A 42,500-nucleotide genomic window follows, 5' to 3' on the forward strand; every position below is an offset into this window, starting at 1 on the left:
CCGCCTCGAACCGCACGGCCAAGGCACCGCCCGCCAGCGGCCCGGCGCGCAGCGCCAACCGACTGCCGTCGCGGCGCGCCAGAACGGCCGTCACATCCCTGCATCCGGCCCTGCGTGCAGCCACATCATGGATCTGCTCCCAGCAGTCGGACGGCAGGCAGTCGGCCTGCCAGTGCCGCACCGCATCGGCCAAAGTCGCGGTCGGCCCCTCCGCCACCTCCGCCTCGGGCCAGAGCAGGTGATAGCCCTGATTGACCAGCATCCGCCGCCCCTCCCCCGAAAACACCGCCGTGGCTTCGGGCAGGGCGTCGATCACCGCCTTGTGCAGGTCCAGATCGCCGCGGAACTGCCGGGTCAGCGTCACCTCCGCGGTGATGTCCTCGAACATGAAGGCCACCGCACCATCGGGATGCGGGCGGCCAATCACCCGCAGGCTTTGACCGCAGGGCAGGGCCCAGACATCCTCGTAGGTGCCCTGCTCGGCCCGCTCCTCCAACCGGGCGATGGCATCGCGCCAGCCGCGGTAATCCTTGGGCTCCGGCATCCGCTGGCGGTCCCGCAACGCGTCCAGAAAGGCCACCAGCCGAGGCCGCCCCGACAGAAAGGCGGGCGGCAGCGTCGACAGCGTGACCAGCGCGGGATTGAACAACACCAATTCACGTTGCCGGTCGAAAATGGCCAGCCCGATGGGCAGATGGGCAAAGGTCTTGGACAGGGTCTGCACGAAATTGCGCAGCGCGGTTTCGGCGGCCACCAGCCGGTCGATGGGCGTCGCGCAAAACACGGCCCCCTCGCCCTGCGGCACCGCCGCCACCTCGAACCAGAGCGGCGCAGCCTCGGTTTCACCCGCCTCCCGCGTCGGGGTCAGACTGCACCGGCGCGGGCTTCCCGGTTCGGGCAAAGGCTCCAACAGCCCCCCGAACAGCGCAGGCACCGGCCAGATCCCCGTCGACGCCGCCCGCCCCGACACAAGATCGACCAACGACAAGTAACCCGCATTGGCCCAGATCACGCGCCCCGCCCCATCCTCGGTCCAGATCGCGGCCCCGCCAAGGTCCAGCGCGCGGCGCAAATCCTCGGTCTCGGACTGCATCGCCTTGAGCACAGGCACATCGACGACCTCGCGCCCGGCTCCCGCGTCCGGCGGCCCGACCGTCACCACGATCCGGCCCTCGACGGCACAACCCGCAACCGACAGCGCATCGCCCCCGAACCGCCCCGTCAGCACAAAGGCCTCGCCACCTCGCGCCAGCGCGGCAAGCCGCCCGGGCAAATCGGGATGCAACCCGCCCAAGGCCCGCGACAGATCGCGAAAGGCCGCGCTGCGGTCCGCGTCGGGCGGCAGGAAGGCATCGTTGGGATCGACCCCCGACACAAGGTATCCCTCGTGGAATTCGTAGCGGCGCAAGGCATCGACCAGCATCGGCGCGCGCCCGGGATAGGTCCGCATCACGCCCCGCCCCGACATCGTCCCCAAAAGGATCAGCGCAAACAGCGCGCTGAGCAGGCTGATCCCCCCGAAAAGAGCCATGTCGAAAAGATCGGCCTGCATATGGCCACCCCACCGGAACATCTACCGGGAAAGCTTTGCTCCCAAAGGATTAACAGGGCGTTAAGCCTTGGGCGGCAAATCGAAATCCGCAAAACCCGTTGGGCCGACCCGGCGGTCCGATGCGCGACGGGCCCCGGCTGGTCACGGAGCGAAGGGGCGGTTTTCCCCCAAGGGTCCGGTCGCCTCGGTCAGCGGCACGCCGATCGCCGCCTGTGGCCAGACGACTTCCACGATGGCACCGCTGCGCTCGGCCTTGTCTTCGGCCGACAGGAACGGGTCGGAGGCGTTAAGGAACATGACCCGCGCGCCTGACCGCTCCAAAAGGGTCTTGGCGATGAACAGGCCCAGACCCATCCCCTCGTAACCGGGGCGTGCGGGGCTTTGGGCGCGGGCGCGGCGGCTCAGGAACGGATCGCCCAGACGGCCCAGCAAATCCTGCGGATAGCCCGGCCCGTCATCGGTGATCCTCAGCCGGATCTCGCCACCGCCCCAGCTGGCATCGACCCAGATCTGGGTCGCGGCGAAATCGACCGCGTTCTGCACAAGGTTGCGCAAGCCGTGAATAACCTCTGGCTTGCGACGGATGATGGGCTGCCCCTCGGGCGCGCCGGGATCGGCAAGGAAATCGTACAGGATGGCGATGCCCCGCCCGGCATGGGGCTCGGCCGCTTCGCGCACCACCGCGCCCAGCGGCGCGGAGCGCATGTGCAGATCGTCCTTTCCGGCCCGGCCCATGGACCGCAGGATATCGCGGCAGCGGTCGGCTTGATCGCGGATCAGGCGCGCATCCTCGGCCAGGTCGGGCTGGCCCTCCAACTCCTCGGCCAGTTCCGTCGACACCAGCTTGATCGTGGCCAGCGGCGTCCCCAACTCATGCGCCGCCGCCGCCACCACGCCCCCCAGATCGGTCAGCTTCTGCTCGCGGGCCAGCGCCATCTGCGTCGCCAGCAAGGCTTGGCTCATCGAATGGGTTTCCGAGGTGATCCGCCGCGCATAGGCCGACAGAAAGACAATCCCGATCACGATGGAAATCCAGAAGCCCAGGATGAACAGATCCGGCAGGCGCAAGATCTCGCCGCTTTCGGTGGCCAAGGGCACATGGAACATCCCCAGAAGCGAGATCATCACGATCGCCAAAAGCCCCAGGATCGTCGTCGATCGCACCGTCAGCGCCGTGGCCGAGATCGTGACCGGCGCAAGGATCAAGAGCGCGAACGGGTTGTTCAACCCGCCCGTCAGGAACAACAGGAAACTCAGCTGCGACAGGTCGAACAAAAGCGTCAGCATCGCATCGCGATCCGACAGGCGCTGGTTCTCGGGAAAGATCGTCATCGCGATCAGGTTCGAGATGACCGAGGCCCCGATGGCGAGGAAACACAACCCCAGCTCGATCCTCAGCCCCAGATGCAGGGAGGCGATCACCACCGTCACCGTCTGCCCAAGGATCGCGAGCCAACGCAGCACCAGAAGCGTGCGCAGCCGCACCCAATCACTGCGGGCATCCTGGCTGACCAGGTCCAGCGCCGGATCGGGCGTAGCATTCACCATGGGGGAGGGCTTTCTGTCACAGGCGCGGCATCGTGAATTGATAGGGCGCGCGGCATAGGTAATCAACTCTGACCGACAGGGCCGGCGCGCACCGCACGGTGCCGAAAACCCGCCAAACCGACAATCCGCGAGGACATGCCATGACCCGCACCTATGCTCTTGCCTCGGCCGCGCTGATCGGGGTGCTCGTGATCGGGGCCGCCGTCGCCGTCTATCTCGGCCAGGTGCGCCAGACCGCCTCGACCGATCCTTTCGGCCAATGCCGCGCCAGCGTCGTGGCGGGCGGCGCGGGCGCGATCGGCGGGCCCTTCACGCTCGTCACCGAAACCGGCGAGACCGTGACCGACGCCGATGTCATCACGCAGCCGACGCTGCTTTATTTCGGCTATACCTTCTGCCCCGATGTCTGCCCGCTCGACGCCGTGCGCAACGCCGAGGCCGTCGATATCCTCGAAGCCGATGGCTATGACGTCCTGCCCGCGATGATCTCGGTCGATCCCGACCGCGACACGCCCGAGGTCATGGCCGCCTTCACCGACAACGTGCATCCCCGCATGTTGGGCCTGACCGGGACACCGGAACAGACCGACGCGGCGGCGCGCGCCTATCGCGTCTTCTACCGCCTGAACCGCGAAGGCGATGACCCCTATTACCTCGTGGATCACTCGGCCTTCACCTATCTCGTGCTGCCCGGACATGGCTTCGTCGAGTTCTTCAACCGCGAAGCCACCCCGCAAGAGATGGCCACGCGCACGGAATGTTTCGTGGATGCAAGCGGTTGAGACTGTCACGATCACTTGCGCGCGCTAAATTGACCGGTCAAGACGATTGCCTGTAAGAAGGTTCAACCGCTGAACGACCGGAAGGAGACGCCGCATGTCGCAGGAGCGCACCCAAAGGGATATCGGACCCGACAAATCCCTGCTGCTCGTCGACGATGACGAACCGTTCCTGCGCCGTCTGGAACGCGCCATGGAAAAGCGTGGCTTCGAGGTGGAGGCGGCGCTTTCCGTCGCCGCCGGCAAGGCCATCGCCACCGCCCGCCCGCCCGCTTTCGCCGTGGTCGACCTGCGGCTTGAGGATGGCAACGGCCTCGACGTCGTGGAAACCCTGCGCGCCAAGCGTCCCGATTGCCGGATCGTCGTCCTGACGGGCTATGGCGCCATCGCCACCGCCGTGGCGGCGGTCAAGATCGGCGCGACCGACTACCTGTCGAAACCGGCGGATGCCAACGACATCACCTCGGCCCTTCTGGCCGACGATGAAGAGATGCCGCCGCCGCCCGAAAACCCGATGTCGGCGGACCGCGTGCGCTGGGAACACATCCAGCGCGTCTACGAGCTGTGCGACCGCAACGTCAGCGAAACGGCGCGGCGGCTCAACATGCACCGCCGAACGCTGCAACGTATTCTCGCCAAGCGCAGCCCGCGCTAAGAGAGCGCCGAACGCGCCCGACCCCGAGTCGCGCCCCGCCTGCCCGGAGACCGAACGATGCACCTGCGTGCCCTGATGATCCTTGCCACCACGCTTGCGCTTGGCGCCTGCGTCACCACGTCCCGCGAACCGGCCCCGCCGGTCCTGACGCTGGACGCGCAGGGCATCCAGCCAACCGTCAGCCAGCTCCGGATCGATTTCGGCCGCGCGCAGCCCGGTGTGATCGACACCGTCACCCGTCTCCTGGGCGATGGGCCCGAGGCGGTGACGCTGAATGCGGACTGCGGCGCGGGCCCGGTGACATCCGCCACATGGGAAGACGGCCTGACCCTGAACTTCCAGGACAATGCCTTTGTCGGCTGGGTCAACGCCGACCCCGATCTGGCCGTGGCGGGCGGGTTCCGCGCCGGGCAACCCCGGATCGAGATGCCGCAGACCTCGTTCCAGATCACCACGCTCGGCACCGAATTCTCGCGCAGCAACATCAGCGGCATCCTGACCGAAGGCGACGCCGCGATCCGCCTGCTCTGGGCCGGAACCACCTGTTTCTTCCGCTGAGCTTCAACGCAGGTCGTAGCGTTTCAGGATCTTGTCCACGACCTGCCCGTCGGCCATCCGGTAACCGGTGATCCGGCCATAATCCTCGAACCCGCGGGATTGGTAATAGATCAACCCGCCGCCATTGTCGGCACGGATGTTGGCGTTGATCCACCCGTAGCCCAGCGCGCGGGCGGCGCGGGCCGTGGCCTCGAACAGCTTGGACCCGATCCCCAATCCCTGCCGCCCCGGCTTGGCGAAAGTCGCGATTTCCGCCGCCTCGGGCGGCAGGTATTCCGCCCCCGGCGCGATCCACTGGAACCCCACGATCTCGCCCCGCTCGGTTTCAGCCACATGCCAGGCCGAGGACCCGGGCGCCCGCCGCATCCAGTCGCGGATATCTTCGGGCGTGATGCGGCCCGTGATCGCCGTTGTGCCACCGATGGCGATCACCTCCGACAGGATCGCCGCCATGTCGCGGGCATCGAGGTCATGGGCGGGCCGGACCGTGACCCTCATAGCGCCGCCATCAAGTCCGCATGGCGCGCGGTATAGGCGTCGCGCACCGCGACCGGCGGGCGCAACACCAGCTGCAGGCCCGCCGTCAGCGCCGCATCCGGACGGCCAAAGAACCGGTCGGCTTCGGCCTCCGAAAACCCGGCCAACTGCACCGCCTCCAACCATGCCGAAACCCGATCCGCCTGCTTGATCAGGGTCTTGACCGGCTTGGGCAGCACGGCAGGCAAGCCGAAGCGCAGGTGGATCGCCGCGGTCAGCCGTTCATCGAGCGCCCCGTAGCCGGGGCCCACCGCCGCCTTCACCGGGCTGATCATGTCGCCGATCACGTATTCCGGCGCATCATGCAGCAAGGCCGCCAATTGCCATTTCGCCCCCCAACCGGGCGCAAGCCGGCCGCAGATCTGTTCCACCAGCAGCGAATGTTCGGCCACCGAATAGGCGAAATCGCCCCGCGTCTGCCCGTTCCAGCGCGCGACAAAGGCAAGACCATGGGCGATATCCTCGATCTCGATATCGACGGGCGTCGGGTCGAGCAGGTCGAGACGGCGGCCCGACAGCATCCTCTGCCAGGCGCGGGGGGGCGGTTTGGGCATGGCGACCTCCGGCGTTGGCGCTTGATAGCATCTGCCGGATTGGGGGCCAGCCCCCAAACCCCCGGAGTATTTGGAAAGCAAAGACGGCAAAGACTGGCGATGAGCTTGTCACATGTTGGCGGATCGGCACGCATCGCCGCGGCCGGACCACCTGCCATTGCCGCACCCCACCCTTGGTGCTAAGTGCGCCGCAACGGAATTCCGATCATCGAAGGACAGTCGACGTGACCGATTACATCGTCAAGGATATCGCATTGGCCGATTACGGCCGCAAGGAACTGGACATCGCCGAAACCGAAATGCCGGGCCTGATGGCGCTGCGCGAGGAATACGGCGAGAAAAAGCCGCTCAAGGGCGCGCGGATCGTCGGCTCGCTCCACATGACGATCCAGACCGCGGTCCTGATCGAGACGCTGGCGCATCTGGGCGCCGATGTCCGCTGGGCCTCGTGCAACATCTTCTCGACGCAAGACCATGCCGCAGCCGCGATCGCCAAGGCCGGCATCCCGGTCTTCGCCATCAAGGGCCAGACGCTGGAAGAGCATTGGGATTACCTCGACAAATCCTTCATGTTCCCCGAAGGCCCGAACATGATCCTCGACGATGGCGGGGATGCGACGCTCTACATCCTTCTGGGCGCACGCGCCGAAGCGGGCGAGGAGATCATCCCCGTTCCGCAATCCGAGGAAGAAGAGGTCATCAAGGCCCAGATCAAGAAGCGGATGGCGGCAAGCCCCGGCTGGTTCACCAAGATGAAGAACCAGATCAAGGGCGTGTCCGAGGAAACCACCACCGGCGTTCACCGTCTTTATGAATTGCAGAAGAACGGCGGCCTGCCCTTCCCCGCGATCAACGTGAATGATTCAGTCACCAAGTCGAAATTCGACAACAAGTACGGCTGCAAGGAATCGCTGGTCGACGGCATCCGCCGCGCCACAGACACGATGATGGCAGGCAAGGTCGCCGTCGTCTGCGGCTATGGCGACGTGGGCAAGGGCTCGGCCGCATCCCTGCGCGGCGCGGGCGCCCGCGTGAAGGTGACCGAGGCCGATCCGATCTGCGCGCTTCAGGCGGCGATGGACGGCTACGAGGTCGTGCTGCTCGAGGACGTGATCGACAGCGCCGACATCTTCATCACCACCACCGGCAACAAGGACGTGATCCGCATCGAGCACATGCGCGAGATGAAGGACATGGCCATCGTCGGCAACATCGGCCACTTCGACAACGAGATCCAGGTGGCGGCGCTCAAGAACCACAAGTGGACGAACATCAAGGACCAAGTGGACATGATCGAGATGCCCTCGGGCAACCGCATCATCCTCCTGTCCGAGGGACGTCTGTTGAACCTCGGCAACGCCACGGGCCATCCGTCCTTCGTGATGTCGGCCAGCTTCACCAACCAGGTTCTGGCGCAGATCGAGCTTTGGACCCGTGGCGAGGCCTATGAAAACAAGGTCTATGTCCTGCCCAAGGTTCTGGATGAAAAGGTCGCGCGCCTGCATCTGGCCAAGATCGGCGTGAAACTGACCCCGCTGAGCAAAGACCAGGCCGATTACATCGGCGTGGCCCCCGAAGGTCCGTTCAAGCCCGAGCATTACCGCTACTGATCCGGTTTCCGGAATGGTTGGGGGCCGTCCGTTCGGGCGGCCCCTTCGCGTTTCAGGCCATCGCAATCGACCGATGTGCAGTTTTCCTTTTGGACAGGGCGCAGGGTCGCGTTAACGTCGCACCGGGCTTGGCCATGTGGGGGCAAGCCGTGTCTTGTGATTACGGGAGTGACTGCGCTTATGGGCAAAAGGGACGAACTGATCGCCAAATACGCGGACGATCTGAAAAACAAATGCGGAATGACGCCGGACATGGACCTTTTGGCCAAGGTGACCATCGGCTGCGGCCCCGCGATCTATGACGCCGACGCCTCGACCGTCGCGGGCAGCCAGCCGGGCGAGTTGGAAACGGTGAAGAAGAACTTTCTGGTCAAGAAGCTGGGCCTGAAGGACAGCCCCGACCTGGATGCCGCCATCGCCTCGGTGATCGAGACCTATGGCAAATCGGAGCGCAACAAGTATCGCGCCGTGATCTACTACATGCTGACCAAGCATTTCGGAAAAGAAGCCGTCTACGGCTGACGCCGGACGCGCCGCGTTTCAATGGCAACGGCCCGCCCCGGCGGGTCGTTTGCATTTTCGGCGAATGCGTCTCGAATGCGGCCGGCAATTCCTTTGCGCAGGCAAGGCTGGCCCTGTATCCCGATCTTGCGCCTGACCAGGACGGACGGGCCCGACATATCAACACGCGGAGCGAGTGAGCGTGTGGGTGGTGGAGGGTCCCGAGGGGTCGGGACCCTCCGTTTTTCACAAATCTTGACGGATCCTTGCGGGCTTCGGGTAAGGTTCACCCTTTGTCAGGGATCGGCCCGAAAAATTCACGCTTCGGTAATCTTCCCTACCAAATGCAGGGATGGCCTACAGCCCACCCATCTCGCAGATGATCGCCCATTCCTCGGGGGTCACGGGTTGAACCGACAACCGCGAATTCCGGACCAGAACCATCTCGGCCAGATCGTCCCTTGCCTTGATCTCCTCCAGCGTTACCGGGCGCGGCATCGCTTCTACCGCCTTCACATCCACGCAGTCCCAGCGCGGATTATCGCTGGTGCTGTCGGGATGGGCGGGCGCGATGACCTCGACGATGCCGACCACCGCCTTGTCGGTCTGGCTGTGGTAGAAGAACCCCCGGTCACCCGGCTCCATCTCGCGCATGAAGTTGCGCGCCTGGTAGTTCCGCACGCCCGACCATTCCTCGCCCGTGTCGCCTTTGGCCACCTGCTGATCCCACGACCAGGCATCGGGTTCCGATTTGAAAAGCCAGTAACGCATGGGTTTCACTCCGATTTCAGGGGCCTGTTCAAAAGCCTGTCGGCGATTTCCGCAACGCTCGCCCGACCATCGGCAAGGGCGGCGACGGCCTGCGCGATGGGCGTCTCCGCCCCCGGACGCGCCGCGATCTGGCGGGCGGTGTGCAGCCCCTCGACCGTCAGCTCCGGGTCGAGTGCGACACCCTGCGCCAGAGCCATGCCATAGCGGAAATTGCGCGATTTCTCGGACCCGCAGGTCAGGATCAGATCGCCCAGCCCCGACAGGCCCGACAGCGTCGCCTCTTGCCCCCCGGCGGCCACGGCGATCCGCGTCATTTCCGCCAGCCCGCGCGCCATCAGAGCCGCCCGCGCGCTGTCGCCCAATCCCGCCCCGATCACCGCCCCGGCCGCGATGGCGACCACGTTCTTGAGCGCCCCGCCCAGCTCCGCGCCGATCACATCCGTCGTTCGGTAAAGCCGCAAAGCAGGCAGGGACAGGCGTTCCTGCAAGCCACGGCCAACCGCATCATCGGCACAGGCCAAGGTCAGCGCGGTGGGCAAACCCGCCGCAATATCGACCGCGAAACTGGGACCGGTCAGTTGCGCCACGGTCGCGCCGGAGTGCCGCGCGATCAGCGCGGATGGGCCCAGACCGGTAGTCCGGTCGATCCCCTTGGCGCAAGAGACCAGCACACCCGCGCGCAAATCGCTGGCCGCCAGAAACCCGCCAAGGGTTTGCGTGGGCAGGGCCAAAAGCGCATAATCCCCTTTCAGATCAGATAGATCATCGGTCACACGTAGACCATCAGGCAGGCGGTGACCGGGCAGTCGGCGGGCGTTTTCGCGCGTCCGGCGCATCTCCTCCGCACCGTCGCGCGCCCAAAGGGTCACGTCATGGCCCGCCCGCGCATAGGCAATCGCCAAAGCCGTGCCAAAAGCCCCCGCACCCAGGATGTCGAGCCGGGCGTTCACGCCTTGGCCCCCTTTTTCCCCGAGCCGATCAGTGGTGCGGCGGCCGTGTCCAACGGCCAGCGCGGTCGGGCCGAGAGGGTCAGATCATCACGCTGCCCCACCTCGTGCAGCAAGAGCCCGGCAAAAGCGATCATCGCCGCATTGTCGGTGCACAGCGCCAAGGGCGGCGCGACAAAGGGCAGGCCCGCCGCCGCCGCGACAGCATCTAGCCGCGCGCGAAACGTGGCATTGGCGGCGACGCCCCCCGCCACGGCAAAGCCCGTCAGCGCCCCTTGCCCCTCCAGCGCGCGGGCGGATTTCCCGGCCAGCACATCGGCGACAGCCGCCTGAAACCCGGCGCAAAGATCGGCGCGATCCTGTTCGCTCAACCCGCCCTGTGCCGCGACCAGATCGTCGCGGGCGCGCAGAACGGCGGTTTTCAGGCCGGAAAAGCTCAGGTCGCAGCCGGGGCGGTCCATCAGCGGGCGCGGCAGGTCGAACCGGGCGGGATCGCCCGATTTGGCCGCGCGTTCGACCTCGGGGCCACCAGGCTGCGGCAGGCCCAAAAGCCGCGCGACCTTGTCGAAGGCCTCGCCCGGTGCGTCGTCGATGGTGCCGCCAAGCCGCCGGAATTCTTGCGGGCCATCGACGCGCAAGAATTGGCAATGCCCGCCCGAGACCAGCAGCATCAGGTAGGGAAACCGCATCCCATCGGTCAGAACCGGTGTCAGCGCGTGACCGGCCAGATGGTTCACCCCCAGCAGCGGCTTGCCCAGACCCATGGCCAGCCCCTTGGCCGCCATCACGCCCGACAGGACCCCACCGATCAGGCCGGGACCCGCCGTCACCGCAACGGCGTCGATTTCGGGAAGCGTCACGCCAGCCTCGGCCAGCGCCTGTTCCACCATGATATCAAGCTTTTCAGCATGGGCGCGCGCCGCGATCTCGGGCACCACGCCGCCAAAGGCCGCGTGCAGATCGGTCTGGCTGGCCACGACATTCGAGAGGATCACGGCCCTATCCCCGTCGCGGCGCAGCACGGCCGCGCCCGTGTCGTCGCAGCTCGATTCCAGGCCGAGGATCGTGAGGGGGAGGGGCATCGGGGCCTCGTTGCAGGCTTGCGCTTTGGCAGGTAACACTCGGGCTCATGTCTGACAATGCCGCGCCCCTCGTGATCCTGACCCGCCCGCGCGCGGCGTCGGAACGTTTTGTCGAGGCGTTGCGCGCCGATGTCGGACCGGTGGCGGTCACGATCCTGCCGCTGATGGACATGGCACCGCTTGTCGACAGCCTCGATCTCGACGGGGTGGCGGCGTTGATCTTCACCTCGGCCGCCGGGGTCGAGACCTTTGCCGGCCTGACCGATGACCGCAGCCTGAACGCGTGGTGCGTCGGCGATCGCACAGCAGAAGCCGCCCGCGACATCGGGCTCAAGGCGACCTCCGCCGGGGGCGATGCCGAAGCGCTGATCGCGCTGATGGCCGAGGCGCGGCCCGAGGGGCGGCTTTTGCACCTGCATGGCGCGCATGTCAGTGTCGATGTGGCCGACCGGCTTGCGCAGCACGGCCTGCGGGCCGAGGGACTGGCGATCTACGATCAGGTCAGCGTTCCGCCCGGCGATGCGATGGCGGCCGCGCTGGCGCATGACGGGCCTATCCTCGTGCCGCTGTTTTCGCCCCGCAGTGCACGGCTGTTCGTCGAAGCTGCGGGTCAGGCCGCGGATCGGATCCAGCCCGTCGTGATCAGTATCGCCACCCGGGACGCCCTGCCCGACGCGCTGGCCCAGCGCGCGACGGTCGCCGACACGCCAGACGCGCCTGCGATGATCCGCGCCTTGTCTTCGCTGATTTCTTCCTAGCCTCTGCTTGAGGGGCGGGGCACGCTGGTCTAGGCTTCCTTGGGCATCGGCGTAAGGTGTTCTGGACAGTTTCGAAACTTACAGCTGAAGGACGATTGTGGTGGCACGTGGAAGCTCGAAAAGTGCAGGCAGCACAAGCAATCGGCGCAAAACGTCGGACACGTCCTCGGCGATGGATGAAACGCTCAACCCCGGATCGACCGATGCTGGCGATTCGTCGCTTTCCCCCGCCGACAGCGTGACGGCAGCAGACGCGGACAGCATCGTCGCATCGGATACCCCCATCACAGCGGATACCGCTCAGACCGTTTCCGCATCCGACGAGACCGCCAGCGATACGGCCGGGTCCGCCGGCGACGACAGCGTGGCCGGCTCCGGCGATGGCGTGGAAGAGGCCGAGATTGTGGCCCCCTCGACCGGCGGCGACGAGACCGTCACGCTGATGACCGAGGATGCCGCGAGCGTCACGCCGCCACCGCCCCGCGCACCCGCCCCGCAACCCGCACCCCAGCGCGGCGGGCTTGTGCCCCTCGTCCTTGGCGGCGTGGTAGCGGCGGGCATCGGGTACGGCGCGGCCTACATGGGCCTTTTGCCGACCACCGGCCCGGCCTCCGACACATCGCAGACGACCGCCATAGCCGAGGCGCTGGCAACGCAGGCCGAAACGCTCGCAGCGCTTCAGGCACAGGTGGCCGAGTTGGCCGCTACCCCCGCCTCAGGGGCGGCAGCATCCGAAATCGACCTGACGCCGGTCACAGACCAGATCGGCGCGCTGGCCGGTCAGATCGAAAGCGCGACGGCAACTCTGGGCAGTCTGGCCGACAGGGTCGCCGTGCTGGAGGATCGGCCAGTATTCAGCGGCGACATCACCGCCGACAGCGCCGCGGCGCTTGAGGCTGCGACCGCGTTGGAGGCCGAGCTTGAGGCGCAACGTGCCGCCGCCGAGGAACAGGCCGCGACGCTTCAGGCCGCCGCAGAAGCCGCCGCAACAGCCGCCGCCGAAGCGGAAGCGCAGGCTGCCGCCGCGGTCGCAGAGGCCGAGGCGCAAGCCGCAGCCGCGCTGGCGCGGGCCGAAGCCGATGCGGCGCTGGTTCAGTTGCAAGTCGCGCTCGAGACAGGCGCACCCTTTGCCGACGCGCTGGCTGCACTTGGCGAGGTGACCGAGGTTCCACCCGGTCTTGGCGATCTGGCCGCGTCCGGTGTGCCGACCTTGGGCGCGCTGCAGGCCGATTTCCCCGCGCTTGCCCGTGCCGCGCTGCCCCGCGCCTTGCAGGAGGCGGCGGGCGACAGCATGGGCGACCGGCTTGGGGCTTTCGTCATGGGCCAGATCGGCGGACGGTCGGTCGCGCCGCGCGAAGGCGACGATCCGGATGCCGTGCTTAGCCGGATCGGGGCCGCGATCGAGGCGGGCGAACTGGACACCGTGCTGACCGAACTTGCCGCGCTACCCGAAGGCGCGCAGGCCGAACTGGCCCCGTGGGCGGCAGGCGTGCAGGCGCGCGCCACGGCGGTCGACGGTTTGGCCATCCTGTCCGACGCGCTTGCGTCCAGCGGTAACTGAAGGGACACCATGATGCTTTGGTCCTTGCTCAAAGTCGTGATCTTCATCGCGCTGGTCGCCGGTCTCACCTGGGGGGTGGGGCTGCTTATGGAAATGGGGGAACTGGCCACCCTGACCGTGGTGGGGCGCGAATTCGTCCTGACCCCGCTTCTGGCGGTTCTGGGCGCGCTGGTGCTGTTGCTGGCGGTTTGGCTCTTGTTCAAAGCCGTCGGCCTTCTGGTCGCCACCTTGCGGTTCCTGAACGGCGACGAGACAGCGATCAGCCGCTATTTCAACCGCCGCGCCGAGCGCAAGGGATACGAGGCTTTGGCCGATGGGATGATGGCGCTTGCCGCTGGCGAAGGCCGTTTGGCCATCCGCAAGGCGGAACGGGCCGAGAAATACCTCGGGCGGCCCGAGTTGACAAAACTTGTGGTCGCACAAGGCGCCGAGATGGTGGGCGATGCGGCCCTCGCCACCGAAACCTTCAAGGCTTTGGTCGCCGATGATCGCACGCGCTTTGTCGGTGTGCGCGGATTGATGAAGCAGAAACTGGCCTCGGGCGATACGGAAACGGCCATGAAACTGGCCGAGAAGGCGCTCGCGATCCGCCCCAAGAACGAAGAGGTGCAGACCACGCTGCTGCAGCTTCAGGCGCGGCACGAGGATTGGGCCGGCGCGCGTGCGACCCTGGCCGCAGCGCTGAAATCCGGCAACCTTCCCCGCGACGTGCACAAGCGGCGCGATGCGGTTCTGGCACTGGCCCATGCCCGCGACGCGATGGCCGAGGGCAAGATCGCGGATGCCGTCCGCGACGCCGAGGCGGCACAGGCCATGGCGCCGGGCCTTGTTCCCGCCGCCGTGATGGCGGGCCGTCTTGCCATCGCCGATGGCAAGACCAAGCATGCGACCAAGATCCTGAAATCCGCCTGGGACATGAACCCCCACCCCGATATCGCGGCAGCCTTTGCCGAGATCGCGCCCGATGAAACCCCGGCAGAACGGTTGAAGCGGTTCAAGCCCCTGATCGCGAAACATGCCGGCACGCCCGAGGCGCGGCTCTTGGAGGCCGAGTTGCAGATCGCGGCCGAGGATTTCCCGGCCGCCCGTCGTGCCCTTGGCGATCTCCCGCAAACCAATCCGACGGCAAGGTCGCTGACCATCATGGCGGCGATCGAACGCGGCGCAGGGGCCGAGGACCGCGTCGTGCGCGCCTGGCTTGCCAAGGCGGTCACCGCTCCGCGCGGCATGCAATGGGTCTGCGACGCCTGTGGTCATATCCATGCGGAATGGCGTCCGGTCTGTTCGCATTGCGGCAGTTTCGACCGGCTGAGCTGGCAGGAAGTGGCGCAAAGCGACGCTGCCCTCATGGGTCCGGCGCAGATGCTGCCGCTGATCGTGGGATCGCTGGAGGATCGGCGGAGCGCGACCGCGACGGAGGCGGAAGAGGCCGAAGTCGTCCCCTCCGACACCGAAGCGGCCAAAGCCGAAAATTAGGGGCTAGGAAACCCCCGGCGGGCTTGCTAATAGCCCGCCACATGCCAAGCGCATGACGGATCGGGATCAGATTTTCCCCTGTCCGTACGAGAAGAATGCCGCTGTAGCTCAGCTGGTAGAGCACGTCATTCGTAATGATGGGGTCGGGGGTTCGAGTCCCTTCAGCGGCACCATTCTTCTCTTCTAAATTCCTTGCATCTTCTCTGTATACCGTGCGTGGCCCGCAGAAGATCTCAGCTTGTCCAGCGTCGGTGGCGGGCCCGCGTGATTGGCTTGGCTTGCGGGTGTGGCGACACCCACGCTAAATGGCGGGACGGTCACCGGGCGCGCCTCGGGCGACGGGGCAATCGCGGGGGAGCAGACACAAATGGCTGAGGATGAGACTCTGGACACTTTGGGCCTGCTATGTCCGCTGCCGGTTCTCAAGGCGCGCAAACGGCTGAGGGCGATGCAGCCCGGGCAGGTTCTGCGGCTTTTGGCCAGCGATCCAGCGGCGGTGGTGGATGTGCCGCATTTCTGCGCCGAAAGCGGTCACGAGCTTCTGGGTGTCGAGGATGCGGGCGACGGCGCGCAGGCCTATCTCATCCGGCGGGCCTGATCCCGAAGGACGCGTAAGGCAGATAGCGCACCGGATCTCCGGGCGCGACGGTGCAGGCCCCGTCCGGCAATTCCACCAGACCCGTAGCCCAGCTCAAACCCGAAATCCGCCCCGACCCTTCGGAGGCAAAAACCTCGGCCGCGCCGGTGTCGGTCAGGCGCGCGCGCAGATATTCGCGTCGCCCAGCCTTCTTTCGCTTGGAAAAGGCGGCGGGCACGGTGAAGCCCTGCGGTGCGGACCAGCCTGCCCCCGACAAGAGCGACAGTGCAGGACGGGCAAAGACCAGCGCGCAGGTCATGGCGGCAACCGGGTTTCCCGGCAGGCCGAACACAGGCACACCATCCCAGAGCGCCAAGGCCAGCGGGCGGCCCGGCTTGACCGCGATCCGCCAGCTCGACAGCGTCCCGCGGTCGCGCAGGAGCCGAGAGACATGATCCTCATCGCCAGCCGAGGCCCCACCCGAGGTCAGGATGGCATCGGCATCGTGCGCGCCCCGATCCAGACGCGCCGCGATTTCGACCGCATCGTCGGGCGCGTGGCCCAGATCGATCGTTTCGAACCCCCACTCCGCCAGCAGCGCCAGCAGCATCGGGCGGTTGGCGTCGAAGATCTGGTGGGGCTGGGCGGGCGCGGCGGGGTCGGGCAGCAATTCGTCGCCCGTCGACAGGACCGCCACGCGCAACCGTCGATGCACCGCGACATGCGCCACACCCACCGCCGAGAGGAGCGCCAGATCGGCGGGCGTCAGCAGGTGGCCTGCAGGCAGGATCATCGCGCCTTCGGGCACATCCTCACCGGCTTGCCGCGTGTTGATGCCGCGCTTGACCGGCCCGTCGAAGGCGACGGCCTGACCATCGGTGGCGCAATCCTCCTCCAGCACCACGGTATCCACGCCATCCGGCAGGATCGCGCCGGTCAGGATGCGAATGGCGCGACCGGGCGGGACGGTATCGGCGAAAGGCTGACCCGCCGCCGCACGCCCCGGCACAAGCGGGAGGCGCTGCACGCCCTCACTGGTCGCGGCATGGGCAAAGCCGTAGCCATCGACAGCGGAATTGGGGCGCGGCGGGTTGGACCTGCGCGCCGTCGCGGGTGCTGCAAGGATCCGACCGTGGGCCGCAGCGGTGGTCAGGTCCTCGGTCCCGGTCACGGCATGAAGCCGCGTCCGCAAAAGCGCCAGCGCCTCGTCGACCGGCACCCATTCGACGCCTTGCGGCATGGCAAAGCAATCATTGCGCAGACGCGGGGGGATCAAGCCATCGGTCATAATCCCACCTCGGCACGGATGAAGGCCGCGATGCCCGCGACATCGTTCAGATCGAAGCAGGGTAAAGCCGTTTTCAGCGGCCCGTCGCTGGCGATAGCCCGGATCGTGGCGTTCTGTGGCGCGAGCAGATCGCGGCCAGTCGCCTTCCGCCAGGTTTCGATCTTGGGATGGGGGGCGGATTTGTAACCCTCGATCAAGACGAGGTCGCAGGGGTCGAGATGGGCGAGAAGATCGGCCAGTGGCGGCTCTTCTGCGCCGCGCAATTCTGTCATCAGGGCCCAGCGGACGGGCGAAGCGACGATCACCTGTGCCGCACCGGCCATCCGGTGGCGGTGGCTGTCGCGGCCCGGATGGTCGATCTCGGTCGCGTGGTGGGCATGCTTGACCGTCGAGATGCGCAAACCCTGCCCCACCAACTCGGCTACCAGCCGTTCGGTCAGCGTGGTCTTGCCGGTGTTTTTCCACCCGGTGACGCCGTAAACCCTCATGCCGCCCCCATCAGCGCCTCGGCCGTGGCGATATCCTCGGGCGTGTTGACGTTGAAGAACGGATCGAAGGGTGCGGCATCGAACACAGCCTGCCCGGCGGCATGGCCGTCGGTCCAGATCACGATCTTTCGCAAACCTCCGCTCAGGGCCGTGCGCAGGTCGTGGCGCAGGGCAACGGGCCAAAGGCCGAAGGTCGGCTGGCGCTGCACTCGTCCCGTGTCGTCGGGGCTGGCGGCCAGACACAGTCCGGATGGACCTGCATGTTCCATCAGCCGCGCCACCAGATCCCCGGGGAAAAAGGGCGTGTCGGCGGCGGCGGTCACGATGGCATCGGCACCCTGCGCCGCTGCCCAATCAAGGCCCGCCAGCACACCGGCCAGTGGGCCCGGATGGTCAGGCAGAGTGTCGGGCAGGATCGGCAGGCCGAACTCCTCCAGCCGCGCGGGATCGCCGTTGGCATTGATCGCCATCGCGGCGCATTGCGGGCCGAGCCGGTCGATGACGTGATCGATCAGGCGTCTGCCGCCCACCATGCGCAGCCCCTTGTCGCCGCCGCCCATGCGCGTTGCACGCCCACCGGCCAGAATGACGCCAAGCGGTCTGGTCATGCGTCATCCTCCGCACTCTTGCGGCGGTGGCGGCGGTCTTCTTCGGGGATGGATGCGAGATCTGCATCACGGATCAGGCGGCTTTCGCCGGACAGGCAGACGAAGCGCTGCCCGCGCATCCGGCCAATCAGCGTCAGGCCCAGTTGCTGGGCGATTTCCACGCCCCAAGCGGTAAATCCCGACCGCGAGGCAAGGATGGGAATCCCCATCATCGCGGTCTTGATCACCATTTCCGATGTCAGACGGCCCGTGGTGTAAAGGATCTTGTCGGCGGCGGGCACATCATGGTGGCGCATGAAACCCGCGATCTTGTCGACGGCGTTATGACGGCCGACATCCTCCATGTAGACAAGCACCTTGTCCTCCTGACACAGAACCGTGCCATGGATCGCGCCCGCGCTGAGGTAAAGCGACGGCAGCGTGTTGATCTGACGCGACAGGGCATAAAGCCAGCTGGTGCGCAGGGAAGCGGAGGGGAGCGTCACACCCTCCAGCCCCTCCATCATGTCGCCGAAGACGGTGCCGACCGCACAACCCGAGGTGCGGGTTTTTTTCTTCAGCTTGTCCTCGTAGCTGGTCTGGCGATCGGTTCGCACAACGACCGTCTCGATATCCTCGTCGTAGTCTATGCCGGTCACCGTATCGTCGTCGCGCAACATGCCTTGATTGCGCAAGAATCCCAGCGCGAGGTATTCCGGGTAATCCCCGATGGTCATCGCCGTGACGATTTCCTGACTGTTGAGGTAGATGGTCAGCGGCCTTTCCTCGACAACGGGCAGTTCCACCTCGGCACCGGTGTGGTCATGGCCACGCACCGCGCGCGTCAGGCGAGCAGCCGAGGGATCGGGCAAAAGGGGCAGGTTGGGCAGCATGGATGCTCCGGCGGTTCGGGACGGATCAGGTATATCGCAGCGATGGGTCGGGGCCAGCCCCGATCACCGGCTGGCGCGGTCGAGAAATTCGACCAGGGCCTGCCGGTCGGCGGGGTCGGCCACCCGTTGATCGGGCATGCGTGATCCCGGGGTGTAGATGTCCGGGCCAACCTCGAACAATTCCGCCACGGTTTGCGGTGTCCAGATGATGTCGAGCTCTCGCAGAGCGGGAGAAAAGGCATATCCCGCGACCGAGGCGATGGGCCGGTCGAAAATGCCATGGAGGCTTGGGCCCGCGCGGGAATGGTCGCCGGGTTCCAGCGAGTGGCAAATGGCACAGGCGCGATAGACAGCGGCGCCGCGGCTGCCGTCATCATGGTCGGCAAGGGCCGTGGCCTGCGCCCCGCCAAGGCGCGCGCCGGTGCTTGTGTCGTGGCGGCGGATCGCGCCCGATGCGCCACCGGCAAACAAAGTGTCCCCTGCCAGTGCCAAGGCCCAGACCGGCCCGCCTTCACCCGGAATTTCCGCGCGCACCTGGAGAGTGTCATCCGCCAGAAGCCACACCGCTCCATCGACCGCGGCGGCGGCGACCGTCCCCGCCGTTGCGGCAACCGCCACAAGCGGGCGCTCGCTCAGGAAGCGTTCGGGCAGGACGAGTCCATCGGCGGAGAACAGGCGCAGCGCACCTTCGGCAAAGATCACGGCGATCCTGTCCCCGACACGGGCAAGCCCATTGGGCAGATCGGGCAACCCGGTACTGGCCTGCGGCGACAGATCGGCATCCCAGCGGGTGAAGCGCAGATCGCCACCGACGGTGACCAGATCGCCATTGCCGAGAAAGGCGAGCCCCGACAACCGACCGTCATGGGCCTGCACGCTTTGCAGGGTCCGTCCCGCAGTATCCATCACGACAAGGCGTCCATCCCAGAACCCCGCCGCGATCAGGGTTTCATCCGGCGACACCGCCAAGGCGGCAAGCGGCGAGACACCGTGGGCCGTGGCAAAGACCGGTGCGCTGCCTTCGACCGCCGCATCCCAGAGCGCGACGCGCCCATCCTGGCCGCCAGTCAGGTATCGTCCGCCCGACATAAGCGCCACGGCCGTGACATTGCCGTCGTGGAACCGCACGACATGGCGGGCGCGTGACAGGTCTGGCGCCCACAGGATCGCCCGTCCGTCGAAGCCGCCCGAGGCGAGCCGGTCGCCATCAGCCGCCAACGCACTGACCGGTCCGGCATGGCCGAAGGGGGATTGCGCCATGGCCGGGCTGGCCAGCGCAAGCATCAGGACACAGAAAAGGCGCAACACCTTGGGTGCGGCCTCGGGGATCAGTTGGTGAGCAAGTTCGAGCCGGGATCGCCGACGCGGGCACCTTCGGTGGCGAAGGCCGAGGACGCCGGGGTCTGGTAGCTGTCATTCAGAACAAAGGATGCGCCGGCTGCGATAGCGACGGCAAAGATCACGGAGGCAAGGAACGCTTTCATTATGTGGTCTCCTGTCAGGTGCGGATCGGCTGTGCCGCCCGCTTTCCGGGTTCCAGCCCGGCCAGGACGGCACGGGCGATCTGTTGATAAAGTCGGCCCAGCGGACCATCGGGGTCGCGGGCGGTGATGGGCTGGCCCGCGTCTGATGCGGCGCGCAGGTCCATGGTCAGGGGGATGGCCCCGAGGAAGGGCACGGAAAGCCGCGCCGCCTCGGCCTCGGCGCCGCCTTGGCCAAAGATGGCATGGGAGCCGCCGCAATCGGGGCAGATGAAATGGGCCATGTTCTCGACGATGCCGAGGATCGGCACATCCACCTTGCGGAACATCGAGATGCCCCGCCGTGCGTCGATCAACGACAGGTCCTGCGGGGTCGAGACGATCACGGCCCCGGACAGGCGGGTGCCCTGTGCCAGCGCCAGTTGCGCGTCGCCGGTTCCGGGCGGCATGTCGACCAGAAGGATATCAAGGGGCCCCCAATCCACATCCGCCATCATCTGCGTGATGGCCGACATGACCATGGGTCCGCGCCAGACCATCGCGGCCTCGGCCTCGACGAGCAGGCCCATCGACATCGCCTTGAGGCCATAGGCCTGCATCGGCTTGAGTTTGCGACCCGCGGCCTGCGGTTTGCCATGCAGGCCCAGCAGTGTGGGAAGCGACGGGCCGTAAATATCGGCGTCAAGGATGCCGACAGACAAGCCCTGCGCCCTTAGGGCGAGCGCGAGGTTCACCGTGGTGGTGGATTTGCCGACGCCGCCCTTGCCGGAAGCGACCGCGATGACATGGCCGACGGCGGCCAGTGGATCGGGCTTTTCGGCCTTCGATGTGGTCAGGGACGGGGGCGCGGGTCTCGCAGCCTGTGTTTCGCTGGTCAGAACGACGAAGGCGCTGGTCACGCCGGGCAGGCGGCGCAATCGGGCCTCTGCCTCATCGCGCAGCGCAGCAAGCGACGCGGCCTCGGCGGGACTGGTGCGGATCGAAAGGTTGACGCGATGGCCGTCCACCATGGCACCGGACAGACGGTCCGAGGCGGCAAGCGGGGTGCCATCGGGCAGCGTCAGGCCCTGCAGCGCCTCGATCACCTGGTTGTCGTTCGTGTCCGACACGGGTTCCGTCCATCGGGTTTGAGGCGCATTCGGCCCCATGCGTCCTTCGCACGGGGCCGAACAGCGGTTTCGTCAGGGCGCTATCACTCGGCCGGGTGCGGGCGCGCCTTCGATCCGGTTTCGCCCTTCACTTCTTCGACCCAGAGCGAGTGATGCTCTTTCGCCCAGTTCTCATCGACCTCGCCCGAACCCATGGCATCGAACGCGCCCTCCATCCCGACGGAGCCGATGTAGATGTGCGCGATGATGATGGCAGACAGCGCGGCGGCCGTCAGGGCGTGGATCGTCTGGTAGAACTGCCAATCGGCAAAGGTCGCGACCTCGTTGGGGAACAGCAGCATCACGCCGGTAAAGGACAGCGCCGCACCACCAAGGACCACCGACCAGAAGATGATCTTCTGCCCGGCGTTGAACTTCTTGGCCGGGGGGTGAACACCCTTCTTCAGAAGGCCGCCGCCCTGCTTCATCCATTCCAGATCGACCTTGTTGGGGATGTTGTGGATCACCCAAAGAACCACGATCATGACCAGTGCGACCATGAACGGCCAGGCCAGGAAGTTGTGCGCGATCTTGCCCCAAGCGCTGAGCGTGCCGAAGGCGCCCTCGCCGATCATGGGCAGCAGCACGGTGCGGCCGATGATGATGTTGAGCCCCGACAGCGCGAGGATGATGAAGGTCGAGGCAAGCGTCCAATGCGCGAAACGCTCGATCGCGTTGAAGCGCAGGATCTTGCGCCCCGACATCCCGCCGTCGATCCGGATCTTGCCCCTGACGAGGTAGAACAGCGTCAGAAGGGCGATCATGCCGATCACGGCCCAGATCGAGATCGTGTGGAGCGTATCGCCCTGCATCGCGGCCCAGACGCGGTTTTCCGGTGCGATCAACTGGCCCGCATGTGCATCGGGAATGCTGATGCGGCCCGTGACATTGCCGCCCGAGCCCAGCGCGTCGAACAAGGCTTCCTCGGTCACGGATTCAGCGGTCGGGTTGACCTGCGCCATGGCCTGAGGTGCGAACAGGCCCAGCGTCAGGGCAAGCCCCAACGCAACGACCAGACGGTGGATTTGATGTGCCATCTTCTTTCCCTTCAGACCGTCACGGTTTCGCCATAGGCCGTGCGCCAGCCCCAGGCGCCCGAGCCATAGCCGCGCGTCACGACACGCTCGCGGTAGATTTCCGCGATGATGTCGCCGTCTCCGGCCAGAAGCGATTTGGTGGAGCACATTTCCGCGCAAAGCGGCAGCTTTCCTTCCGCCAGGCGGTTGGAGCCATACTTGATGTATTCCACCTCGCTCATGTCCGGCTCCGGGCCGCCCGAGCAGTACGTGCATTTGTCCATCTTGCCGCGGGTGCCGAAGTTCGCGGTCTGCGGATACTGCGGCGCACCGAAGGGGCAAGCATAGGAGCAATAGCCACAGCCGATGCAGGTGTCCTTGTTGTGCAGGACCACGGCATCGTCGGTCGTGTAGAAGCAATCGACCGGGCACACCGAGGCGCAGGGCGCATCGGTGCAGTGCATGCAGGCCATGGAGACCGAGCGTTCGCCCGGCAGACCATCGTTGATGGTGACCACGCGGCGCCGGTTGATGCCCCACGGAACCTCATGCTCGTTCTTGCAGGCGGTGACGCAGGCGTTGCATTCGATGCAGCGGTCGGCGTCGCACAGGAACTTGAGACGTGCCATTTGCTATATGCTCCTTCAGGCCGCGGCGATTTGGCAAAGGGTGACTTTGCCTTCGTGCATCCCGGTGACGGGATCGTAGCCGTAGGTGGTGATGACGTTGACGGATTCGCCAAGGACGATGGGGTCGGTCCCCTCGGGGTAGTTGCCCCGCTGGTCTTCGCCCTGGAACCAACCGGCGAAGTGGAAGGGCATGAAGGCCACGCCCTGCCCGACGCGTTCGGTCACAAGCGCCTTGACGCGCGCCCGCGATCCGCCCTCGGGGCCGGTCACCCAGACCCAACCGCCATCGACGATCCCGCGAGAGGATGCGTCGGCGGGGTTGATCTCGACGAACATGTCCTGCTGCAATTCCGCAAGCCACGGGTTCGACCGGGTTTCCTCGCCACCGCCCTCGTATTCGACCAGACGGCCCGAGGTCAGGATGATCGGGAATTGCTCGGCCACCCGGTTCTCGAGGTTGGCGGTCTGCAGCGTCAGACCGATGTTCGGCATACGCTGCTGGCGGCCATCTTCGCGGGTCGGGTATTCAGCGACCAGATCGGTGCGCGGCGAATAGATCGGCTCGCGGTGAACCGGGATCGGATCGGGCAGGTTCCACGCCACCGCGCGGGCCTTGCCGTTGCCGAAGGGCACGCAGCCGTGCATCAGCGCGACGCGCTGGATGCCGCCGGACAGGTCGAGCGACCAAGACACCGCCGCCATGGCTTCGGGGTCGTTGTTGCCGATGCGACGGATGGTGGCCAGTTCCTGCGGCGTCAGGTCCGCATCCCAGCCAAGCTCCTGCAGGACACCGTAGGTGAACTGGGGATAACCATCCTCGATCTCCGAACCCGCCGGCCAGCTGCCTTCGGCAAGGAGCGTTTCGCCGTCGCGGTCCAGACCGAAGCGCGGACGGAAGGCACCGCCGCCCTCCATCGGGGGCAGGTTCGTGTTGTAGAGGATATGCGTCCCGGGGTGCCGCAATTCGGGCGTACCCCAGCACGGCCACGGCAGGCCGTAGAAATCGCCGCGGATTTCCTCGGGTGCGTCCGGCAGGGCGCGCAGCGTGATCAGGTCGAAGTGTTCCTGGTTCGCCATATGCGCCTTGAGCCGCTCGGGGCTCTGGCCGGTGTAGCCGGTCGACCAGCCACCCCGGTTGATCTCGCGCAGCACGGATTCCGGCGTGGGCTCCATGCCGAACTTGCCCTGCACCATCTCGTAGTTCTTGAACATCTCATCCGCGAAACCGAGACGCTGTGCGAGACCGTAGATCACCGCGTAATCGTTGTCGGATTCGAAGATCGGGTCGACCACCTTCTCGCCCCACTGCACCGAGCGGTTCGACGCCGTGCGCGAGCCCGAGCATTCGAACTGCGTGCAGATCGGCAGCAGGTAGGTGTTGTCCGTCCGCGAATGCAGCGCCGCGAAGGTCGTCGGGTGCGGGTCGGCCACGACCAGCAGGTCAAGCGCGTCCATGCCGCGCTGTGCGTCCTGCATCCGGGGCACAGTGTTGCCGCCGTGACCGAAGACGAGCATCGCCTTGATGTTGTCCACCTGGTCGATGTCTTCGGCGTCGATCGTCACCGCGTCGAACCAGCGGGTCGAGGTGATGCCCGCCACTTCCATGTTCTGTTCCGGGGTACGGGCGTCACGCCCACCCTTGGCCGGAACGGCGTCGAAGCGGCTCACGAAATATTCGTAGGGCACTTCCCAGACGCGCGACCAATGCTTCCATGCGCCCGCGCCGAGGCCGTAGTAGCAAGGCAGGTTGCCCACATCGAGACCGAAGTCGGTTGCGCCCTGCACGTTGCAATGGCCGCGGAAGATGTTGGCGCCGTTACCCTCGCCGCCCACGTTGCCGGTGGCCAGCAGCAGGTTGTTGTACATCCGCACGTTGGCGGTGCCGACGGTGTGCTGCGTGCCGCCCATGCACCAGATGAAGGTCGAGGGGCGTTCCTTGGCGAATTTCTCGGCGGTGCGGCGCAGGGTTTCGCCGTCGATGCCGGTGATCCGCTCGACCACTTCGGGCGGATAGGCCCGGGTCTCTTCGCGGATCTGGTCCATGCCCCAAACGCGGCTCGCGATGTATTCGCGATCTTCCCAGCCGTTTTCGAAGATGTGCCAGAGCATCCCGTAGATCACCGCGATGTCGGTGCCGGGACGGAAGCGGACATATTCGGTCGCATGGGCCGCCGTGCGGGTAAACCGCGGGTCGAAGACCATGACATTGGCGCGCTGCGTTTCCTTGCCTTCAAGGATGTGCTGCAACGAAACGGGATGCGCCTCGGCCGCGTTTGACCCCATGAAGATGATGGTCTTGGAGTTGCGGATGTCATTGTAGCTGTTGGTCATGGCGCCGTAGCCCCAGGTGTTCGCAACGCCCGCCACGGTGGTGGAGTGGCAGATGCGGGCCTGGTGGTCGACGTTGTTGGTGCCCCAGAAGGCCGCAAACTTGCGGAACAGGTAGGCGCCTTCGTTCGAGAATTTGGCGGAGCCCAGCAGGTAGACCGAATCCGCGCCCGAGCGGCCACGGATTTCGGTCATCTTTTCGCTGATCTCGGTCAGGGCCTGGTCCCAGCTGATGCGCTGCCATTCGCCACCGACCTTTTTCATCGGATACTTGATCCGGCGGTCGCCGTGCACCAGCTCGCGCACCGACGCGCCCTTGGCGCAATGGGTGCCGCGGTTGATCGGGCTTTTGTAGGCCGGTTCCTGGCCGACCCAGACACCGTTCTGGACCTCGGCCTTCACCGTGCAGCCCACCGAGCAATGGGTGCAGATGTTGGTCCGGATCTCGATCGGCTGGGACATGTCGGTGAAGCCTTCGGCGGCCTCGACGCGGCGCGTCATGCCTGCGCCCAGCGTGCCGAGTGCGGCCAGCCCCCCGACGGTCAGGCCCGACGCCCGCAGAAAGCTGCGGCGATCGAGCGGGCGGGCCGAAACGGCTGCCGCCATCTGTGACAGGCGCCCGGTCGACGCGGTGTCACCATTCCTGCGCTTAACGAGCATCAGTTGGTCCCCCGAGGATAGTAGCGGTTGGTCCGGTAATAAGTTTCGACATGTTCTGTGGCCTGGTAACGGGCGCGCGTGCGCTCGTCCCCGGTTTCCTGGGCAAGCGCGGGGCGCGCCGATCCGGTGCCCAGCGCGACGCTGGCCGTTGCGCCAAGAGCCGTGGTCCCGAGAAAGGCCCGCCGGCTGATCGGTGTGGGTGTCTTGCTGGTCATGTCGATCCCCTTTCTGCTTCGGTTCGGGCTCTATTCCGGTCCGAGTGTCGTTTCATTCCTGTAGTCAGACCGCTTGCCGGTCCTTGCGTTAGGCCGCGAGCGAGAACGCGCGCGCCTCGATGTCCACAAGCAATCGGCCAACCTCGGCGACTGCTCGGTAAAAAGATGCACTGGGTGCGATAGCCAGATCGTCGAAGAACTGCGCAGCCCAAGGTTCGATATGCCGCCCGAAAAATTCAGCCTGCATTGATGCCGGGGCCTGAACCGCACCGGATGCAAGGTCAGCCATCACCTCGAACAACAGTGCGATGTGATCCTCGGGTTCGAACCGCCCTTCGGCGCGGGCAATGCCCAGCCGCGAAAGATCGCTCCTGACCTCGGCAAGCGGCCGTTCATTCAGGAAACCGGTCTGATAGAAACTGGCGTAGGGCAGCAACTCGCCGCGCCCGACACCGATGAAAAGCTGAAAGAATTCCCGCTCCACCTTCGCGGCATCGGTGCCGCGCGCAGCTTCGGCGAGGGCCGTGATGGCCTGGCCCAGCGCTGTCCGGTCACCCGTCAGCGCGGCGGTTCCATCCAGAATTTCCCGTGAAGGCGCGTGAGAAAGCAGGGTCGCCACGAAGCGATACATGTCGCCTCGCGCTGCGTTTTCTGCGTCACTAGCGGGCCGGTCGCCCGGCTGGCTGGTTTTCATGAGTCCTGTTCTCTTCCCTCACGCGACGATTGCATACAATCGCGTGCCCTGCTCCTAAGGAGCGTGAGAGCGGGTGTTTGGTCAAGCGAAATTTGTCAAATGCATGCAATTTTTCCCGACACCCCAACCCTCTATCCGGATGGCCCAAAGGGCTTTAGCCCAAGCAACATTGATCCGTCGTGAGGGCGGTTATCCCGGCATCGCCGATCCGTGTCGCCTGCGCGGCAAGGCGTCCGGATCGTCAACAGGGTTGCTGCTTGTCCGCACGGAATCATCGGTTGTCCGGGCCGCGGGGGTCGCCTCGGATACAGCCGCTGAAACCGCGGGTTTTGGCCCATCATCAGCCGCCGACGCTTCGGTCGCATCGTCCGATTCTATCGCCTCGGCAGCCGCCGCCTCCGCGGACTGGTCACCCACTGCCTCCGCTGCGGTGTCACCGCGCGGGGACAGCAGTGACTTCAACATCTGGGCCGCGCGTTCGGGGGACGGTGCCACCCCGTCACCGGGCACACCGCCGGGGGTGTTCCAGTCCCACGCGTAATCGACAGCCGGGTCCTGATGATCGCGAATACCGGGCGTCAGCATCCAGATCCGGCGCAGCGCGGCATTCTTGAGCGACCGCGGAACCCCCGGTCGCAGGAACGGGCGGATGTCGCTGCCCTGCACCAGATCCTCGATCCGGGGCAAGGCGGCCAGTTCTTCGTCCGAGAGAGTCGGAGGCGCGGCTTCGGTTTCGACTTCGGGCGCGGCTGTGCCCTCGGCCACAGCATCGGCCTCGGGTGGAAGTTCCGACTCGGTCTCCGGCTCGGAGCGCACCGCCGTGCGCTTGACCCGTGACCAGCGGCCCAGAAAGCCTTCGGGTTCGTCGCCGTTCATGGATCCGACCTCCGGCCTTTGCGATTCTCCCATTTGTCCTCGGGCTGGAGGACGCGGGGCGCACGCGACACGACCGCGTTGGGGTCGGCGGGCTGACGCTTGCGTTTCTTGAAGGGCATCTCGACGAAATGCCGGTCGGCGAAGGCTGCCACAGCTCTCGCGACAGCATCAGGCATCGGCACCGCATCCACGATAAGGTCAGGGTCCGAGGCCAGCCCCTCACCCTCGTAGGGATCGACCGTGGCGGCCATAACCTCGGCGCGCGCCGGATCGCTCCCGCGCAACGCCACCCAGACCGACGGCCGCCCGGACATCAGGTTGTCGCGGTGGTGGCTGGCATCCCCCGACCACAAAACCACGTCGCGTCCGCCCACATACCATGTCTCGACGCCCGCCTCCGTGCCCAGCAGGGTGCCGGGCGGGGTCGCGGGTTCGACGGGCAGGACCAGCAGCGGGCGCAATTCCCCGGTGCTCCAACGGGTCACGGGCGGGCGGCGTTGTGCCACGACACCGATGCGGATGATCTCCCTTGGCATACCGTCCCCCTCCGTTCAGTGCAGATGCGGTTCGGCCAACGGCAGGCCGGACAACAGGTTTTGCGGTTTCATCCGCACCGCGCCGTCCTGCCCAAGGCCAAGCAGCAGCCAGACCGGGTGACCCGCTACATCCGCCCGCATCACCGACGGATCCGCAAAGTCGAGCCGGAACACCCCGATCAGGCTGGCAGGCAACGCCCTGCCGTGCCACAGCGAATCCCCGATGGCCGTGCCGTTCGGGTCAAGCCCCACATACCAGCGCAGGTCCACATCGTCGACGCGGGTCTGCGGGGTGACGCTGAGCTCTACCCCCAGCATATGCCGGATGAAGGCAGCCAGCGCCGTGGCCATGCCGCGCCGCGCTTCGGGATCTCCGCCGAAATTATAGATCATCGTATGGGCGTCCGACCGTGACCAATAGGTCCATTCATTGCCGCCGCCCAGCACGTCGAGGCTGTCGATCCCGCCCGAGAACATCGCCATGAGCGGAGAGGCATGCATGTCGGCCTCGAATAGCGCCACAAGCTCTTCGTCGGCCATCAGGACCATGCCGTCCTTCACATGGGCGCGCTGCGGCCGGAACAGGCATTCGGCCGCGCGCAACACCTGCGGATCGTCGCACCCGTCCAGCGCGTTGCGCAAGATCAGCTGCACCAACTGCGACAGGAACACGACCGGAAGACGCAGCCCCTCGCGCATGATCGCGGCATAGCCTTCTTCGATGGTGCCCGCCTTTTGCAGCCGGTCGCGCAGCGTCAAAAAAAACTGCCAGTTCTCGCGCGCATCGGGATCCTTCACCGCAGCCAGTTCCAAGGGCGGAACAGCGGCGCGCGGATCCGCCATCAGCCGCGCATGGACGGCGCGCTCGGTCGCGCAGGCGTCGGACGGGGGGACGATCTCGGGGCGGGCAAGCCACGCCAACAAAAGCTCGTCCGTCACGACCATCCGGCCCGCGTGATCCAGCCGCGCCAGATGATGGCCTGAAGCGACCCAGAATTCCGGCATCAGTCCTGCCCCCGCAATTGAAAGAGATCGACGTGATCCTCGGTTTCTTCCTCGAAGAACTGAAACGCCCGGTCGTGGCCCATAAGGTGCGAGGCGGAAAACGCCGTCTCGTCGCGCGGGCGCAGGGTGCGGAATTGCTCCCGGATCTCGCCATCCTCGCCGTGCTTGCGATGAAGCGCGATCAGAGTGCCAATGCCATGTGCGGCACAGAGGCTTTCCGCCAGCGCCACCTCTTGTTCTGCGGCGGGGCGCGCGATGTCGCGGGATGGCGCGCCAAGCTGCGCGACCAGTTGATCCGCCAAAGCCTCGACCATCGCGGCGCGCTCGTCGGGGCGTGCCTCCTGCACGGTGACGAGCGTGGAATGGCCGAAACTGTCCACACCCAGAAATCCAGAGCGAAAGGCGATCGCCTCCTTCCGGGTCAGGCTGTCGGGTGCGCGCCCCCAAAACAGGAAGGTGCCCGGGACCGCCCATTCGCCGGGTTCTGCGGCATGGGCAAAGATGTGGCGGTCCGACGGGTCAAGCCGGATCGTACGCGGCAGCCTTGTCACAGCTTCGGCCCGGCTTCGTCACGCCAGCCTTGGACCGCCAGCGCCTCGCGCAGCGGGGGCAAACGACGCCCGCCGCCCGAGGGGGTGATTTCCATCATCTGGTCGCCTTCGATCCGGCGCACGCCCCGCAACAGCGGGGGATCGACCCGCATCAGGAAACGGTTCGACACGGCGGCAAAGCCGTCATGGGCCCAGCGGTCGAAATACAGCATCATGTAAGACGCAAAGGTCGACACGATATCCTCGGCCGGGTCGAACCCTTCCTCGAACAGCGACGTGCTGTCGGGATAGGAACCCGGCTCGGCGATATGGTGCCGGTCGGCGATCAATTCGGCGGCAAAGACCATCCAATCGGGCACCGCATCCTCGGCCGTGCCGGGCGCGATGGCAAAGCGGCCGCCGCCAATGCGCGCGCCGTCGAACAGCACCTCGTCCGGCCAGTTCAGACGCACCGGGCGGTCGGGCGGGCAATGCGCGGCCAACGCGTCGCCCAGCGCCGTCATGCCCAAAAGAAAGGCCAACTGTGCTTCGACCAGCTTCTGCTCGGGTTCCAGCACCACGGCAAAAGCCAGAAGTCCCGCCGATTGGTGCAGCACCAGCGTGCCTGCACCCTCGGACGGGGCCAGCGCCACAGCCGCCGCCAGCACATCGCGGTTTTCAGTGCGATGCGGCGTGAACGGAGGCGGCAGATGCAGCCTTGGCCCTACTTGGTCTTCCGCAAGCAAGCTCGACATCCGTTTTTCCCTCCCGAGACCGCTACCCTTCACCCAAGGTTCGGATTACACCCGGTGTTGAGATAGTCCAGCACAAGGCCAGACAAAAGCCCCATGTCCGACACGAACGATGTCCGCCTGATCTGCACCTGCGAAGGCACGATGACCCTTGCCGGCGATACGCTGGGGGCCACGGGCAAACCGGCCAGCCAACTTTGCCGCGCGCAGCTCGACAATTTCCGAGATGCATTGGGCAGCTTTGCCGCGATCACGGTCGCCTGCACGCAAGAAGCCCCACTGTTTTCCGAGGTGGCCGAGGATGCCGGATATGCCGGCACCCTGCGCTTCGCCAATATCCGCGAAACCGCGGGATGGTCGGATGACGGGGCCAAGGCAGCGCCCAAGATGGCCGCGCTTCTGGCGATGGCGGAAACGGCGGGCTCTTCCTTCGAGACGGTCAGCCTTGAAAGCAACGGCGTTGCGCTGGTTCTGGGCCGCGACGAGGTGGCGCTCGAGGCTGCGCGGCAATTGTCGGGCGTGCTGGACCTGACCGTGCTGCTCCTGCCCGGCGCGGAGGCCGCGCCGCCCCGCCAGACCACGTGGCCGGTGCTGCAGGGGCGCATCGCACGGGCCAAGGGGCACATGGGTGCCTTCGAGCTGACGGTCGATGCCTATGCCGCGCCCGCCCCGTCGTCGCGCAAGCATCTCGAATTCGGTCCGGCCCGCGATGGTGCCGTGTCACGCTGCGACCTCGTTCTGGATCTGACGGGCGGCCAGCCCCTGTTCCACCACACGCGCCCCGGCTACCTGCGCGCCGATCCGCGCGACCCGTCGGCTGTCGCCGCGCTCGTGGCCGAGGCTGGCCAGATGGTCGGCGTCTTCGACAAGCCGAAATACATCGATTTCGAGGCGGGCCTCTGCGCCCATTCGCGCAACACCAAGATCGGCTGCACCCGCTGCTTGGATCTATGCCCCACCGGAGCGATCCTGCCTGCAGGCGATAGCGTGGCGATCGATCCGGCGATCTGCGCGGGCTGCGGGCAATGCGCGGCGGCCTGTCCGACCGGCGCTGCCTCCTACGCGCTTCCTGCCGTGGGCAGCTTGGCCGACCGCTTGCGCGCCGGCCTGTCGGCATGGGTCGAGGCGGGCGGGCGCAGCGCGCCCGTCATCCTGTTCCACGATGAAGGGCACGGCGCGCCCCTGATCGATGCGGCGGCCCGGTTCGGGCGCGGCCTGCCTGCGCATGTCATTCCGGTGCAGGTCAACGAGCCAAGCCAGGTCGGCCCCGAAATCATGGCCGCGGCGCTGGCCTGGGGGGCGGGTGGTGTGCGCGTTCTGGCCAAGGACCGTCCCGCGCATCCGCTCGACGGGCTTGCCACGACGCTCGACCTGATGGCGGTCATCTGCGAGGCGATGGGGCAACCCGTAGACGCCTGCGCGCTGATCCAGACCGATGACCCGGACGCGCTGGAAACCGCGCTTTGGCATCCGGCCCAGCCGCTTCGCCCTACGCGATCCTCCTTCCTGCCACCCGAGGACAAGCGCGGCCTGCTGACCCTTGCCATGGAAGAGCTGAACCGCACCGCCCCCCGCCCGGCCCAGCGGATCGAATTGCCCAAGGGGGCGCCCTTCGGCAGCGTCACCCTCAACCTCGACAGCTGTACGCTCTGCCTTGCTTGTGTCGGTGCCTGCCCGACCGGCGCGCTTGGCGACAACCCCGACAAGCCGATGCTGCGCTTCACCGAAAGCGCCTGCGTGCAATGCGGGATCTGCACCGTGACCTGTCCCGAACAGGCCATCTCGATCACGCCACAGATGGATTTCGCCGCTTGGGCCAACCCCAAGCGCATCCTCAAGGAAGAAGAGCCGTTCTGCTGCTCGTCTTGCGGCAAGGGCTTTGGCACCGGGTCGTCCATCCGACGCGTGATGGAGCGGCTGGAGGGTCACTGGATGTTCAGCGGAGAGGATGGCGCAGCGCGCAAACGGCTTTTGACCATGTGCGACGATTGCCGGACGAAAGAGGTCGTGATCGCGGGTTTCGACCCGCATGAAGGCCCCGCCTCGTGACCACCTGAGCGCCGCGAAACTGGTCCCTAGACAGCCAACGCCGGGGGATGTCCGGGCAGCGCCGCAAGGCACCAGGCCAGCGCGGCCTCCGCATTGGGCGCGATCTCGGTGGCAAGCCCATCGGCGAATGCCAGAAAGGCGGGCAGGTTTCCGGCCGAAACGGTGGTCAGAACCGGCACGTCCTGCCCGAGCGCGCGCCCGATCACGTCGCGGAACCCGCCACCCTCGGCTTCCTGCTTGCCGAACTTGTTGATCAAAAGCACGCGGGCCGTGCCTTGGTCGAGGGCACTCTCCACGCGCTGCACCGCATCGGCCAACCCGCGCGGATCGAGACGGCAGCCGCGCGCATGGCGGCCACGATCCTCGGAAATGCGCAGCACATCGCCCCGGCCCAGAATGTGAAGATCCATGTGGCAATGCCGGTCGGCATCATGCTCGATATTCAGCTGCACCGCGCCGGCCACGGAAACGCCACGTGCGGTAAGCGTTTCGGCGACGGTGACCATCAACCGGTCCCCCAAGCCACGCCCCGAAGAGATCATGTATCCCAACATCTGCCGCAGCTCCCCCCGCGCAATGCCGCCCCACGGGCCGCACCGGGTTTGCTTAGGCAAGCCAAGACCGGCTTGTCAACGCGCCCCGCTCAGCGCGGATCGAAGCCCAGCGCCTGCAGATCGTCCACGGCGTCGGACAATGCCGCCTCGAACGCGGCAAGGGCGGCAGCATCGCGCGGGTCCTGCCAGACCGCGAAATCATAGTGTTCGTCTGCGACTGGCAGAAAACCCAAACCCAAGGCCTCGGCCACGGGGCGGATCGCCATGCCCCAATCGGCCCGCCCCTGCACCACGGCCGCCGCGACCGCATTATGCGAATTGGGCTGGTTCCAGTAGCCCACCGGGCGCGTGCCCGCCAATAGCCGATCCACGAGCACGCGCGTCCCCGAACCTTGGTTGCGGTTGACCATGATCGCCTCGGGATCGGCGCGCAGCGCGGCCAGCGCCTCGGGCAAGCTGCGCCCCTCCAGCCGTGGGTCGCCGGGACGGAACACCAACCCCTGCATCCGCCGCCAGCCGGGGATCAGGCGCATGCCATCCGCCAGAAACGGCGCATTGTACCTGTCGCTCGCGGGATCAAGCAGATGGATCGGGGCGATATCGCATTCGCGCCGCGTCAGCGCGGCCAATCCTCCCTGCGATCCGGTCGCAAGGATTCGCGTCATCATGCCCTGCCCCACCAGACGCCCCACCACGGCGTCGAGGCCAACGCAATGGCTGCCGATTACCGCCAATCGCGGCGCGGCAACCGACGGGCCAAACAGCGTCACCTCGGCCTTCGTTCCGGCGGGCAGGCCATCAGCCAGCGCGGGTACGGTCACAAATCCATCAGCCTGCGCAAAGGCCGTGACAGCACCGGAACCCTTGGACACCGGATGGGCCACGGGCCCCTCCGCCCCTTCGGTCAGCGCGACCATGGCAAATTCGGTCCGCCCCAGTTCCGAAGACAGGCGCAAGGGCAACGACGCAGAAACCCGGGCCGTGCTGCGCGGCGGCAGACCGGCCATCATCCGCAGCGCGGGCGCGACCATTTCATGAAAGGTGAACATGGCCGATGTCGGAAAGCCGGGCAGCACCACCACGGGCTTGCCCGCGCAGACCGCAAGGCACAGGGGCTTGCCGGGTTTGAGCGCCACGCCATGCGCGACGATCCCCGGCGCGCCAAGCCCCGCGATGACCCGCGTGGTCAGATCGCCCGCGCCCTTGGATGTCCCGCCCGACAGGATCACCGCGTCATGTTCGGCATAAGCGTCCGCGATGGCAGCGGTCAATTTCGCCTCGTCATCGGGGATCGCACCCAGATGCACCGCCTCGCAACCCGTTTCGCGCAAGGCGGCGGCGATCACGGGACCATTGGAATCATAAATGCCCGCGGGGCGCAGCGGCTGACCGGGCGGCACCAGTTCATCGCCGGTGGAAATGACCGCAACGCGGGGCTTGCGCCAAACCGAGGCGCGGGCAAGCCCGACCGCCGCCAGCATCGCCACTTCGCGCGCGCCGATCACGGTACCCTGCCGCAAAAGCGTCTGACCCCGCGCGATATCGGACCCGGCGAAGGCGATGAAGCTACCCGGTGACACCGCGCGCCCCACTGCGATCGCGTCATCTTCGGGGTCGGTATGTTCGATCATCACAACAGCATCCGCCCCACGCGGAATGGGGCCGCCGGTGGCGATGGGCGTGGCGGTTCCGGGCGCAACGGAAAGGCTGGGCGCCGTGCCGCAATGGATCACCTCGGGGTTCAGGCGCAGGCGCACCGGTTCGACTTCGGAGGCTTCGAAAAGGTCTGCCGCGCGCAGCGCGAACCCGTCTACCACGGCGCGGTCGAACGGCGGCGCATCGACTGGCGCAGCGATATCACCGGCGAGCACTCGCCCCGGCAGATCGTCGAGCGCAATCTCCTCCGCCCCAAGCGGGCGCGGCTGCAATGCGGCAAGGAATGCGGCCTCGGCATCATCGCGCGACAGGACCTGCAGGAACTGATCTTGCTGAAACGCGGTGGAGGCGGGGGCTTTGGGTGCAGACATCGTGTTTACCCGAGGGGGAAGTTGAGCGGGATCCCCGCCAGCATCGCACCGGCTGGAAGGCCCTCGCTGTGCGGCGGAAGGATTGCGCAGGCATCGGCAGCAGCCAAGGCAGCCAGCGTTACGCTGCCCGCCGGGCCGGGGACCCAAGCATCGTCTTGGCGCGTGAGCAAGACAAGGTGGGACAGGCCAAGTCCTGATGCGATCTTTCGCGTCAGGGGCCGCGTCTCGGTCAGGGCCTTCGCCCCGGTCAATGCCGCCATCGCGGGCATGGCAAGCGCAACACAGGCAGCAAACACCGCATCAAACCGCCGGGGAACCGACAGGACAAGCATCGCGCCCTCGCGCTCCAGCCACGCCGTATCACCCGGCGCAAGGGCAAGGCGCGGTTCGGCATCGTCGGATGGGCGCAGCAACAGGTCAGGTGCCTCGGCGACGAATTTTCCCCCAAGTGCCGTCAGGAACCCTTCGATAAAGGCCTGATGCCGGGGATCGGGCAGGTCGACCCTGACACGGGGGCGCCGCAAATGGCACACTTCCAGCCCGGCCATGGTGGCGACATGGCAGACGTGATTGGTCATCACCGCACCGGCCGCAGCGATCGGCGCGCCGGCGCGGCCATCATGGCCCGCGCGGCGCACGCCTTCGCCCGGTGCGACGGTCTGGATGGCGACCAAACCGCCCGCAAGGGTTTCCAATCCGACGGCCGGCAAAACGGCGTCTGCCCCGGGTGGCAGTTGATCGCCGGACAGCACCCGGATCGGATGCGCAAGCGGGATCGGCAGGCTTGCACTTGCTCCGGCCAGATCCAGCGCCGCCACAGCGACACCGACGCGCAACGCCTCGGGTTGCGCGGGGGTGTCGAGCGGGAAAACAAGAGGTTCTGCCAGAATGCCACCCCGCGCCGCAGTCACCGGCACCACCTCGGACAAGACCGGGCCTTGCCCCGAAAGGGCCTGCGCCAGACAGTCTTCCAGAGGTACCAGAGCGGTCATGTCGGCTGACTTAGCGGCAGGGGTCCGCAAAGACCAGTGCGCCCGATCATCCGCCAGCTTCGGGGGATGTTTGGCCACCCGCACGGTCCCGGCTTGGCGGCGTGAAATGCCGTCGGTCGGGTTTGATGTCGAGCAACGGCGTCCCCGAAACGCATTCCAGCCCGCGCACCGTCACCCGATTGCCCGCCCACCCGATCAGCCGCACGTTCGACAGACCGATGGGATTTGGCCGAATGGGAGAGCGCAGGGAAAATGTGCCCCGCGCCGCGTCACCATGGTCGGGGTTCTGCAAGATCAAATCGCGGCGCGACAGATGCATCCAGTAAAGAATGTCGAGGAAAGGATAAGCGTCGATCCCCGTCAGCGCAGGCAACCAAGGCGGCGCGACAACAAGAGCGCAATCCGGGCCCGCCACGCTGTCCCCTTGGCGTGGGCAATCTTCGGGCCGGGTCCATGGGGTTTCGATATGGCCGATATAGGTCAGGCTCGCATCCGTCGCCGGCATCACGTCCGCCGTCATCTCGTTCGGCCGCATGGGAAAATCCTCGGTCATGGGTCAGACCGCGATCATCGGGGCCAGCATGTGCCGGGTCTCACGTGTCTGGGTTGCGGGGCTGGCGAGACGGACCATCAGCCGTTCCACAGCACGCGACCGAGGTCACTGATGTCATAGCCGCCCAGATGCGCGGCACGGCGGGCAAACGCGTCGGTCCGGGCAAAGGCCAAAAGGCTTTGTATGGGCGGTTCGAAAAATTCACGACGCGTCATGGCAAGGTCAAAGCTTTCGTCCCGCACCAATGGGATGAAGCCCATATGCCCCGCTGCCGCCTGCAGCCCGAGGCCACAATCCGCCTCGCCCGACTCGATCAGCGTTGCAAGATCCGTGTGGCTTTCGGCCGGGCGGTCGAGCGTCACAAGATCGGCAAGGGTTAAACCCTCGCGGGACAAAAGCACCTCGAACAGCCGCGTCGACCCCGCCCCATCCGCACGCAGGGCGAAGCGCAACTTGCGCCGCGCGGCGTCCGCCAGCCCCGTGATCGCCAAGGGATTGTCAGCCGCGGTGATCAGACCCTGCGTACGGCGAGCCCAATGGATCAGGACATGCCCGGTACCGGGCAACTGCGCCCTGACGGCGGCAAGGTTCCATTCCCCCGTATCAGGGTCGAGCAGGTGGCACCCCGCCATGATGGCGCGGCCCTCCGCCAGATCGGCAAGACCTTGCACGGACCCGCGTGCCAGAACGGCCAGACCGCTGCCGGATTGACGTAGTGCCCATTCCAGCAGCGGGTCATTCGACCCGGCATAGATCGGCGGTGCGGGCGCAATGCCCGTTGCGGGCAGTTCCGTCTGCGCCTCGAGCCATGCATCGACCAGCCGTCGCGGGAACAGCAACTTGCCGGTGGCACGGCTGAACGGGATCGTTTGTCGGGCGACCATTTCGTAGATCGTGCGTTCCTTGACGCGCAGGTACTCCGCGACTTCTGCGGTTGTCATCAACGTGGACGCGCCAACCAGCGGGCGCACGGCCGTCGCGTCATCTGCCCTGGGATCGGACTGCATTTTCTTGCATTCCTTTGCACGCTTTACATTGTTGCACCTTAATTTGAATTCTGCTCTTTTTCCATTGTTTTGTAAGGGAATTGACGTGGACGGCCCTTTCGCAATCGCTTTCAGCCTGATCGCCAGCGGGGATCCCGCGATGATGCAGATCATCGGCCTGTCGCTCCGCGTCACGCTTACGGCGGTGGTGATTGCGTGCGTGATCGGCCTTCCGCTTGGGGCCGTGTTGGCGCTGGCGCGGTTTCCGGGGCGCGGGGCGGTCGTGGTGTTGAGCAATGCCTTGATGGGGCTGCCGCCGGTCGTGGCCGGGTTGGTCGTCTACCTCATGTTATCCCGTTCCGGGCCGCTTGGATCCTTGTCGCTGCTGTTCACCCCCGGCGCGATGATCATCGCCCAGACGCTGTTGATCCTGCCGATCGTGATTTCGCTCACACGGTCCGTGCTCGAGGATCTGTGGGCCGAATATCACGAGCAATTGCGCAGCCTCGGCGCAAGCAGGTTGCGCGCGGTGCCGACGCTTCTCTGGGATGGGCGGGTCAGCCTGCTGACCGGAGTACTTGCGGGATTCGGGCGCGCTTCTGCGGAGGTCGGGGCGGTGCTGGTGGTCGGCGGGAACATTGCGGACCACACGCGCACCATGACAACCGCGATCACGCTTGAAACCAACCGGGGCAATCTCGGGTTGGCTGTGGCTTTGGGGATCGTCCTTCTGACCTTGACGCTCATGTTGAATGCCGCGGCATGGGGGGCAGGGCAATGGGCGCGGGGACGCCTGGGTTGAAACCGGACCGCATGATCACCGCCGCCGAACCTGCCAGCATCCTGCCCCTGCGGCTCGAGGATGTCGGCTACGCGGTCGGGGGTAAATCACTGCTGTCCGGCATTTCCCTGCGGATCGAGGCCGGTCGGCGCTTGATGGTGATGGGGGCGAACGGGGCCGGGAAAAGCCTGTTTCTTCGGCTCTGTCACGGGCTGATCGATCCGACGCAAGGACGCCGGATCTGGGCCAACGGCGAAACGCGGGCCGAGACGCAGGCGATGGTATTTCAAAGGCCGGTTCTCTTGCGCCGAAGCGTGGCGGGCAATCTGGAGTATCCCCTCGCGCTCAAGGGCGTAAGCCGTGCGGCGCGCCGGAACGCGGTTTCCGACACACTGGAGCGATTCGGCCTCGGCCATATGGCGGACAGGCCTGCGCGGCTGTTGTCTGGGGGTGAGCAGCAACGGCTTGCGCTCGCCCGCGCATGGTTGATGCGGCCGCAGGTTCTGTTTCTCGACGAGCCATCTTCGTCGCTCGACCCCTCCGCCACTCGCGCGATCGAGACGATGATCCGGCACTTCTCCGAGGACGGCATCACCATCGTGATGAGCACCCACGACCTCGGGCAGGCGCGTCGTCTGGGTGAGGACGTCGTTTTTTTGCATCGTGGTGGGCTGATGGAACATCAGCGCGCCGTGGACTTCTTCGCTGGACCCCGGACGCGCGAGGCGCGGGCGTTCCTCGCGGGGGATTTGCTCTGGTAGCCTAGGGAGTGATCTTATCATGAACCATAATCGTCGGATTATTCTTGCCGGCGTGTCCGCTATGGCGCTGTTCGCAGCCATGCCCGTGGCAGCGCAGGATTTCATCATCGTTGCCTCAACCACCTCCACAGAGAACTCTGGGCTTTTCGGGCATATCTTGCCGATTTTCGAGGCCGAAACCGGGATCGAAGTTCGGGTCGTATCGCAAGGAACGGGACAAGCGCTCGAAACCGGGCGACGCGGCGATGCCGATGTCGTCTTCGTCCACGCGCGTGCACTGGAGGAGGAATTCGTGGCCGAAGGCTACGGCGTGCAGCGGTTCGACGTTATGTACAATGATTTCGTTTTGGTTGGCCCGGGCGAAGATCCGGCCGGGCTGCGCAATGCAGCCGATGCCGTTGCGGCCATGACCGCGATTGCGACGACCGAGGCAGCCTTCGCCTCGCGTGGGGATGACAGCGGAACCCATGTTGCGGAGATGGCGCTATGGGCCAACGCCGGAGTGGACCCAAGTGGTTCTTGGTACCTGTCCACCGGCTCGGGCATGGGGGCCACCTTGAACACGGCGGTTCAGGTTCCCGCCTATGTGCTCACGGATCGTGGGACATGGCTGAGCTTTGTGAACCGTGGCCCTCTCGAGATCGTCTTTGAAGGGGATCCGGTGCTCTTCAACCCCTATGGGATCATTCTCGTGAACCCCGAGCGTCACCCGCACATCAAAGCCGAACAGGGTCAGGTTTTCATCGACTGGATCGTGTCGGAGGCGGGGCAAGCAGCCATCGCCAGTTTCACCGTGGACGGGGAACAACTCTTTTTTCCGAACGTCAGCGGACAATAAGGCTTGGTTGGTTCGCGGCGATCAGAACTTCGGGGGAGTATCGCGTGGCTTTTCAGACACCTGCAAGGGGTGGGTTTCTTTAGGCGAGCTGAAGACGTTTAAGTCAGGACAAATCGACACCACAAAAACCAAAAGCCCGCCGAATTGGCGGGCTTTTTGGGTATTGAGTAGGTTGGTTGCGGGGGCAGGATTTGAACCTGCGGCCTTCAGGTTATGAGCCTGACGAGCTACCGGGCTGCTCCACCCCGCGCCAATGCCTCGGGCGTGCCGGTTAAGGAAGTCCGAGGCGGGTGATCATCGTAGAGAGATACGCGTGTTTCTTTCTAGGTTTGGCGGTGACCTACTCTCCCACGCCTTAAGACGCAGTACCATCGGCGCTGTGGCACTTAACGGCCGGGTTCGGAATGGAGCCGGGTGTTTTGCTCACGCTATGACCACCAAACCGAGGAAGAAACACGCATCCAAGTCAGCACACCTATGTGCGCTTTCGGATCCGATCGGCCATTCCTGGCTTTCACTGGATCAAATCAAGCCTATCGGGCAATTAGTACCGGTCAACTGAACGCATTACTGCGCTTACATCTCCGGCCTATCGACGAGATGGTCTATCTCGGCCCTCAGGGATACCTTGTTTTGAGGGGGGCTTCCCGCTTAGATGCCTTCAGCGGTTATCCTTTCCGTTCATAGCTACCCAGCACTGCCGTTGGCACGACAACTGGTCCACCAGTGGAACGTTCACCCCGGTCCTCTCGTACTAGGGGCAACTCCTCTCAAGTATCCTACACCCACGGCAGATAGGGACCGAACTGTCTCACGACGTTCTAAACCCAGCTCACGTACCTCTTTAAATGGCGAACAGCCATACCCTTGGGACCTGCTCCAGCCCCAGGATGAGATGAGCCGACATCGAGGTGCCAAACGATGCCGTCGATATGGACTCTTGGGCATCATCAGCCTGTTATCCCCGGCGTACCTTTTATCCGTTGAGCGATGGCCCTCCCACTTGGGACCACCGGATCACTATGGCCGTCTTTCGACTCTGCTCGACTTGTCAGTCTCGCAGTCAGGCTGGCTTCTGCCATTGCACTCAACGAGCGATTTCCGACCGCTCTGAGCCAACCTTCGCGCGCCTCCGTTACTCTTTAGGAGGCGACCGCCCCAGTCAAACTACCCACCACGCATGGTCCCGGATCCGGATAACGGACCGCGGTTAGACATCAAGCAAAGCAAGGGTGGTATCTCAAGGGAGGCTCCACAGAAACTGGCGTCCCTGCTTCAAAGCCTACCACCTATCCTGCACATGCTTGGCCTGATGCCAGTGCGAAGTTGTAGTAAAGGTGCACGGGGTCTTTCCGTCTAACCGCGGGAAGCCTGCATCTTGACAGGCAATTCGATTTCGCTGAGTCGATGTTGGAGACAGCGGGGAAGTCGTTACGCCATTCGTGCAGGTCGGAACTTACCCGACAAGGAATTTCGCTACCTTAGGACCGTTATAGTTACGGCCGCCGCTTACCGGGGCTTCAATTCGGAGCTCTCACCCCTCCTTTTAACCTTCCGGCACCGGGCAGGCGTCAGACCCTATACGTCGTCTTGCGACTTCGCAGAGCCCTGTGTTTTTAATAAACAGTCGCCACCCCCTGGTTTGTGCCCCCCGCCAACAGTTGCCTGCCAACGGGGCCTCCTTCTCGCGAACTTACGGAGGTATTTTGCCGAGTTCCTTCAACATCGTTCTCTCAAGCGCCTTGGTATTCTCTACCAGTCCACCTGTGTCGGTTTAGGGTACGATCTGATAGTGGGGCTATTTCCAGGAACCGCTCAGCAGCCCGACCAATCCGATAAGGCCGAACTACACCTGCGATCCGTCACCACCACATGGCCCAGGAATATTAACCTGGTTCCCATCGACTACGCCTTTCGGCCTCGCCTTAGGGGTCGGCTTACCCTGCTCAGATTAGCTTTAAGCAGGAACCCTTGGACTTTCGGCGACAGGGTCTCTCACCCTGTTTGTCGCTACTCACGTCATCATTCTCGCTAGTGATCTCTCCACCGGATGGCTCACACCCCGGCTTCACAGAAAACTCCTTGTGTCCAAGCCGCCGGAAGGCGGTAAAGACACATGGAGTTATGTCACACTACGCTCCGCTACCATGCACTATGTGCATCCTCAGCTTCGGCTCATGGCTTGAGCCCCGTTACATCTTCGCCGCAGGACAACTTATTTAGACCAGTGAGCTGTTACGCTATCTTTAAAGGATGGCTGCTTCTAAGCCAACCTCCTGGTTGTTTTGGTCGTCCCACCTGCTTTCCCACTTAGCCATGAATTAGGGGCCTTAGCTGGAGGTCAGGGTTGTTTCCCTCTTCACGACG

The 42,500-nt window shown here is 65.6% G+C and carries 42 protein-coding genes, 2 tRNA genes and 2 rRNA genes (1 of these 46 running past the window's edge); 14 read left to right on the forward strand and 32 right to left on the reverse strand.

Going from position 1 to position 42,500, the window contains the following annotated elements:
* Together QQK63_RS05025 and regB are read right to left on the reverse strand one after the other, a co-directional pair.
* A partial coding sequence (locus QQK63_RS05025; protein ID WP_284283178.1) for a PAS-domain containing protein occupies positions 1-1,573 on the reverse strand: 1,573 nt, incomplete at its 3' end.
* Between the two features lie 120 nt (positions 1,574-1,693).
* Entirely contained in the window at positions 1,694-3,100 is a 1,407-nt protein-coding gene (gene regB / locus QQK63_RS05030) for a sensor histidine kinase RegB (RefSeq protein ID WP_277825085.1), read from the reverse strand.
* A gap of 140 nt (positions 3,101-3,240) precedes the next feature.
* Here regB and QQK63_RS05035 point away from each other — a divergent pair, with 140 nt between their 5' ends.
* The 3 genes from QQK63_RS05035 to QQK63_RS05045 all read left to right on the forward strand — a co-directional run bounded on the left by QQK63_RS05035 (position 3,241) and on the right by QQK63_RS05045 (position 5,092).
* Positions 3,241-3,882, forward strand: a complete 642-nt coding sequence (locus QQK63_RS05035; protein WP_277825087.1) for an SCO family protein — start codon at positions 3,241-3,243, stop codon at positions 3,880-3,882.
* 94 nt (positions 3,883-3,976) lie between these two features.
* On the forward strand, positions 3,977-4,534 hold the full coding sequence (locus tag QQK63_RS05040; protein ID WP_277825089.1) for an ActR/PrrA/RegA family redox response regulator transcription factor: 558 nt from the start codon (positions 3,977-3,979) through the stop codon (positions 4,532-4,534).
* 57 nt (positions 4,535-4,591) lie between these two features.
* A complete protein-coding gene (locus tag QQK63_RS05045; protein ID WP_277825091.1) occupies positions 4,592-5,092 on the forward strand; it encodes a hypothetical protein in 501 nt (166 codons plus the stop codon).
* 3 nt (positions 5,093-5,095) lie between these two features.
* Here the strand turns inward: QQK63_RS05045 and QQK63_RS05050 are convergent, their stop codons facing one another.
* Positions 5,096-5,590 (reverse strand): GNAT family N-acetyltransferase, encoded by a 495-nt coding sequence (locus QQK63_RS05050; protein ID WP_277825096.1) that lies wholly within the window; start codon positions 5,588-5,590, stop codon positions 5,096-5,098.
* On the reverse strand, positions 5,587-6,183 hold the full coding sequence (locus tag QQK63_RS05055; protein ID WP_277825098.1) for an HD family hydrolase: 597 nt from the start codon (positions 6,181-6,183) through the stop codon (positions 5,587-5,589). Before QQK63_RS05055 ends, QQK63_RS05050 begins: the two co-directional genes overlap by 4 nt.
* 224 nt (positions 6,184-6,407) lie before the next feature.
* Here QQK63_RS05055 and ahcY point away from each other — a divergent pair, with 224 nt between their 5' ends.
* Together ahcY and QQK63_RS05065 are read left to right on the forward strand one after the other, a co-directional pair.
* The gene (gene ahcY, locus QQK63_RS05060) at positions 6,408-7,793 is read left to right on the forward strand and encodes an adenosylhomocysteinase (RefSeq protein WP_277825100.1); all 1,386 of its coding nucleotides are present in this window, start codon (positions 6,408-6,410) and stop codon (positions 7,791-7,793) included.
* A 180-nt stretch (positions 7,794-7,973) separates the two neighbouring features.
* The gene (locus QQK63_RS05065) at positions 7,974-8,315 is read left to right on the forward strand and encodes a DUF2853 family protein (RefSeq protein WP_277825105.1); all 342 of its coding nucleotides are present in this window, start codon (positions 7,974-7,976) and stop codon (positions 8,313-8,315) included.
* A 336-nt stretch (positions 8,316-8,651) separates the two neighbouring features.
* On the opposite strand, the gene QQK63_RS05070 is transcribed toward QQK63_RS05065, so the two are convergent.
* The 3 genes from QQK63_RS05070 to tsaD are packed head-to-tail and all read right to left on the reverse strand — an operon-like array spanning position 8,652 to position 11,094.
* Positions 8,652-9,065 carry an EVE domain-containing protein gene (locus tag QQK63_RS05070; RefSeq protein WP_277825107.1) on the reverse strand — a complete coding sequence of 138 codons (414 nt, stop codon included), beginning with the start codon at positions 9,063-9,065 and terminating at the stop codon, positions 8,652-8,654.
* A 5-nt stretch (positions 9,066-9,070) separates the two neighbouring features.
* The gene (locus QQK63_RS05075; protein WP_277825109.1) at positions 9,071-10,015 is read right to left on the reverse strand and encodes an NAD(P)H-dependent glycerol-3-phosphate dehydrogenase; all 945 of its coding nucleotides are present in this window, start codon (positions 10,013-10,015) and stop codon (positions 9,071-9,073) included.
* Positions 10,012-11,094 (reverse strand): tRNA (adenosine(37)-N6)-threonylcarbamoyltransferase complex transferase subunit TsaD, encoded by a 1,083-nt coding sequence (gene tsaD / locus QQK63_RS05080; RefSeq protein ID WP_277825132.1) that lies wholly within the window; start codon positions 11,092-11,094, stop codon positions 10,012-10,014. Before tsaD ends, QQK63_RS05075 begins: the two co-directional genes overlap by 4 nt.
* Before the next feature lie 47 nt (positions 11,095-11,141).
* Here tsaD and QQK63_RS05085 point away from each other — a divergent pair, with 47 nt between their 5' ends.
* The 5 genes from QQK63_RS05085 (at position 11,142) to QQK63_RS05105 (ending at position 15,487) form a co-directional block, all read left to right on the forward strand.
* Positions 11,142-11,852, forward strand: coding sequence for a uroporphyrinogen-III synthase (locus tag QQK63_RS05085; protein WP_277825134.1), 711 nt, complete (start codon positions 11,142-11,144; stop codon positions 11,850-11,852).
* Positions 11,853-12,024: 172 nt separating this feature from the next.
* Positions 12,025-13,413: a COG4223 family protein gene (locus tag QQK63_RS05090; RefSeq protein ID WP_277825136.1), complete on the forward strand. Its 1,389-nt coding sequence runs from the start codon at positions 12,025-12,027 to the stop codon at positions 13,411-13,413.
* Between the two features lie 9 nt (positions 13,414-13,422).
* Positions 13,423-14,889 (forward strand): heme biosynthesis protein HemY, encoded by a 1,467-nt coding sequence (locus QQK63_RS05095; protein WP_336618795.1) that lies wholly within the window; start codon positions 13,423-13,425, stop codon positions 14,887-14,889.
* A 97-nt stretch (positions 14,890-14,986) separates the two neighbouring features.
* Positions 14,987-15,062, forward strand: a tRNA-Thr gene (locus QQK63_RS05100).
* A 194-nt stretch (positions 15,063-15,256) separates the two neighbouring features.
* Positions 15,257-15,487, forward strand: coding sequence for a sulfurtransferase TusA family protein (locus tag QQK63_RS05105; protein ID WP_277825138.1), 231 nt, complete (start codon positions 15,257-15,259; stop codon positions 15,485-15,487).
* On the opposite strand, the gene QQK63_RS05110 is transcribed toward QQK63_RS05105, so the two are convergent.
* The 17 genes from QQK63_RS05110 to QQK63_RS05190 form a co-directional block, all read right to left on the reverse strand.
* The gene (locus QQK63_RS05110; RefSeq protein ID WP_277825140.1) at positions 15,471-16,754 is read right to left on the reverse strand and encodes a molybdopterin-binding protein; all 1,284 of its coding nucleotides are present in this window, start codon (positions 16,752-16,754) and stop codon (positions 15,471-15,473) included. The two genes, QQK63_RS05105 and QQK63_RS05110, sit on opposite strands and share 17 nt — an antisense overlap.
* The gene (mobB, locus tag QQK63_RS05115) at positions 16,751-17,242 is read right to left on the reverse strand and encodes a molybdopterin-guanine dinucleotide biosynthesis protein B (RefSeq protein WP_277825142.1); all 492 of its coding nucleotides are present in this window, start codon (positions 17,240-17,242) and stop codon (positions 16,751-16,753) included. The genes QQK63_RS05110 and mobB overlap by 4 nt, the downstream gene beginning before the upstream one ends.
* On the reverse strand, positions 17,239-17,850 hold the full coding sequence (gene mobA, locus QQK63_RS05120) for a molybdenum cofactor guanylyltransferase MobA (protein ID WP_277825144.1): 612 nt from the start codon (positions 17,848-17,850) through the stop codon (positions 17,239-17,241). The genes mobB and mobA overlap by 4 nt, the downstream gene beginning before the upstream one ends.
* On the reverse strand, positions 17,847-18,722 hold the full coding sequence (locus tag QQK63_RS05125; protein ID WP_277825146.1) for a formate dehydrogenase accessory sulfurtransferase FdhD: 876 nt from the start codon (positions 18,720-18,722) through the stop codon (positions 17,847-17,849). The genes mobA and QQK63_RS05125 overlap by 4 nt, the downstream gene beginning before the upstream one ends.
* Before the next feature lie 63 nt (positions 18,723-18,785).
* Entirely contained in the window at positions 18,786-20,030 is a 1,245-nt protein-coding gene (locus tag QQK63_RS05130; protein ID WP_277825147.1) for a c-type cytochrome, read from the reverse strand.
* A 20-nt stretch (positions 20,031-20,050) separates the two neighbouring features.
* A complete protein-coding gene (locus QQK63_RS05135) occupies positions 20,051-20,206 on the reverse strand; it encodes a hypothetical protein (protein WP_277825149.1) in 156 nt (51 codons plus the stop codon).
* A 14-nt stretch (positions 20,207-20,220) separates the two neighbouring features.
* Entirely contained in the window at positions 20,221-21,312 is a 1,092-nt protein-coding gene (locus QQK63_RS05140; protein WP_277825151.1) for an Mrp/NBP35 family ATP-binding protein, read from the reverse strand.
* A gap of 83 nt (positions 21,313-21,395) precedes the next feature.
* Complete coding sequence (locus QQK63_RS05145; RefSeq protein ID WP_277825153.1) at positions 21,396-22,388, reverse strand: formate dehydrogenase subunit gamma; 993 nt, start codon at positions 22,386-22,388, stop codon at positions 21,396-21,398.
* An 11-nt stretch (positions 22,389-22,399) separates the two neighbouring features.
* A complete protein-coding gene (gene fdh3B, locus QQK63_RS05150) occupies positions 22,400-22,996 on the reverse strand; it encodes a formate dehydrogenase FDH3 subunit beta (RefSeq protein WP_168622861.1) in 597 nt (198 codons plus the stop codon).
* 15 nt (positions 22,997-23,011) lie between these two features.
* Positions 23,012-25,984, reverse strand: a complete 2,973-nt coding sequence (locus tag QQK63_RS05155; protein WP_277825155.1) for a formate dehydrogenase subunit alpha — start codon at positions 25,982-25,984, stop codon at positions 23,012-23,014.
* Positions 25,984-26,199, reverse strand: a complete 216-nt coding sequence (locus tag QQK63_RS05160) for a hypothetical protein (protein ID WP_277825158.1) — start codon at positions 26,197-26,199, stop codon at positions 25,984-25,986. Before QQK63_RS05160 ends, QQK63_RS05155 begins: the two co-directional genes overlap by 1 nt.
* 88 nt (positions 26,200-26,287) lie before the next feature.
* Complete coding sequence (locus QQK63_RS05165; RefSeq protein ID WP_277825160.1) at positions 26,288-26,893, reverse strand: TorD/DmsD family molecular chaperone; 606 nt, start codon at positions 26,891-26,893, stop codon at positions 26,288-26,290.
* Between the two features lie 189 nt (positions 26,894-27,082).
* Complete coding sequence (locus QQK63_RS05170; protein ID WP_277825162.1) at positions 27,083-27,769, reverse strand: DUF3306 domain-containing protein; 687 nt, start codon at positions 27,767-27,769, stop codon at positions 27,083-27,085.
* Positions 27,766-28,305 carry a DUF3305 domain-containing protein gene (locus QQK63_RS05175; protein WP_277825164.1) on the reverse strand — a complete coding sequence of 180 codons (540 nt, stop codon included), beginning with the start codon at positions 28,303-28,305 and terminating at the stop codon, positions 27,766-27,768. Before QQK63_RS05175 ends, QQK63_RS05170 begins: the two co-directional genes overlap by 4 nt.
* 15 nt (positions 28,306-28,320) lie before the next feature.
* Entirely contained in the window at positions 28,321-29,310 is a 990-nt protein-coding gene (locus QQK63_RS05180; RefSeq protein ID WP_277825166.1) for a DUF6352 family protein, read from the reverse strand.
* Positions 29,310-29,861, reverse strand: a complete 552-nt coding sequence (locus QQK63_RS05185; protein WP_277825168.1) for a DUF6505 family protein — start codon at positions 29,859-29,861, stop codon at positions 29,310-29,312. Before QQK63_RS05185 ends, QQK63_RS05180 begins: the two co-directional genes overlap by 1 nt.
* Positions 29,858-30,595 carry a biotin/lipoate--protein ligase family protein gene (locus QQK63_RS05190; protein ID WP_277825170.1) on the reverse strand — a complete coding sequence of 246 codons (738 nt, stop codon included), beginning with the start codon at positions 30,593-30,595 and terminating at the stop codon, positions 29,858-29,860. Before QQK63_RS05190 ends, QQK63_RS05185 begins: the two co-directional genes overlap by 4 nt.
* A 93-nt stretch (positions 30,596-30,688) precedes the next feature.
* Here QQK63_RS05190 and QQK63_RS05195 point away from each other — a divergent pair, with 93 nt between their 5' ends.
* The gene (locus tag QQK63_RS05195; protein WP_277825172.1) at positions 30,689-32,641 is read left to right on the forward strand and encodes a 4Fe-4S dicluster domain-containing protein; all 1,953 of its coding nucleotides are present in this window, start codon (positions 30,689-30,691) and stop codon (positions 32,639-32,641) included.
* Positions 32,642-32,667: 26 nt separating this feature from the next.
* Here QQK63_RS05195 and QQK63_RS05200 read toward each other — a convergent pair whose 3' ends face one another.
* The 5 genes from QQK63_RS05200 to QQK63_RS05220 form a co-directional block, all read right to left on the reverse strand.
* Complete coding sequence (locus QQK63_RS05200; protein WP_277825174.1) at positions 32,668-33,195, reverse strand: DUF2478 domain-containing protein; 528 nt, start codon at positions 33,193-33,195, stop codon at positions 32,668-32,670.
* 89 nt (positions 33,196-33,284) lie between these two features.
* On the reverse strand, positions 33,285-35,222 hold the full coding sequence (locus QQK63_RS05205) for a molybdopterin biosynthesis protein (RefSeq protein ID WP_277825176.1): 1,938 nt from the start codon (positions 35,220-35,222) through the stop codon (positions 33,285-33,287).
* Positions 35,223-35,227: 5 nt separating this feature from the next.
* Positions 35,228-36,214, reverse strand: coding sequence for a molybdopterin-binding domain-containing protein (locus QQK63_RS05210; protein ID WP_277825178.1), 987 nt, complete (start codon positions 36,212-36,214; stop codon positions 35,228-35,230).
* 46 nt (positions 36,215-36,260) lie between these two features.
* A complete protein-coding gene (locus QQK63_RS05215; protein WP_277825180.1) occupies positions 36,261-36,767 on the reverse strand; it encodes an SAM-dependent methyltransferase in 507 nt (168 codons plus the stop codon).
* A gap of 77 nt (positions 36,768-36,844) precedes the next feature.
* Entirely contained in the window at positions 36,845-37,774 is a 930-nt protein-coding gene (locus tag QQK63_RS05220; protein WP_277825181.1) for a substrate-binding domain-containing protein, read from the reverse strand.
* 85 nt (positions 37,775-37,859) lie between these two features.
* Here QQK63_RS05220 and QQK63_RS05225 point away from each other — a divergent pair, with 85 nt between their 5' ends.
* Genes QQK63_RS05225 through QQK63_RS05235 form a run of 3 tightly spaced genes read left to right on the forward strand, consistent with a single transcriptional unit; the run spans position 37,860 to position 40,133 of the window.
* Positions 37,860-38,555 carry an ABC transporter permease gene (locus QQK63_RS05225; RefSeq protein WP_277825183.1) on the forward strand — a complete coding sequence of 232 codons (696 nt, stop codon included), beginning with the start codon at positions 37,860-37,862 and terminating at the stop codon, positions 38,553-38,555.
* 11 nt (positions 38,556-38,566) lie between these two features.
* Positions 38,567-39,295: an ATP-binding cassette domain-containing protein gene (locus tag QQK63_RS05230; protein WP_277825185.1), complete on the forward strand. Its 729-nt coding sequence runs from the start codon at positions 38,567-38,569 to the stop codon at positions 39,293-39,295.
* Between the two features lie 19 nt (positions 39,296-39,314).
* The gene (locus QQK63_RS05235) at positions 39,315-40,133 is read left to right on the forward strand and encodes an ABC transporter substrate-binding protein (protein WP_277825187.1); all 819 of its coding nucleotides are present in this window, start codon (positions 39,315-39,317) and stop codon (positions 40,131-40,133) included.
* A gap of 173 nt (positions 40,134-40,306) precedes the next feature.
* On the opposite strand, the gene QQK63_RS05240 is transcribed toward QQK63_RS05235, so the two are convergent.
* From QQK63_RS05240 to QQK63_RS05250, 3 genes are all read right to left on the reverse strand, one after another.
* Positions 40,307-40,383: transfer RNA gene (locus QQK63_RS05240), tRNA-Met, on the reverse strand.
* 77 nt (positions 40,384-40,460) lie between these two features.
* A 5S ribosomal RNA gene (rrf, locus tag QQK63_RS05245) occupies positions 40,461-40,575 on the reverse strand.
* Between the two features lie 81 nt (positions 40,576-40,656).
* Positions 40,657-42,500: ribosomal RNA gene (locus QQK63_RS05250) — 23S ribosomal RNA — on the reverse strand; it runs 985 nt beyond the window's last position.

The sequence above is a fragment of the Roseicyclus marinus genome, assembly GCF_030163795.1.
Taxonomy (GTDB): domain Bacteria; phylum Pseudomonadota; class Alphaproteobacteria; order Rhodobacterales; family Rhodobacteraceae; genus Roseicyclus; species Roseicyclus marinus.

What these genes read in the sequence shown, in the direction of transcription:
- regB (WP_277825085.1), bottom strand. Translation starts at nt 3,100, where the DNA reads ATGGTGAATGCTACGCCCGATCCGGCGCTGGACCTGGTCAGCCAGGAT.
- QQK63_RS05035 (WP_277825087.1), top strand. Translation starts at nt 3,241, where the DNA reads ATGACCCGCACCTATGCTCTTGCCTCGGCCGCGCTGATCGGGGTGCTC.
- QQK63_RS05040 (WP_277825089.1), top strand. Translation starts at nt 3,977, where the DNA reads ATGTCGCAGGAGCGCACCCAAAGGGATATCGGACCCGACAAATCCCTG.
- QQK63_RS05045 (WP_277825091.1), top strand. Translation starts at nt 4,592, where the DNA reads ATGCACCTGCGTGCCCTGATGATCCTTGCCACCACGCTTGCGCTTGGC.
- QQK63_RS05050 (WP_277825096.1), bottom strand. Translation starts at nt 5,590, where the DNA reads ATGAGGGTCACGGTCCGGCCCGCCCATGACCTCGATGCCCGCGACATG.
- QQK63_RS05055 (WP_277825098.1), bottom strand. Translation starts at nt 6,183, where the DNA reads ATGCCCAAACCGCCCCCCCGCGCCTGGCAGAGGATGCTGTCGGGCCGC.
- QQK63_RS05065 (WP_277825105.1), top strand. Translation starts at nt 7,974, where the DNA reads ATGGGCAAAAGGGACGAACTGATCGCCAAATACGCGGACGATCTGAAA.
- QQK63_RS05070 (WP_277825107.1), bottom strand. Translation starts at nt 9,065, where the DNA reads ATGCGTTACTGGCTTTTCAAATCGGAACCCGATGCCTGGTCGTGGGAT.
- tsaD (WP_277825132.1), bottom strand. Translation starts at nt 11,094, where the DNA reads ATGCCCCTCCCCCTCACGATCCTCGGCCTGGAATCGAGCTGCGACGAC.
- QQK63_RS05085 (WP_277825134.1), top strand. Translation starts at nt 11,142, where the DNA reads ATGTCTGACAATGCCGCGCCCCTCGTGATCCTGACCCGCCCGCGCGCG.
- QQK63_RS05090 (WP_277825136.1), top strand. Translation starts at nt 12,025, where the DNA reads ATGGATGAAACGCTCAACCCCGGATCGACCGATGCTGGCGATTCGTCG.
- QQK63_RS05095 (WP_336618795.1), top strand. Translation starts at nt 13,423, where the DNA reads ATGATGCTTTGGTCCTTGCTCAAAGTCGTGATCTTCATCGCGCTGGTC.
- QQK63_RS05105 (WP_277825138.1), top strand. Translation starts at nt 15,257, where the DNA reads ATGGCTGAGGATGAGACTCTGGACACTTTGGGCCTGCTATGTCCGCTG.
- QQK63_RS05110 (WP_277825140.1), bottom strand. Translation starts at nt 16,754, where the DNA reads ATGACCGATGGCTTGATCCCCCCGCGTCTGCGCAATGATTGCTTTGCC.
- mobB (WP_277825142.1), bottom strand. Translation starts at nt 17,242, where the DNA reads ATGAGGGTTTACGGCGTCACCGGGTGGAAAAACACCGGCAAGACCACG.
- mobA (WP_277825144.1), bottom strand. Translation starts at nt 17,850, where the DNA reads ATGACCAGACCGCTTGGCGTCATTCTGGCCGGTGGGCGTGCAACGCGC.
- QQK63_RS05125 (WP_277825146.1), bottom strand. Translation starts at nt 18,722, where the DNA reads ATGCTGCCCAACCTGCCCCTTTTGCCCGATCCCTCGGCTGCTCGCCTG.
- QQK63_RS05135 (WP_277825149.1), bottom strand. Translation starts at nt 20,206, where the DNA reads ATGAAAGCGTTCCTTGCCTCCGTGATCTTTGCCGTCGCTATCGCAGCC.
- QQK63_RS05145 (WP_277825153.1), bottom strand. Translation starts at nt 22,388, where the DNA reads ATGGCACATCAAATCCACCGTCTGGTCGTTGCGTTGGGGCTTGCCCTG.
- fdh3B (WP_168622861.1), bottom strand. Translation starts at nt 22,996, where the DNA reads ATGGCACGTCTCAAGTTCCTGTGCGACGCCGACCGCTGCATCGAATGC.
- QQK63_RS05155 (WP_277825155.1), bottom strand. Translation starts at nt 25,984, where the DNA reads ATGCTCGTTAAGCGCAGGAATGGTGACACCGCGTCGACCGGGCGCCTG.
- QQK63_RS05160 (WP_277825158.1), bottom strand. Translation starts at nt 26,199, where the DNA reads ATGACCAGCAAGACACCCACACCGATCAGCCGGCGGGCCTTTCTCGGG.
- QQK63_RS05165 (WP_277825160.1), bottom strand. Translation starts at nt 26,893, where the DNA reads ATGAAAACCAGCCAGCCGGGCGACCGGCCCGCTAGTGACGCAGAAAAC.
- QQK63_RS05170 (WP_277825162.1), bottom strand. Translation starts at nt 27,769, where the DNA reads ATGAACGGCGACGAACCCGAAGGCTTTCTGGGCCGCTGGTCACGGGTC.
- QQK63_RS05175 (WP_277825164.1), bottom strand. Translation starts at nt 28,305, where the DNA reads ATGCCAAGGGAGATCATCCGCATCGGTGTCGTGGCACAACGCCGCCCG.
- QQK63_RS05180 (WP_277825166.1), bottom strand. Translation starts at nt 29,310, where the DNA reads ATGCCGGAATTCTGGGTCGCTTCAGGCCATCATCTGGCGCGGCTGGAT.
- QQK63_RS05190 (WP_277825170.1), bottom strand. Translation starts at nt 30,595, where the DNA reads ATGTCGAGCTTGCTTGCGGAAGACCAAGTAGGGCCAAGGCTGCATCTG.
- QQK63_RS05195 (WP_277825172.1), top strand. Translation starts at nt 30,689, where the DNA reads ATGTCCGACACGAACGATGTCCGCCTGATCTGCACCTGCGAAGGCACG.
- QQK63_RS05200 (WP_277825174.1), bottom strand. Translation starts at nt 33,195, where the DNA reads ATGTTGGGATACATGATCTCTTCGGGGCGTGGCTTGGGGGACCGGTTG.
- QQK63_RS05205 (WP_277825176.1), bottom strand. Translation starts at nt 35,222, where the DNA reads ATGTCTGCACCCAAAGCCCCCGCCTCCACCGCGTTTCAGCAAGATCAG.
- QQK63_RS05210 (WP_277825178.1), bottom strand. Translation starts at nt 36,214, where the DNA reads ATGACCGCTCTGGTACCTCTGGAAGACTGTCTGGCGCAGGCCCTTTCG.
- QQK63_RS05215 (WP_277825180.1), bottom strand. Translation starts at nt 36,767, where the DNA reads ATGACCGAGGATTTTCCCATGCGGCCGAACGAGATGACGGCGGACGTG.
- QQK63_RS05220 (WP_277825181.1), bottom strand. Translation starts at nt 37,774, where the DNA reads ATGCAGTCCGATCCCAGGGCAGATGACGCGACGGCCGTGCGCCCGCTG.
- QQK63_RS05230 (WP_277825185.1), top strand. Translation starts at nt 38,567, where the DNA reads ATGATCACCGCCGCCGAACCTGCCAGCATCCTGCCCCTGCGGCTCGAG.
- QQK63_RS05235 (WP_277825187.1), top strand. Translation starts at nt 39,315, where the DNA reads ATGAACCATAATCGTCGGATTATTCTTGCCGGCGTGTCCGCTATGGCG.